Here is a 57,671-nt window from a genome sequence, read left to right on the forward strand (position 1 = left end):
ATGCGAATGCGATTGAATTTGTATCGGCGGATTCATTGAAATCCGGTTTTAAAGCGGTCGAGACGATAACGGATGTACCGGGTCAAGTTCGGATTATCGCGATTAGCGAAGGAGAAGCGGGAGCTATTACAGCAAGCGGAGATATATTCAGAATGAATTGGAGGGCAAAACCTCAACAATCATCCCCGACAACCAATCTGAATCTAACCAAGGTAGCCCTTTCTAATGCACTTAGTCAAAAGATGGATGCCTCCGTGGCAAATCTAACGATCTCTATTACAGCGGCTGAAGCCATAGATAAGACAACGCTGCAAACGGTGTTCAATATGGCACAGTCCATCTATGATCGTGCGATAGAAGGAACGCAAGTTGGACAGCATGCAGTAGGTTCCAAAGCGGTACTGCTAGCTGCGATTCAAGCAGCCGCTGCCGTCAATGCGACTCCGGCGGTTAGCCAGCAGCAGTTGGATGACGCAGCCATCGTGTTAAACCAAGCGATACAAACGTTTAACGAGCAGTTCATCACCACCTATGCGCCAGGAGATGTCAATGAAGATACACTCATTAATATCGGAGACTTGGGTAAAGTAGCGGTGAATTATGGCAAGACTTCCGCAGCAAGCGATTGGGACAAGGTCAAAGCTGCCGACTTCAATCATGACGGCAAGATTGACATTATCGATGTAGTAGGAGTCGCTAAACGGATCCTGCAATAACAATCAATCTGAAATGGAAGAGGAAGGCCAGCCCTTTCTCTTTCCATATTCGGATGATATTCAGAAGGAGTGAACCCCATGTTACGCAAAACAGGGTTATTTTTGACGGCTGTGATGTTCTTATTCACGATTATCCCATTCGGTACGGCTGTAGGTGCTGCCGGAATCCCTTCATTTAATGTGAATCTAAATGCTTCTCAAGTAACCGTCGGCGACAATGTGGTCGTTATGATCCAAGGTAATAATGTAACGGATTTATACGGTTACGAAGCTGTTTTAAACTATGATGCAGACCGTCTGGAATTTGACGAAAACGATAACAGTAAATCGTACGGCTCATTTGAAGGGTTTAAAATCGTACAAGATTCGGGCACTCAAGTCACATTTGCCTATTCCAAAATGAACAATAAAGCAGGGGAAAATGGCAATCTAGCTATGTTTACACTGATTTTCAAGGCTAAACAGAGCGGACAAGCTAACGTAACTTTGACAAAGATGACAACCGTGACATCGCAAGAGTTACCGTCTATTTGGAATGTTAACGCACAAGCTGCCGTAAAAATTAACGGGACGACTCCTGGTCCTGTTGGCGGTGGCGGAGGAGGCACGGTAACTCCACCAACAAAAGAAGACCCGGGACTCTATGTACCAAAAGAATCGGAGCTGCGGATTGAAACGACACAAGACGGCCAAACCTCTGTAACAGCAGTGATAGACAGCAAACGTCTGGCACAGAAATTAGCGGATCTACAAGCAGCGGGCAGCGGCACCGTTTTGAGCTTTGAGATTCCTGGCGAGCGTGAGTTGAATGCCTTGCAATTACCGTTGCCGACGTTGCTCGACAGCCTGAAGAATCATAAAGATACAATTTTGAGCGTGCGAAGCCACTTGGGCACTTACGATCTTCCGATGTCCATCCTGAACCAGGCGGATTTCTCGGGTATAGCTGACGTAGAAGGAGCAACGCTGATCATTCATATCGATAAGGCCAAATCGCTGCATGAAACGAAATTTGATCAATCCATTTCCGATAAGGGCATGGTGCGTGTGAGCAATATGATTGATTATAAAGTCATTCTGAAAACCAAGGACAAAGAAGTGGAAATTCATAGCTTCGGCAATAGCTTTGTCACTCGCGTTATTCATGTAGATGAATTGATTCAAGACTCCTCTGCAGCTACGGCGGTCGTTTATGATCCAGCTACAGGAGAAATGAAATTTGTGCCTTCCGTGTTTACAGTGAAAGACGGTAAAACCGAAGTGAAGGTGATTCGAAACACAAACAGTTTGTATGCGATCGTTCAAAACAAGAAAACATTTGACGATATGATCGGTCACTGGGCGCAGCAAGATGTGGAACAGTTGGCTTCGAAAATGATTATTAACGGGACTTCGGACCGTACGTATACGCCTGAGATGCAAGTCACCCGCGCTGAGTTTGCCGCCTTGCTCGTACGAGGTCTGGGATTGCCTGCAGAGGCTGGGCTGAATGTCTTCACAGATATCGCAGCTACGCAGTGGTACGCCCCAGAAGTAAATACAGCGGCGAAGTACGGCTTGGTTCAAGGCGTCGCGGAGGGTCAATTCAGACCGGATGCACAGATTACAAGAGAGCAAATGGTCGTGATGATGATGAAAGCGATTGGACTCGTGAAGGGAACATCAGCATCTAACGCAAGCACGACGAATGCGCCGTTCGCCGATCAAGACCTGTTGTCGGATTATGCCCGCAGCGCGGTGGCAGATGCCGCCGGTAAAGGATTGATTCACGGCAAAACAGAAACGACGTTTGCACCTCAAGATGTAGCCACTCGTGCTGAAGCGGCTGTCATTATCAAACGAGTGCTGCAATATGCGAATTTGATCAATTGAGTAGAAAGTTTATTACAAGATGTACGGTAAGCCTGCTTTCAGCAGGCTTACTTTTCAAAAGGAGGGGATTTCGTTGTCTAAGAAGATTTCAACATGCGTAGGACTTATATTCATACTATTTTTTGTCTCCGTTGCCCCGGCTTTTGCGACGACAAATAATCAAAATACAGCAAACCCCGTTGTGAATGACATTTTCACGAACCAGAAGAACTATGTCGATCTCAGATTTGGCATGTTTATCCACTATAACATGGGAACTTATCACGATCAGGAATGGGTGACGCCAGGCCAAGATCCGCTTTCTTTTAATCCAAAGCAAGTGAATACAGACCAATGGGCGGCAGCCGCCAAATCCGCAGGCATCAAATATACTGTTTTAACGACCAAGCACCATGACGGATTTGCCCTGTGGCCAACCAAATATGGCAATTATAACGTGATGAACAGCTCCTACAAGAAAGATATCGTAAGGCAATATGTGGATTCCATGCGCGCTCAAGGCATTTTGCCGGGGTTATACTTCTCCATCTGGGATCGTCAGCAAGGTATTCAAAAAGGTTCCGTCAGCAGAGCAGATATCGATTTTATTAAAGGACAACTAACCGAGTTGCTGACAAATTACGGAGAAATCCCGGTTTTGATTATCGACGGTTGGGCCTGGGAGATGGGGCATAATGAAGTTCCTTACCAAGAAATTCGCGAATTAATTAAGCGCTTACAGCCTAATATTCTTATTGTGGATCATAATGGACAAACGCAGCCATGGGATGAGGACATCATTTATTTCGAAGAACCTAAGGACGTTTGGGCACCTGCCAACAATTCGTTTGCCGCTAATCAGGGCAAGCCGCTCGTGTCCAATCAATGGTTCTGGCACAATTGGATGACGAATACAGAACCGGCAAGCGTGCAAAATATTGTGCAGGATCATCTCGGTTATTTGGAACCGCGTTATACAAACTTTTTGCTCAACGTTTCACCTAATCCGGATGGAGAGCTGGATGATAACGTAGTTAATCGGTTGGCGGAGATTGGACAAGCGTGGTCGCCGAATGCATCTCGTCCTCCACTGCCTGGGCAGCCAATCGTAATGGAGCATCCGATTACAGCTAATTCGGCTACTGCTACTAGTGGGACTGCAAGCAATGCGATTGATGGCTTTATGGATTATATAGGCACTTACGTGGAGACGGTTTGGCAAACCACCACCTCGCTGCCTCAATCCATTTCCCTGGATTTGGGTTACACCTACAACAACATTAATATGTTGAATTACTTACCTTCGCAAAATCTATCACAAGGGATGATTACATCCTATCAGTTATACGCAAGCGAGGACGGAACGAACTTCACTCCGGTTACAAGCGGCACATGGGATGGGGACAAGACCATGAAACGTGTGACTTTCCCATCGCAAACAGCACGCTATTTCAAAATGCAAGTAAGTGGGGCTGTAGGGGGCTTTGCTGCTGCGGGCGAGCTGGAAGTGGGCTCTTACACCAACGACATTCCAACTCGAACGGGGATCGATGCCTTTGATGTCAACACGCTGTATCGCATCGTCAATAAAGCAACCGGGAAAGCGCTGGGAGTTGAAAATTCTTCGACGAAAGGAGCAGCTGTTGCCGGGCGAACCCAATCAGGTTCTTTGGATCAGCAATGGGTTATCGACGATTTAGGTCTGGGTAAATATAAGATTGCCAATAAACAAAGCGGGCAAGTTATGGATGTTCCAGCTGCCAGTAAATCGCCTGGAAAGTCAGTCATTCAATGGACAGATTCGGAAACGGCTGCAGATCCTTCCGCCATCAACCAACAATGGGTCATCTCCAATGTGGGCAACGGGTATTTTAAAATTACCAACGTAAACAGCCAGTTGGCATTGGAGAACAGCAACCGTTCTACAGCTGACGGGAATCCGGTTGTTCAAAACACCTACACCGGAAGCGACAGCCAATTATGGAAAGTGGAAAGCATGCTTTCTTTGATCAAAAATGTGAAAGTGAACGGAGTGTCTGTCAAAGGCCTTAATGCTGAGAATCGGACGGCGACGTTGAAGATTTTGAGAGAAAAAAATCTGGCGATCCCAGCCGTTACAGTGGACAAAGCTTCTGAAGACGTGCAGGTGGTTATCGACCCAGCCGATAGCTTGCCAGGCGCAACGACCATCACAGCTACATCTGACGGCGGAGCGAAGCAGGAAGTCTACACGCTGAATTTTGAGCTGGTGGACCGTTATGCGAGCGATCTGAACTGGTTAAGTGCATCCTCAGGCTGGTCAACCGTTAAGAAGGACAAGAGCTTGGACGGAAATGCGATTCGTTTAATGGGCGGAAACGGCGCTGTAACGTACGAGAAAGGTTTTGGCGTACATGCGGATTCAAGAATTATGTTTGACATCTCGGGTAAAAATTATGAGTCCTTCACTGCTCTTGTCGGTGTCGACCAAGAAATGGCCAAATCGCCGTCTTACGCCGATGTGGAATTCAAGGTGCTCGTAGACGGTGTAGAGAAATTCGCGAGCGGTGTCATGAAGGTTGCCGACGTGGATAAACCGGTAGATGTCAATGTAACTGGCGCAAGCATCGTGGAACTTGTTGTTACAAAAAGTGATAACGATAATAGCGAGGATCATGCAAGCTGGGCCAATGCGTCGTTTAGAGTTGCGGAAGGCAAGCCCGAACAGAAAATAGCATTGCCTGAAGTTAACTATTTGAGCGATCTGAACTGGTTAAGCGCGGAATCCGGCTGGTTAACGGTTCAGAAAGACAAGAGCATCGACGGCAATGCGATCATATTGAATAATGGAGATCAGGATCTCTCCTTTGCCAAAGGGCTTGGGACTCACGCCAATTCAACGGTCAAGTATGATCTTACTGGAGCAGATTATGAAACGTTTTCCTCCTTTATCGGTGTAGATAAGGAAGTGAATGGCGGAAGTTATAACGGCTCGGTGAAATTTAAAGTGTCAGGCGTAAAGAATGATGACACGATCGAATCACTTTACTCCGGAAGTGTGTTGAGAGAGTCGGACAATGCGCAATTTGTGAAGGTGAATGTGAAAGGTTATAAACAGTTAATCTTGGAAGTTACGGATTCCGGCAATGGCAACAGCGAGGATCACGGTGATTGGGCGGATGCGAAACTGGCTAAGTTGGCGGTTGAAGCAACACCGGTGATTACAGGAGTTAAGCCAGTCAACGTGGTTACGGCTGCGCATGTTCCGCCGGTTCTGCCTGCGAGTGTCACAATTGTGTATGACAATGGGACCTCGGCCGAGAAGTCGGTTCAGTGGGATTCGATAGACTCGTCTAAGTATGCAATAGCTGGCAGTTTTATTGTAAATGGTGTTGTAGATGGCACCGTCATACCGGCTGTAGCGAACGTAACGGTTACTGAAACACAGCAGGTGAACGTTCAATCAATTGCTGTCACAAGTTCGGCGACGACGATTACCGAGAAGGGCGGAAGCCTTCAATTCCAAGCTTCGGTGCTCCCTGCCAATGCGACGAACAAGTCTTTGACATGGGCGGTTTATGAATCAGATGGGGTAACTGCAACAGATAAAGCAGTGATTACGTCTAGCGGCTTGTTGACTGCGCAAAAAGACGGTGTCATGAAAGTCATGGCGACAGCTACGGACGGCAGCGGCGTTCAAGGCTCCAGTTATGTCGTGATCAGCGGTCAGCTACCTGTGCCGACCGACGTACCCCAAGCTACGCTCACGGGTCCGGGAGTCGTTCAAGCAGGCGCTGCGTTCTCGACACAGTTCGGTTTAAACAATGTAACGGCCAGCGTATATTCGGCGGTGTATGCAGCGGATATTACCGTATCGTTTGACGCTGACACCATCGATTTTGTATCTGTAGATCCAATAATTTTTGGATTTACTAATGTTGAAACCAAAACCGACGTACCTGGCCAAATTCGGATTCTCGCTGTGAGCCAAGGGAATACGGGAGTCGTAACGACGAACGGAGATTTATTCAAATTTAATTGGATCGCGAAGCCGAATCACCCGTCAACGACAACGAATTTGGTACTAACCAAAGTAGCTGTTTCCAATGGGCTTAGTCAAAAAGTGGATGCTGCTCTCGCCAATCTAACGGTTTCAATTACGGCGACGACAGACAAGACAACGCTGCAGACGATCATCAGCTTGGCGCAGTCCATCTATGATCGCGCAGTAGAAGGAACCCAAGCCGGACAATATGCGGTTGGCTCCAAAGCGGTGCTATTATCTGCGATTCAAGCGACAGTTGCCATCCAATCGGATCCTGCAGCTACACAGCAGCAGTTGGATCAAGCAGCGATTGCGTTAAACCAAACGTTACAAGCTTTTAGTGGGCAATTCATCACCGCTTATGCGAGGGGAGATGTCAATGGAGATAATGCCGTTGATATTGGCGACTTGGGCAGAACTGCTATGCATTACGGGAAAACTTCGGCTAGCAGCGACTGGAATGAGGCGAAAAGCGCGGATATTAATCATGACGATAAGATTAACATTGTAGATATTGTAGCGATTGCTAAATTGATCCTGCAATAGGTAACTAGCAGTGCCCGGTTCAACGTTAAGTTGGCCCGGGCACTGTGTCGTTTCTGGCATTGTTTTAGACGATAAAAAGGTAGAGGATTTGACATCCACTACCTTTTTGGAAAATTATTGGGTCTTAAGGGGACAATAGTACTCTATTTCCTTGAAGCGGAATTCAGAATCCTCGCTTGGTTTTCGTGAACGAGATATCGATAGCGGGAGCGGCTACTCGCTAACCATGCGATTCGTCAAACTTCCCAGCTTCTCGATGGAAATAGTGACTACGTCGCCGTCTTTTAAATAAACGCGCTGATCAACCGGATCGCCAAGCACTACACCCTCCGGTGTTCCAGTGAGAATGATGTCTCCCGGGTATAGGGTCATATGCTGAGAAATATAGCTGACGATCTCGTCACAGTGGAAAATCATATCCGCCGTATTCGAGTTTTGGCGCACCTTGCCATTGACCGTGGTGCTGATCTTCAGGTCATTTGGATTGCCAACTTCGTCCGCCGTGACCAGATACGGGCCAAGCGGGCTGAAATCGTCACACGATTTCCCCAACAGCCATTGTGCAGTACGCATTTGCAGGTCGCGAGCAGAGAGATCATTGACACAGCAGTATCCGTAGACATGGTCCAATGCTTGTTCTTTGGAGATATATTTCGCCTGCTTGCCAATTACGATAACGAGCTCCGCTTCATAATCGACCTCTTGGGTGACACGAGGGAGGGCGATATCATGGCCATGTCCTGTCAGCGTATTATTAAATTTGTTAAAAAGAATCGGATACTTAGGAATAGGGGCATTAGTTTCTTCTGCGTGCTTACGGTAGTTAAGTCCGACACAAATAATTTTGCCAGGTTCTGTGACGCAAGGACCGTAGTTCAAAGTCTCTTCATTATGCAGCAGTGTATCGCGTTCATTGCTCTCAAGAGCGAGGTGGACGAGCTGATGAAGCGCTTCGGTAGCAGCTGCCCCGCCTTGAATAGCATCCGTAACCGTAGTTGGAACCGCGAATGCCGGTGAAAGCTGCTGGACAGCTTGAACGACATCAAGTACACCGGAATCGGTTTGAATACCTAGACGGGAAGCATTGTTTTGGTTAAATGTAAGTAGTTTCATGTGAAAACCTCCTAAGTCATGATTTATATGAAAAGTGTATAAAGAACAGGCTAAGCATTCTTGCCAAAAGTCGCCCCGCCGTCAATGTACAACGGTGAGCCCATCATGAACCTGGAATCGTCAGAAGCAAGGAACAAGGCAGCTGACGCTACATCTTCGGGACGGCCCATTTCGTTGCTGAGCTGTCTGGTTTTCAGAGAGGCGATAGCCGCTTCTGGATCATCATAAGAGGTGCGAATGTAATTTTCGACAAAAGGAGTCATGATCGTTCCCGGCAGCAAAGCATTCACGCGAATGCCGTATGAGGCATAGTCCACCTGCATGGATTTGGTTAGCGCAAGGACGGCGCCTTTCGTTGCGGCATAGGAGGCACGGCGAGCCAGCCCGATTTCGGCAATGCAAGAAGACATGTTAATGATCGAACCCGATTTGCGTTCCATCATATAAGGGAGTACATGCTTCGAAGGGAGGAAAACGCCCTTCACATTAATGCTCATGATACGGTCCCAAGCTTCGGGTTCCAGCTCGTGAAGCGCGCCGACGCCGCTAATGCCTGCGTTATTGAAAAGCACGTCAATTCGGCCGTAAGCCTGAATGATTTGTTCAACCATCGCCTTGACGGAGTCGGAATGCGTAACGTCTGCCTGAATGAAACGGGCTGCTCCGCCAGCCTCTGTAATTTCATTCACCGTCTCGATTCCTTTGGCCTCGTCGAGATCATTGACGATGACCTGGGCGCCTTCCCGCCCAAATAAGAGCGCTGTGCTTTTGCCAATACCTGAAGCTGCGCCTGTGATGAGAATGACTTTGTTATGTAACCGCATGTTCAATTCTCCTTTGCTATTCGGATAGTTGATGAGCAAGCTTACAAACTTCTTCTATACAGATCTGCTTCTTTTGCTGCCACTGAGGCAACATCATCGAGCAGCTGACAGCGGCGATAACCCTCCCATGCGAGTTGCGGATCGGAGCAGCAGCGCAGTTGAATCCGATAACAGCTTCCTCCAAATCGAGCGCGAAACCTTGTTGGCGGATTTGCTCCAGGTCTTTTTTCAGTTCTTTCAAAGAGACGATGGAATGTGTAGTTAACTGTGAAAATGGTTCTTGATCTACGCGATAGAATCTATCAAGTTCTTCATCGCCAAGATCCGCCAGCATGACCTTGCCGAGTGCAGTGGCGTGCGCAGGAAGGCGCATGCCTGGTCCAGAGGCGAGCCGAACGGGCGTAAGCGCTTCCTCTTTCGCGAGATACAGAACTTCATTGCCATCTAATCTGGCTAATTGCAGCGATTCACCCAGTTTTAGCTTGATGAGAGAGGCTTCCTTGTGGAAGGACTCGTTCAAGTCTCGATGCTGGACTGCCGCATGGCCCAGGCGAGAGAGCTCGCGTCCAAGGCGGTAAGTTTCGCCGGTATCCTTCTCGATCCAGCCCAAGTTCTCCAACGTTAAAAGCAGCGAATACATCGAGCTTTTGTTGATATTGAGCGAACGCGATAGATCGATGAGTTTCAGCTGACTGGGTTGCAGCGAGATTTCCTTGAGAATAAGGTGAGCACGTTCAATGGCTGGAACGCGGTATTTATCGTCCAATGGTAGGCCTCCCAGCTCATTTGGTTTACTATACAAAACTAAGTTTACTGACTAAAACTATCATAGCATAGGCTTGTGCAAAAAAGTAGTAGGCAAAAAGAAAAGAGACTGTCCTATAAGTCATAAAAATGACTTAGGGATAGTCTCTTCTGAGGTTTAACGCCTAGCTCTTTCGCTAACGGACACCAAAGCCGTTATTCACGTTATCTGAGTGGAATTAATTAGTCTACAGATCAATTAACGGCGCTGGAGTCCGTTAGATCTACAAGGGCAGGAGAGTGACCTTAATTAAAGCAGCAAAAAGCTACAAATACGCCGGGCTGCCTGTTATACACGTAGCCCAAGCCCATAGTCTAATCTACCTGGCGCCCGGTATGAATTGCTTCAGCCATCCGCCGAAGCTCTGCGGATTCCGCGTTTGAATAAGCACAACGCCTTCGCCGCGGAATCGGCATACGACACCTTCACCGCTTGTGAAGCTGGAGAGCCAGCCTTTGGCAGCTTTCTCAATCGTATACTGCGTATAATCCGGCCATGCGACCAGATGCCCGTTATCAATGACAACCTCTTGCCCGGGAGCAAGGTTAATGGCATGAATAGCCCCGTAGGAGGAGAGGAAGACCGTCCCTCTACCGCTGATTTCAACGATGAAGAACCCTTCGCCGGACATGAAGCCGCTCATCAGATTTTGCATTTTCGTATTCACTTGAATCCCGGATGTACCGGCAAGAAAGCCGTCCTTTTGCACGTACAGCTTGTACGATCCGTCAAGCTCGACAGCTTCAATGTCGCCAATCACGGAAGGTGCCAATAGCACTTCGCCACTACCGCGAGTTGGGGTTAACTCCTGGAAGAAGAATTTCTCGCCACTCAGCATACGGCCAAGACCTTTCATAATACCGCCATCTACTGTTCCTTTAAGCTCAATGTTAGGCGACATCGAAACCATTGCTCCTGATTCAGCCTTAATGTTTTCTCCAGCTTCAAGTTCTACGCGCAGCATCGGAAATGCGCCCTTATATAAAATCTCGTGTTTCATAAATCATCCTCCATGAATAAGTAAAATTTGAATAAGAATAAGGCTAAACCGAATTCGTCTGACGCCAGGTCTCCAAGCTGCGATTCAAGTAAACGAACATCGCACAGAGCAGCAGGATACCCATGGTGATATAGAACACCGACTTAAATCCGTACGCTGCCGCAACATGACTGCCGAGTAGAGGGCCGATCAGATTGCCGAGAAACAGCGAAGACGTATTAAAGCCGTAGGCCGTTCCCTGAATTTGAGTGGGGGCCAGCTTTAAAACCAGTACGTTCAGGGAAGGGATCATGCCTCCGATGAACAGCCCCAGCAGGAACCTGCCGATTAGCAGCATTGTAATGCTGGTGGCGAAAGCCTGCGGAATGAAGGCGAGTGCCGCCATCGACAAGGCGATGACGAGTAGTTTGCGTTGGCCGATACGGTCGCCAAGCCTCCCTAAGGATGGCGCGCCAAACAAATTGGCGATCCCCGTAATCGCCACGATCAAACCGGCGAACAGCTCCAAATGATTGCCGAAGTAAATCGTCTTGGCATAGACCGTCACGATCGGCTCGATGCTCATCATCCCAATTTGCGTAATCAGCGAAGCGGCAAAGACCGGTAGCAGAGGGCGAAATAGGCGCCATTCTGTACGCTGGCGCACTTTTTTCTGAACGGGGGCTTTGCGCTCCTCATGAACGAAAATCATCACGATGAGGCTGGCGCAGAGCATGAGACCGCCGGTAACAAAAAAGATGTGGCTATAACCGATCATACCAGCAAGCAACCCGCCGATCAAAGGACCGACAAGCGATCCGGCGATTGAGCCCGTTTGCAGCGTGCCGAGCGACTTCCCGGAATGCTCCGGGGGTGTCACCGATGCTTGCAGGGAGACCGCCATGGAGATGAAACCGGAGAAGAAGCCGTTCAGCAGCCGAAGCGCAAGCAGCTGCCAGGGCTCCGTGACAATGCCCATCAAGGCTGTCACAACAGCCATCCCGAATCCGGCTCGAAGCAGCATGATTTTGCGGCCGCGGCGATCCGCGATGGCTCCCCAGAGTGGCTGCGTTAGAAATGAGGTGATGAATTGAGCGGCAACAATCCACCCTGTCCACCGCACGACATCGCCAACCTCGTGAACCCCAAGTTGTCCAACGTATAAGGGCAGAAACGGAAGAATTAGGTTCATTCCGCACATGATGGAAAAGTTAGCCCCCCATAATATCCATAGTGACTTTTTCCAATGTAAGGGTGCAGGCATCAGAGAGGCTCCTTATCTTTTTTTCCCAGTATAGCATACTTCACTTCGATGCCATTTATTGCGTGATTGAAAATAAAAAAGGCTATCCCTAAGCGGATGGGACCGCCTGATGAGGGATAGCTGCAAGTCTATGTATTTAAACTGGACATCACGGTCCCGAATAGGATGACTACAAAAATGAGATAGAGCACGAGACCGATAGCCGCCCAAATTAAGCTGGCTTTCGCATAATTCGACTTCGATGGGTTTTCGTTTTTGCTGAAAGCCCACACGAATAACAAGACGATATTCACAATCGGTATGGCCATCAGCAGAATGGTAATCATCCAATCCTTGACGCTTAGCACGGGCGCATGTTGTTGCTCTGGCATCGAAAGATCAACTCCCTCGCAGTCATTTACCTTACTGTATTGCCAGAGAGCCCCATATATGCCTTGAGGTTGACAGAATTAGCTGCCCGCGGCTCTTCGCGTACACCTGCACTTACCGCCGGTAGGTGCGGAAAATAATATCCCGGTTGTAGTTGCCGAAGCCTTCACCGTAAAGCGTAAGCCCGCCGACATGCGTCGCATGCTCCGGCACTTCAATCCGCAGCGTCCACTCGTTGCGCGACATGCGGATGTCCTTGATCGTGACGTCCGAAAGCCGCTGCCCGTCAAGGAAAGTACCCTGTTCGGTGATCCGTATCACCTTCAACCAACCGTATTGGTTGATAGAGTCCGGCCACCAACTAGGGGTGTAATGCCCGCGGCCTTGCCCCGAATCGCCGGGGCTTGTCCAATAGCCGAGCAGTGTGTCGTTGACATAGAAATGAATGTCCGACGGCCAATTCTCGGCAATGCCCGGCGCTTCCGAGCCAAGCTCCAGCGAAATCTCAATCTCCTCTAGCGTCTGGCTGGGGAGCAAATAATTCGGGACGCGGTACTCTACGAAGCCGCTACCGAACCAGAGAATCTTCGCATGCATGCGCTCAGGTTCGAGAAAATATCGCGGATCGTCGTATTGTCCGATCGTATGATCGGCCGTAGCGAGCCCGCACGTAGGCTGCACTTCAAAGCGCGTGTAATGTCCGATGGGAATGGACACCTCATCGAACACGCGCTTCGGCTCGCCCTGCTGCGGCAGCTGGATCTCGACACGCGAAACCGCAAGCGTGCACATTTTGTGCGTGCCGCCTTGCTTGCGTACTAACGCCGTGTGAATCAGGCCGCCGGCCTCAAGCTTCTTCACGTGCATGGTTACGATAGCGCTGCTTAAGCCAAGCGTCTGGGCTAACTCTTTCACGTTCATCTCTTGTTCGGCCAGCAAATCTAAAATTTGAAGCCGCACATCGCTGGCTAGAGCTTCATAGAGCGGCAGCCATTTACGGTCTGTTGACGCGTGTATCATGATACAAATCTCCTCTATTCCTATCGACTCATCATTTCGACTGATTCATATAAATATAAATCCAAAACATTCCCAAAGAAAGTCTTGAAATCAAGCATTGATTATTGTTTAATAAAGACAACGTCATAATATTTGTGTTAACTGATTTATATTTTTATTAATTATACGACGAGGTGAAGGCAATGTCTATGAAAGCAAGCATGATTATCGACAAAGATTTTAAAATCGGAGAAGTGGATTCCCGTATTTACGGCTCGTTTATCGAGCATTTGGGACGTGCAGTATATGGGGGCATTTATGAACCGGGACATCCGCATGCGGATGAGCAGGGGTTTCGCACAGATGTTATGGAATTGGTCAAAGGGTTGGATGTGCCAATCGTACGTTATCCGGGGGGTAACTTTGTATCCGGTTACAACTGGGAGGACGGTATTGGACCGATCGAGCAGCGTAAGAAAAGACTGGATCTGGCTTGGCGCACGATTGAGCCCAACTTGGTAGGACTTAACGAATTTATGGATTGGTGCCGCAAAGTGAACACCGAGGCGATGATGGCTGTGAACTTGGGAACACGCGGGCCGGATGAGGCTAGAGATATTATCGAATATTCCAATATCCAAGGCGGTACATACTGGAGCGATTTGCGGATCTCTCATGGCTACAAGGCGCCTCATAACATCAAAACCTGGTGCTTGGGCAATGAAATGGACGGCCCTTGGCAAACTGGAGCCAAAACAGCTGCGGAATACGGGCGTACAGCCTGTGAAACAGCCAAAGTCATGAAGTGGGTGGATCCTTCGATTGAGCTGGTCGCTTGCGGTAGTTCGAGTTTAACCATGGCGACATTCCCGGAATGGGAAGCGACGGTGCTTGAGCATACTTATAATCATGTTGATTATATTTCGCTGCATCAATATTACGGGAATCGCGATAAAGATTCAGCGAATTTCCTGGCGCAATCCATGGGCATGGATCGTTTCATTAATACCGTGATCTCAACAGCTGACTATGTTCAGGCCAAAAAGCGCGGTAAAAAGAAAATCAACCTTTCCTTTGACGAGTGGAACGTCTGGTACCATTCTAATGAAGCTGACCGCCAAATCGAGCCATGGTCCATTGCGCCGCCGCAGCTCGAAGACATTTATAATCATGAGGATGCACTCCTCGTGGGTTGTATGCTGATTTCCATGCTGAAGCGTGCGGATCGTGTAAAAATGGCTTGCTTGGCACAGCTCGTCAACGTGATTGCGCCAATTATGACGGCGAACGGCGGAGCAGCGTGGAAGCAAACGATTTATTATCCTTATATGCATGCAAGCTTGTTCGGGCGCGGAACGGTTCTTGTGCCTCTCATCAAATCACCTAAATATGATGCCAAGGATTATACCGATGTGCCTTATTTGGAGGCCGTTGCTGTTCATAATGAAGAGAAGTCGGAAGTAACGATCTTCGCTGTTAATCGTCATTTGGCAGAGGCGCTTCCGCTTGAGCTGGATCTTCGCAGCTTCGGCGCTTGCCAAGTTACTCAGCATATCGTGCTGGAAAGTGACGATTTGAAAGCCGCGAATACGATAACCGCCCAGGATCGTGTGAAACCGCACAACGGCGGCAATGCAGCGGTGGATTCGAACGGCCAAATTCACGCAACGCTTGGGAAAGCGTCATGGAACGTGATCCGTTTGAAGTTGGCATAAGCTCGGTTTTATAGGCTGGCCAAAAAGCTATGCAAAATGAGACATGGTAAGAAGGTGCGAGTGCTTCTGCCATGTCTTTATGTTGTTCTATTTAAGCATTTTTTAGTAGATAAGAAAGTATACGTTTTTTACTTTTGCTTCGCTCTACCTCGACAATCGCACTCGTCCTAAAAGGACGGTGAAGTCGCTTATCTTTGCATCATCTTAACAAAATAAATCGGCCTCGGGCATCACATACTATGACCAATCAGCACCGCGGGAAGTCTTTCAGTCGTTCAGACCGGCGAATTCTTTATTTTGCAGTACAGGCTCTGGTATGATGGAGGAAATCTTCCTTTAAGGAGTTTCCAGTATGAAAATAAAGCTGCTGCTGATGAGTACAATCATTTTATCTATGGGACTGACGGCCTGTGGAAATGGAAATAAACAACCAAATAATGCGCAGACAACGCCTGCACAAGCCGATCCACATAAGGTTTATCAGAACTTTTGTATCTCTTGTCATGGTAATCAATTACAGGGCGGAGAAGGCCCCAACATTCAAAAAGTCGGAGAACGCTTGACGGAAGATGAGATCATAAAGCGCATCCAAAAGGGTGGTGGCGGGATGCCGCCGTTCCAAGTCGCGCTTAAAGAAGAGGAATTGAAGGTGTTGGCTGCATGGTTGGCAGGTCTCAAGTAAAGGGAATAAATGGGTATCCTAAGGTTCCTTTAAGGTTATCTACATATTTTCTTCACATTTGGGGTTTACAATAGGGGCAAGAGGAGAGTGATGCAAGATGCACTTGAATTTGAAGCCCCGGAGCCGTCTTCGCAAGAAGCCGAATAAGAAGATGAGACCACAACGACTGGGTGCGACGATTTCGTTAGTACTTTTTTTAATTTTATTACCCGTATTATCAGTGGCCGGCATGGAGCTACTCGAGCGCGGTTCGCTGCATAATACGATGGATTGGATAACTTCTAATCAATCACTTTTTTTACTAAACACAGGAATCACCTTTTGTTTACTTATTTTTATTTATGCCTTGGTGGGATCTTTGGCGATCTCGGGAGCCATCTCTACCTTACTTCTCGGCCTAATGGCTTTAATTTCTTACATGAAGGTGACTATGATTGGGGAGCCCTTCTTCCCGTGGGATATTTTGCTCAACAAAGAAAGTATGGATATCGCTTCTCTTGTGACGGGTAAAGCTGCGCTGATCCGAATCGGAGCCATCATTGCTTCAATTATTGTCGTACTTTCATTAAGATGGATCATTCCTCGTGCCACGATTTCTATTATCTCAAGAATTGGTTTAGGGCTGTTCTCGCTCTATGCCTTATATGCTTTTGGGATCAAAACACCATTAGCAGGCAAAATCCTGGACCATATCGGTGTGAATGAAATTGTATGGAATCAGCAAGAAAATTACGCGAATAATGGTACAGCGCTCGCTTTTACACTCAACGTCAAAAATTCCATCGTTCAAAAGCCGGAAACCTACAGTAATGAAACTATTGGAGCTGTAGCGGCAAATATAGAACAAGTCTCGCAAACACAGCCAACTATGAAAAAGGCGTCCGTTAATCTGCAAGGGAAGAAGCCGAACGTTATCTTCATTATGAGCGAGGCATTCTGGGACCCGACGTTACTGACGAATGTCAAGTTTAGTGAAGACCCGCTGCCTACGATCCATCGTTTGCAGAAGGAGTCGACTTCCGGATACCTCTTGTCTCCTCAATTCGGTGGGGGAACAAGCAACGTAGAGTTCGAAGTGCTCACTGGTAATTCGATGAGCTTCCTACCGGGGGGATCTATCCCGTATCAGCAATATGTAAGTAAACCTGTGCCAAGTTTAGCGAGTTATTTTGCCGGTCAAGGTTATAAAAGCATGGGGATTCACTCCTACGAGGGCTGGTTCTGGGATCGTAATTCCGTTTATAAGCAGCTTGGTTTTGAATCTTTCAAAAGCAGTGAGCATTTCGTGAATCCGGAGACGAAGGGTTACTTCATCTCGGATGCCGAGGTGTCTCGAAACATTATCGATGAAGTGGATAAAACGGAAGATCCGATGTTTATCTACACGGTTACGATGCAAAACCACGGACCCTACGATGATCCGCGGTACGGTGAGAATCAATTCAAGGCGGAAGGCAATTTGACGCCGCAAGCCAAATCGATTTTGGAAACTTACACACAGGGTGCGCATGATGCGGATCAAAGTCTGAAAATGCTTATCGATCATTATCAAAATTCGGATGAACCAACGATGATCGTCTTCTACGGGGACCACCTGCCGATGCTTGGTCTCGACTACCAAGTGTACAAAGAAGCCGGGTTCATCTCAACAAGCAACGCTAATGATTGGTCGCTGGAAGAAATCAAGAAAATGCACAGCATTCCGCTGGTGACTTGGTCGAATTTCGATATGCCCAAACAGGATATCCCATTGCTTAGCGATTCTTTCTTAGGTTCTCACGTGCTCGATATGCTGCACATGGAGAAACCGGCTAACTTCGCATTGAATGCGGAAATAGCCGCTCAAGTACCTGGATTGTTAAGTAATCTGGTTGTGGATCCAGACCAAACGCTTCATGCGCAGGCGCCTGATTCGGCCAAAACACTTATTGACGATTACAGGAACGTCCAATATGATCTCCTCTTCGGTAAGCAGTATTTGGCCGGATACCTTGATCATGATTATTTAACGAAGGCCTCACAGCCTAGTTACAATGCCGAGTTTGATCAACCGGACACGAAACTCCGGGCAGAAGGGGATAGCGGCAGTCCTCCGGAAGCTAAACCTGTGAGCGCGCAGTAAATATATAGAAGCAATCCCGCAGTCAGGTGATGACTATAGGGGTTGCTTTTTTTATATGAAAAAAAACATTGCCATGCATAGGGGATTTTTGGTAATATGAAACTCCGTCTCTACGCTGCGGCTGCAGTGGAACATCGTTTTTTTGCACGAAAAAACATAGGAGGTGTACGATGCTTTTCGCGGTTTTAGCCCGTAAGGCATACGCAAGGAATTTGCAATATCGCGGTTCACATTTGCTCCACAATGCTGTCAGTGCCGTGTTTGGCTTCATTTATGCAAGTATCTGGTCCGGACTCGGGAGCGATTCCTCGCTGGGCGACTACGGAGCCAAAGGGATGGTCGGCTACATTGCTTTTAACCAGGCGATCTTGTGGATTACGCAGTTTACGACGAATGGACTGGGACTCGAACAGTCGGTGCGCACAGGTCAGATTGCCGTTGATCTCATGAGACCCGTACACTTGTTCTATCAGGCCATGAGCAGGGAATGGGGCCAAATATGGTATCAGTTTCTGTATAAATTTATCCCGATTTACGTCCTCTATATGTTCATTTTCTCCTTACAGCTTCCACACAAGGCTTCCGTTTACGGCTGGACGGCGATTGCGCTGGTTGCAGCAGCTTATATCTCCATTTGCATGAACTATTTGATTGGCATCGCCGCCTTATGGACCACGGAATCCCGTTGGTTGTACTGGTTGAGCTACTCCTTCAGCATGCTGCTCTCCGGATTTTTCATACCGCTTGAATGGCTGCCGGGTTGGCTTCGCACCATAAGTAGTTTCACACCTTATCCGTACCTTCTCTATTATCCGACTCGCATTTATATGCAACTTGAACAAGGCACGATTGTGCTCGGAGCTCTTCTATGGGGCATCGGGTTTACTTGTGTCTGTCTGGCCGTCACGCATGCGGTGCGAAGAAAGCTGGAGGTGCAAGGAGGATGATGTCAGTCAAGCTCTATCTCCTGTTGATCAGGGCGAGTTTACGCAGCCGGATGCAATATAAGTTTAACTTTCTTTTCTCGGTGGTCATGGCCTCATGCATACAAGTTTCAGAATTTCTCATGGTGGCGCTGGTCATGATGCGCTTCGGCAATATCAAAGGTTGGACACTGTATGAAGTCTGTTATCTCTATGGTGTCATGATGATCTCCAAAGCGATATACCGTACACTGGCTTCGGATGTGCATCATCTGGAAAAATATCTCGTATCCGGAGATCTGGATGCGTTATTGACGCGCCCTGTGCCGGTGCTGCTAGCGCTGATGACGCAAAACTCCCGGGTACTCTTCGCTGAAATCGGGCAGGGGATCGTCCTGCTAGTCATTTCCATGCGAGTGCTGATGGCCAAAGGGCAAATCGAGTGGTCGGCCGTACCGTTAACGGCATTAATGATTTGTACGGGAGCGGTTATTTTATTCGCAATCGGGCTGGCTACGGCGGCTGCGGGCTTTTGGCTGACCCGCATCGAGTCCTTACAAAATATGACGGAAGACGCCTCTCAAACGGCGGCTCGCTATCCGCTTACGTTATATCCGAAATGGCTGCAAGGCGCCCTTCTGGTTCTTGTTCCGGTAGGTTTCGTGAACTACATACCTACCTTATATTTGTTGCGACACGAAGGCGGTATCGGCATGCTGCTGGGAACCGTGGGTGTTGCTTGTGCAGCGCTCTGGCTGGCTATGCGATTTTGGAAACTGGGCTTATCCCGTTATCAGAGTACAGGAAGTTAATCACGTTAATAACAAGGAGGGATGGCATCCACATGATCACGGTTACGAATTTGCGCAAAACCTTTCAAACCCCGGTTATCCAAGAAGGCAGATTTTCAGGTATTCGCACCTTGTTCTCGCGGGCTTATAAAGAAAAGGAAGCGGTACGAGATCTCAGCTTTGAGATTGAATCCGGCGAGTTCGTCGGGTATATTGGACCTAATGGCGCGGGAAAATCAACGACCATCAAGATGCTGACCGGCATCCTGCATCCCACATCGGGTGAAGTGCTGATCCACGGCTTAAGTCCGCAAAAACACCGAAGGCGCGTCGTTGGCAAACTTGGCGTCGTGTTCGGGCAGCGAAGCCAGCTATGGTGGGATTTGCCGGTTAAGGATTCGTATGAAATTCTAACAGCGATGTATCGCGTGGAGGAGAGCACCTCACGCCGCAGGTTAGACGAGTTGAATGAACTCCTGGAGCTTAAAGAACTGATGGATATGCCGGTTCGCAAACTTTCGCTCGGTCAGCGGATGCGTGCTGATCTGGCGGCATCCATGCTGCATGATCCGGATATTTTGTTCCTTGATGAACCTACCATTGGGCTGGATGTTGTAGCTAAAAAGAACATACGCAGCTTTTTGCAGATATTAAATCAGGAGTTTGGGAAAACGATTTTGCTGACGACGCATGACATGGATGATATTGAGCAGTTATGTAAAAGGGTGATCGTGATTAATCACGGTCAGATCGGATATGACGGCTCACTGGATACACTAAGAGACAGAATCGGTTTGCCAACGATGATGAAGATCACGTATCGAGGGGATGTCCAAGTTCCCGAGAGCTGGGAGCTGCCGTTCCGTGTAGTGGAACAGGAGGCGAACGTGCTGACGATCGCCTGCAACCGCCAGGAGCTGAAAGCGATGGACGTGCTGCGAATGGTCAGTCTTTGGGGCGATATGGACGATGTACATATGGAAGAGCCTGAGTTTGAAGAAGTCATCCATGGGGTATACAAATAGGCAGGAGGGAGAATAAATGCCAATTGATAAAGAAGAGCGGGAGCGGGAAGACCAGCGGGTTGCCTCGGTACGCTCCCAAATTAAAGAGCGAATTATCGACTTGGGGGAGACGGTGGATCAACGCCGCTCGGAAGTAACGGAGATTGGGCGCAGCTTCTGGGACGATATCTCCGTTAATGCGGACAACGCCGACGACGTAATCGAGACAGCCGCGAGTATGGCCCAGCAGGAGCATGTGCTGATGGGTCAGAAGCGCAGCTTTCAGGTGGCGCAGGATGCGCTGTACAAACTGCAGCGTGTCGTTGATGCGCCGTATTTCGCGCGCATCGATTTTCAGGAACGCGGTGAGCAGGAGCGTGAGAAAATCTACATCGGTCTCACCTCCTTCATTGATCCGAAGACAGATGAGATACTTATCTATGACTGGCGCGCACCGATAGCCAGCTTATTCTATGACTACCCGCCGGGGCCGGCCACGTACCACACGCCGGAGATGGATGTCAGCGGGGAGTTATTGCTCAAACGCCAGTACATCATTAAAGCCGGTGAGCTGCAGGATGTGTTCGACACCGGGATCTCAATCGGAGACGAGATGCTGCAGAAGATGCTCAGCCGCAGCGCCGACGAGAAAATGCACAGCATCGTGACGACGATTCAGCGGGAGCAGAATCAGATCATCCGCGATGACCGGCACAAGGTGCTTGTCGTGCAAGGCGCGGCCGGCAGCGGCAAAACCTCGGTCGCGCTGCAGCGCATCGCGTATTTGCTCTACAAATACCGGGCGACGCTCAGCGCCGATAATATGATTCTGTTCTCGCCGAACTCGCTGTTCAGCGATTACGTTTCGCACGTTCTTCCGGAGCTGGGCGAAGCGACCATGCAGCAGACAACCTTTCAAGATTATTTAACCCATAAATTAAGCGATACGGGTTTAAAGCTGGAAGATCCCTACGATCAGCTGGAATTCATTTTGACGGGGACGGAGCAAGATCCGGCTTATAAAGCAAGGCAGCAAAGTATCCTGTACAAAACGTCGGCAGCCTTCCTCAGCGTTATTGAGGCTTATGGCGAGAAACTGAAGCATGGCGGAATACGCTTCCTCGATTTGTCGGTCGGCAAGAAAGTGCTGATTACCGCAGAAGAGTTAAGCGAGCGGTTTTACAGCAAAACTTCGATTCTCGCACTCGGAGAACGGATGGAGCAATTGTCCGAGTGGATGCTGGAGAAGCTGGATGAGATCCAAGCGGATGCACAGAAACGTTTCTATCGCAAAATGGTGCGCGAGCCCAAATATGTGGGTACGGAGCCCGAGATGAAGAAGATGAGCAAAATGAAGGCGCATAAAGCGATCGCTCCGCTGAAGGAGAAGGCCCGCAACCTTGCTTATGTCGACGTACTCGGCATGTATCGAGATCTATATACGAGCAGAGAGCTCCATCAGGGGCTGATGGCTCAGGCTGGCCAGCAGCTTCCTGAGGCTTGGGCGAGCATCAGTTCTTTCACCTCGGCAGCCTTGGAACAAGGGATTTTGCACTACGAGGATGCGACACCGCTTGTGTATTTGAAGGGGCTTGTTGAAGGTCAACTGCGCGTTGGAACGATCCGCTACTGCCTGGTGGATGAGGCGCAGGACTACTCGCCGTTCCACTATGCGTATCTCAAGAAGCTGTTCCCGCGTGCCCGATTTACCTTGCTTGGCGACTGGAACCAAGGGATCTTCACGCACGCGAACGCAGCTAACGACGCAGGTGGCCCTAAGAACGAGTACAGCTCGATCAGCGAGCTGATGAAAGAGGAAGAGACGGAGACGATCCGCCTCGTCAAAAGTTACCGCTCGACGCGCGAAATCGCCCTGTTCGCCAGCCGCGTGCTCCCGTTCGGCGAGCCGATCGAGCCGTTCAGCCGCAGCGGCGAGGAGCCGCGTCTGCTGCGCGCGGCGAATGAGACCGAGCTCAGCCGCTTGGTCGCGGATACGGCGCTGATCCGTCAGCACGGCGGTGCGAGCTCCGTCGCGATCTTGTGCAAGACCGAGCGCGAGACGGAAGCCGCGCACGCAGCCCTTAAGCCGCTGCTGCCTGGCCTCACGCGGATCACGAAGGAGACGCTGCACTATGAGGCAGGCGTTATGATCATGCCGGCGTACCTCGCCAAAGGGCTCGAGTTCGACGCCGTGATCCTCTACGATGCCGGTGCGGCTGTCTACGCGGAGGCGAAGGAGCGCAAGCTGTTTTACACGGCTTGCACCCGTGCGCTGCATCACCTGGATGTCTGCTATCTTGGGGAATTGACACCTTTTCTCCCGCAAAAGTAGACATTCGTCCATACCCATTCGCCCTGCCTGACATAGGATCATACCGCTCTTCGAGAAATCGAGGGGCGGTTTTTTATTTGCATAATTCCACATGGATTGGAAAACTTAACAAATAAAAAGTTTCCACCTCATACCAAAGTGGGAGATTACCTCATGGCTGCACGTTATCGGAAAATTACCTCGCTTCAGTTGTACTACGTCATTATTATTTCAATTGCCATAACGAATCATGTGCTCTTAATCCCTGTACTGCTACATTACGGCAAACGTGATTCCTGGGTGGGAGCGGGTTTATCCATTTTGCCTACATTAGTATGGGTATGTCTCGTGTACATCATCATCAAACGCTCTAAGCAGCAGAATCTACTGCTATGGGTCGGGCAGCGATATGGAAAGTTCGTTGTATTCTTTCTAAAAGTGATCGTCATTGGCATCGCCATGACGCATGCGACCATTACCATGGAGGATATGGTAACTTGGACGCACATCTCTTATTTGCCGAGGACCCCGCCGATCATGATCTCGCTAGCGTTTATGATTTTTTGCTTTTTTGCTGCTCGTGAAGGCATCCGCGCCATCGCGATAACCTCGGGCATTCTACTCCCCGTGGTTGTCTTGCTGGGCTATTTTGTGATGGGTGCCAATTTTCAATACAAAGACTATAGCTTACTTACGCCCCTGTTTACCCATGGGTATGGGCCTGCTCTGAAATCGATGTATTTAACCAGCGGTTCTTCGTTTGAGCTGTTAAGTATTGTTTTTCTCCAGCATCATGCCGATACCCGTATCCGACTGCCCGCCTTGCTTATCGTAGCGGTTTGCTTAGTGGGATTAACCGTAGGACCCTTAATCGGGGCCATTGCGATTTTTGGACCGTTTGAAGCAGATCAACTCAGGTATCCGGCTTTTGAACAATGGCGTATGGTGACGCTTGGGAAATATATTTCCCATTTGGATTTTTTATCGATTTTTCAGTGGATATCAGGCGCTTGTATCCGTATGTCCATGCTGATGTTTCTCACTATTGACGTGTTGATGATTCAAAAGAAACGTACCCGCACATGGCTGCTGATAGGGATAAGCTTTTTTTTCGTTACGATGTGTCTATTGCCGGTCACGGACAATCAAATGGTGAATTTTATTCAGGACTGGTATTACCCCATGATGTTTGTTACTGGCGCAGGATTAATCCTGGTGCTGTTTGTGCTGATCTTCCTGCCGATGAGGCGAAAGGAGAACGTGATGAAGTGAACGAGCGAGATTTGCGAGATTGGTTTGCCTCGTCGGCCGATGTCATCATTAAAGAGTACCTGTTCTCAGAAGGGGATGCCAGTAAAAAGATCCTGCTCATGTATTGCGACGGTATGATTAATAAGGATCATATTGAGCAGCGTGTACTTCCTAACCTTCAATATGTCATCTCGCATCACCGGGAAGGGGGCATGTCCAATTTCGCGCTCCCTACACTGCTTCAAATGCTGGAGATGACCGGACCTGATGTGATGGAAACGATGACAGTCAATCTATATTCAGGGTTTCTGATTATGTACTTTGAAGAGCAGCAGCGCCTTTTTGGGCTTGATTTGTCCAATCCGCCTAACCGATCGCCGGAAGAGTCTAATACGGAGACTTCAATTAAAGGACCAAGGGATGGGTTCACGGAGAGCATCGTTACCAACATCGCTCTGATTCGCAAAAGGCTGTTAACCCGCAGTCTTTGCTGCGAGAAAATGGAAATTGGCAAGCGCAGCCATACTTCCGTAGCTCTTATGTATATCGATGATGTCATCGATTCGGATGTGCTTCAGGATGCCAGGCGCCGATTGCAAGAAATTGATCTCGATGCCTTGATTTCCAGTTCGCAATTGGAAGAGCTGCTAACAGAGCAAAAGTACAATTTTTTCCCGTTGCTGGATTATGCGGGTAGACCTGACTTTGTAGCGGATAGCTTGCTGCGCGGACGATTCGTCATCATTGTTGACGGTTCGCCGATGGCCCTCATCGCTCCGGCAAATTTGATGTTTATTTTAAAATCGCCAGAAGATGTACACTCTCCTTTTTACTATGTGGCGTTCGAACGAGTACTGCGATTGGGGGGATTGATTGTAGCCACGTTTCTTCCTGGCTTCTGGATTTCGCTGTCTGCCTTTAATATCGATCAAATCCCTTTTTCTTTAGTCGCTACCATATCCTCTTCCAGACTGGGATTACCGCTATCGGGTCCTATGGATTTTATTATTATGCTGCTGCTGTTTGAATTGTTTCGAGAAGCTGGCGCAAGGCTTCCTAAAGTCGTTGGACAAACCGTTACCGTTGTTGGAGGGCTGATTGTTGGCGACGCAGCGATTCGTTCCGGTATCACTAGCCCGACGACCCTTGTTATCACCTCGATATCGACGATAGCCATGTATACCCTCGTGAACCAGACACTTGCTGGAATTGTGACGATCCTGCGGGTGATTATTTTATTGGAATCCACGATCTTTGGGATCTATGGGTTCATGGTGTCATTGATTGGGCTTGTTTTATACATGTCGACCTTGGAGTCATTTGGCGTTCCCTACTTGTCGCCACTATCACCGCCACGCTTTAAGGAAATGGTCACTGCGGTTTTCGCCAAGCCTTTCAGCGCAATGAAGAGCAGGCCTAAGATGCTAAGCCCTAAGGACGACACACGTCAGAGCGAGGATCCTCAATGATGATGAAGCGAGTAGGACGGATCATGATAGGCGTGTTGATTCTCACCAGCCTTACAGGCTGCTGGGATATGAAAACGATCCAAGACACGAACTACTTTACGGCGATAGGCTTCGATTTTCAAAAAGGGCGTTACATCGTCTATGCGCAGATGTTGGATTTCAGCTCCGTAGCGAAACAGGAGGGGGGCAAAGCTGGGCAGCCGCCTCAGATTTGGGTAGGTCGCGAAGATGGAGCTACGGTGAATGAAGCCTTCAATCGATTGTACAAAACGACGCAACAGCGTGTTTTTTGGGGGCATGTCAGCGCCTATTTGTTCTCCAAAGAGGCTCTGAAGCAAGGGATTAGTAAATTTATGGATGGGTCCGTTCGATACAGTGAAACAAGATTTACCCAATGGATCTATAGTACAGATGAATCAATTGAGGCTATTTTCTCCGTTGTTCCTTTTTTCAATGTCTCTCCGATGGCTTCCATTTTGATGAATCCGATTGAAAATTATCGGCAACTTTCCTTTATACGTCCATACCGATTGTACAGGGCGGCCGCTTTGCTTCGCGAACCTGGCTATACATTAATGATACCGAATTTGAGCATTCGAGAGGATGCTTGGAAGAAAAATCAGAAGCCTGATCCTAAGCTGGAAGTTAGCGGTGTTTATGCGCTAGGAAAAAACAATGTAGTCGAATGGTTTACAGATAATCAGTTTAAAGGTGACCGCTGGATGGAGAAAAGCACCGCCCGTTCGCCATTAGTCGTCTACATCAAAGGAAAGCCCGTTCAGACCGTTTCCATTCATAAACCGAATCCGCGGATCACACTGCGCAAGGGAGATAACCTGATCTTTGATGTTCATATGAGATGCAAGTCGATCACGATTGAATCTCAGGTGACCGTTGATGATGAATCCGTACGCAAACAAATTGAAAAGCAGATCGCAGAAGAAATCGAGGAAACGTTCGAACATGGAAAAGACCGAGGCGTCGATATCTATCAGTTGGAGCACGTCTTATATAAGCAGAATTTCCAGTTATGGGCCAAGCTGACTTCCAACGGCGAGCAGCCACTTGAAGGGTACCAGTTAGGGGACGTTCGAGTGGACGTTCAACTCACGCATACAGGGATGTTGAGAGAGAGGGTGGAAGATCAGCAGTACTGATAGTAGTAAATAGTGCTTTGCACGCGGGAGTCGTAAGAGGTAAGCGTAGGCTTGCCTCTTTTTTATTTGTTCTTTAGCTGGAAAAACTACCGCTAATTTATTCATATCTCTGTTTTATAGCCAAATAACTGCCCGCAGTTTCGCTCGATAATTGCCCCTCTATAAGAGTGAGGGTCTGATTTAACTGGAGTTTTTCCAGTTAGCAAACCTTCGCAGCCTGTAATCGCAGGAATTAACTGCATTATTTCCATTTAGTACTATTCTTACATACGTCGCAGCCCTACCCGATCAGTTTAGAAATATTTAAGAATTGTTTTAGGCGAGGTTAATAGGTCTTTTAGAGGCAATTAAGATCGAGGGGATAAGATGAATACATGGAAGCGAGGAACGCATCCAAATTAGATAAAGCGTTAGAAGACGCGGAGGCAGGTAGGTATGAATAAGAAATTAGCCATGATGGGATTAGGCGTGGCGGTAGGCAGCATGATGCTGGTGACGTCGGTTTACGCCGGTGTGGGCGATGCGCCCGGGTATGAGACGTTTAAATCAGCCGTGAAACAGACGGCAACCGTACACAATGTAACACGCCAAGTGAACGTGACGCTGCAGGATAACGGAGCTCCATTGCTTAACGTAAAATCCACGATTAAAAGCAGCGGTGCGAATCACGCAGGAAGCGCAGAAGTGACCGTGAATAACGGCACGAACGAACAAACCATACATTTCTACAACCAAGACGGCAAACAAATTATAAAAACAAATGATTCCGATGTGTACAAAGTGCTGGAAGGAGAGGGCATGGGCAAATTCAAAGATCATGAAGGCACAGAGCATACACCGGACCCTCAAGTCGTTAGCGAAGTGGAAAATGTGGTTGACGCCCTAGTCGGCAATCTCAAAAACTATGTCACGATGGATGAAGCGGCAGGCAACGTGAAGGAGATTCATTTCAAATTGTCAGGCAGTCAAATTTCTCCGGTTGTCAACACGATCGGCTCCCTGGCTATCAAGCATGCTACGATGGAAAATAGTCAACGTCCAATGCCATCCAAGGCTGATACCCTTGGTGTTGATGTGACGACACTCAAAAACAGCCTCCCTCAATTAACTTCCGACATCAAAATGGATGAAGTCGAAGTGAACGCCAGCGTGGACAGCGATAATCATATTACCAATCAAACCGCACAAATTCATATTTCCGGTAAAGATGCGCAAGGAACAGCGCACAACGTCGTATTGAGTGTGGATATGACACTATCCAGTCTGAACTCGACAACGCCGGACACGGTAGATTTGACAGGGAAGCAGTTGGAAACCGTCAAGATCGATCCTGAGAAGTCCCACCATAGAAACTAGGGAAAAAAGGAAGGAGGCAGGGGCAACTCCCACCTCCTTATTATCTTGAAAGGCGGCTAATGTATGAAGCCTGTCGTAGAAATCAATCGTCTCACGAAAATTTACAATAACTTGCGCGGCATCCACGAGGTGAATATGACCGTGCAGCAAGGTGACATTTACGGGTTCTTCGGGCCCAACGGCGCCGGGAAGACGACCGTCATGAAGATCATGACCGGACTCGCCAGAGCGCAGCAAGGAGAAGTGAAGCTCTTTGGTTATCCTGTATCGACGCACTATGAGCAGGCTATGGCCAAGGTAGGCGTCCTGATTGAAACCGCCGAAGCGTATTCCTATATGAGCGGCAGACGGAATTTGGAGCTGGCCGCAAGATTTTACCCGGGCATCAGTCAGCAGCGCATAGACGAAGTCTTGGAGATCGTCGGACTTACCCTTTTTCAGAAGGAAAAGGTAGCGGGTTACTCGCTAGGCATGAAGCAGCGGCTAGGGCTCGCGGCAGCGATGCTGTCGAAGCCGGAATTGCTCATACTCGATGAGCCGACGAACGGTCTGGATATCGAGGGGATGGTTCATATCCGCGAGATCATTATGCACCTGGCGCGAGAAGAGCGCATCACCTTCCTGATCTCCAGCCATCTCATTCATGAAATGGAGCTGATGTGCAACCGAATGGGCATCATTCATCAAGGACGGCTTGTCCGCGAAGGGCTCGTGTCGGAAATTGCTCAAGGAAGCGCGACGCTGGAAGAAGCGTATCTGCGCGAAATTAAAGAAGTAAGGAGGCTTGCTGCGCATGCATAGCCTAACCGCCAACGTGTGGAACGAAACGGTCAAAATGACGTCCAAGAAGAAAACCATCTTTTTCCTTGCGGTTACGCTGCTGCTTCCGCTCCTGGCAGGGCTGCTGCTGTCCAAGTTTCAAAACGGTATCGGAATCGGAGCGATTGCCTCGCAGGATTTTCCGATCATCATGCTGGGGCTGCTCACGAGTATTTTTCTGCCGTTATTCGTTTTCATGGGCGCTGCCGACGTATTCTCGGGTGAGATGGGCGACCGCACGATGAAGAACACATTAACGCGGCCCATTTCTCGGTTCAAGGTGTTTGCTTCCAAGCAGATTGCGCTTGGTGTTTTTATTGCGCTGTACTTAATTGCCGGATTGCTGGCATCCGTTATTTCAGCGCTATTTTTCCAGCACTTTGGCGGCTTTGGCGCGGTGATGAATTGGTTCCTCGCGTATGGCGCGGCCTTTGTGCCACTGCTTGTGCTCAGCATCGCCGCTGTGTTTCTGGCACAGTTTTTCTCCAACGCCTCTTCTGCATTGACGGTGAGCATCCTTCTTTATTTGGCTTTTAAAGTGGCCGCCTTTTTTATCCCGCAAATCGCCACGTATTCGCCTACGGCTTACACAGACTGGCATATGCTTTTGATCGGAAGCGGCATGGCGCTTGGCAAGGTGAGCAGCATCTTTATGTTTTTGATAGCGTGTAGTATATTGTTTTTTACAGCAGGTTTTTATTTGTTCGATAAAAAGGAGATCTGACCACGATGTCGATTCGCTTACGGCTGGTACTCTCATACATTGCCATGCTGCTTGTACCTCTCGTCCTGTCGGGGCTAGCCGTGATTCTAATCTCCATCGCAACGTTCGGCACACTGAAGTCCGGCTTTCAGGTCGATTTCTCTCAAGGCAACCCGATTAAACGCGTCGTTGAACAAGAGCTCGAGAATGTCGCTTACATGAAAGCGAAAACGGAAACCGAACCCGACGCGTTCCTCGATCCCGTGTTTATTCAGGATTTGGAGGACCGTTTTCATAAAATCAATATGGGCATTATCATCCGCAAAGATAAAGAAATCACGTATAGCTCTCCCTATTTGAAAGAGGGCGAAGCCCAGAACAGCTCCAAACTTCCCGCTTATGGTACCTCATCAGGCCAATTTCAGCGGAATCAGGGTTCTCTGTGGATAACTCGGCAGCAGGATTTTCTGTTTTCCGATCAAAGTAAAGGATCCGTTTTTGTATTTTTGGATGGAGGGCCTTTTCAGAAATATTTGCACCAGTTTTCCAAATCGGTTGTTTTGACGTTTATCCTTATCCTTGTGGGTACGAACGGTGTGCTGACCTATTTCGTTTCCCGCAGCATAATTAAACCTCTTAAGGCGCTCAAACGAGCGGCGGAGGAGATCAAGGAAGGCAATCTGGATTTTGAAGTGGTGCAGCAGTCCGATGATGAAATCGGGGAGCTCAGCAGAGCTTTTGAAGAAATGAGGCGCAAGCTCAAGAAATCCGTTGACCTTCAGCTGCAATATGAAGAAAATCGCAAAGAGCTAATTTCTAACATTTCGCATGATCTGAAGACGCCGGTTACAGCCATTAAAGGATATGCTCATGGTATTATGGATGGCGTCACGAACTCTCCGGATAAGCTGGAGAAGTATATTCGAACGATTTACACGAAAGCGGCCGATATGGATCGACTGATTGATGAGTTGTTTTTATTTTCCAAGCTGGATCTGGGGAAAGTCCCGTTTCAGTTCGAAACCGTGGATCTAGGCCAGTATGTGCAGGATTGCGCGCAAGAATTACAATTCGATATGGAGAAAAAAGGTGTACATTTCAAGCTGACGGAACTGCCAGATGAGCCTCTGCTTGTAACGGCAGACCGTGATAAGCTGCGGCGCGTGCTGCTGAACATCATCGAAAATGCAATCAAATACAGTGATGAAGGCAATTGCCGAATCACCTTAACCCTCAGAGAAATCGACGGCAACGCCGTCATTCAAATAAAAGATGCCGGTCAAGGCATATCCGAAGAGGCGCTGCCTCATATATTTGACCGGTTTTATCGGGCGGATCCTTCGCGCAACACCGCGACCGGGGGAAGCGGGTTGGGTCTTGCGATCGCCAAACAAATCATGGAAGAGCACGGCGGACGTATTGGCGCAACAAGCATGATCGGACAGGGAACAACCGTTTATATGGCATTACCGCTTAACAAGCAGGAGGAGAGTCAGGAATGAGCCGGATTTTAATCATAGAGGATGAACAAAGCATCGCCGAGCTGGAGCGGGATTACCTGGAGATTAGCGGCTACGAAGTCGACATCGAGAACAGTGGGGACAAAGGCCTGCATGTCGCGCTCTCGACGGAGTATGATCTCATTATTCTTGATTTAATGCTGCCGAAGATCGACGGTTTCGAAATATGCCGGCGCATTCGCAGCGAAAAGGACATTCCGATTTTGATGGTCTCCGCGAAAAAGGAAGACATCGACAAAATCCGCGGCTTGGGCCTTGGCGCGGACGATTATATGATCAAACCGTTTAGCCCCAGTGAATTGGTGGCAAGAGTCAAAGCGCATCTTGCCCGGTACGAAAGGTTGATGGGGCGGCGTGAAGCGAAGAACGATGAGGTCCGCATTCGCGGTTTGATGATTGATAAAACCGCACGCCGCGTATTTGTGAATGAGCGAGAGGTCGTGTTTACGACCAAAGAATTCGACCTTTTGACGCATTTGGCGATGAATCCCAATCGGGTGTACAGCAAAGAGCAGCTGTTCGATCTCCTCTGGGGGATGGATGCCATGGGCGAAATCGCGACTGTTACGGTGCATATCCGCAAGCTGCGTGAGAAGATTGAGCAGGATCCTTCGAATCCGCAGTATATTGAGACGATCTGGGGTGCGGGGTACCGGTTCCGGATTTAGCTTCATATAGAATAAAAAGACTGCCATTGCTCCCGGAATGTGGGGCATGTGCAGTCTTTTTATTTGGAATTTACAGAGAAGTTGTTCCGCCATGAGCCGGAAGGTTTGTCTCTGCCGACGCCTTTCGATTCAGCTTGCGTTTATCCCTCCACAGAGCTAGCCGTAGATAGAAGGAGGGGACGATAATGAGCGTAAGGATCGTGGAGACAATAAGCCCTGAGATAATGACGACGGCCATCGGTCGCCACAGGCTGCCTCCCATGATGGCCATGGGCAGGAGGCCGCTGATTGCAGTAGCGGATGTCATCAGGATGGGGCGAAGCCGCGCACGGCCTGATTCGGCAATGGCATCGTGCAAGGCCATCCCGTGATGTCTGGCGTCTTCAATAAACTCAACCAGCACGATGCCGTTGCGCACGACAATCCCGGCCAGACTGACGAAGCCCATGAGCGCCATGAATCCGATTGGAGCACCAGTTATGAATAAACCAATTAAAGCTCCCCCCATGGCCAAATAAACAGTCATCATGACCAGGAACGGTATGGACAATGAATAGAATTGAATCGCAATAATGATGAAGATAAGGCATACAACCACAATAGAAAGCTTACCGATGGAGGAGAAGGCGTCGTTCCGATCAGCGTTCTCGCCTGCAAATTCAATCGTGTAAGCGTTCGGTTTTTGCAGTTTGCTTACTTGTTGCTGCAGCTCGGCGACAATATCTGCCGGCAATCTTCCGTCCGTGTAAGCTCTCACCGTAATCGTTCGTACCAGATTGCGATGCTGCACGGAGGTGATCATGCGATCGTTTTGCACATTGATGAACTGCTTGATTGGGTACAGTTGCCCGGATTGCGAAGGAACGAGCAGTTCTCCAATCGTTTCGTCGGACGACGTCTGGTTGGCCTTGCTGAATAAAGTAACGGGAATATCCTCGTTGCCTAGTTGCAGTTTGGAAACCTCAATTCCGTCGGTTGCGAGTCGAGCGGTTCCCGACAAATCCTTTTCCGTGACGCCGTAATAACGCGCTTTCTCCTGATCAAGCTGCAGATCCATCGTATAGGTTTCATCACCGACGCTGTCAGAGACGTTAGTCGTGCCAGGGATGTTTTTCAGCATCGTTTGCAGCTGTTTGGAGAGCGATGTTAGTTCGCTTAAGTCCGGGCCACTGATTCGAACGGCAATCGGCGCTCCGACAGGAGGGCCTTGTTCCAGTTCTCTGGGCAACAACTCGATGTTCGGATATATACGCTTGAGTTGGTCTCGCCAATCGGATACAAGCTTGCCTGTTTGGGCTTGGGACTCGTCGACCTTGACGTATAATTGGCCTATTCTTGTTCCGACATTAGCGGTTTCTGCATAGTAAAACTTAGGTGTTGTCCTACCGGCATAGGTAGAAACAGACTGGACCCCATCCTGCTTAGCCGCCCAAACCGATAAACTTTTCATCATATCGGCGGTTTGCTTATAGTCGGCGCTCACGGGCATTTTCACATCAAGCAAAAATTCGCTTCGTTCCGCGCTCGGAAAGTACTGAACGCCAAGCAGGGGCAAAAGCCCATAGCTGGCCGTACCAATGACAAGACCTATCATTCCGGTTAAAAGCGGTTTTCGCAGCAGCCGACGGATGAGCTTTTCATAAAACTCGCTTAGGAGCCATATAGGTTTACCCAAAAGTCCAGGCAGCTTTTTCTGGGAGGAAACTCCTTTGCGGAGACTACGTTCGCTGCTCCATTTGCGGAAAATCGGAATGATCGTTAACGACATTGCCATCGACGCGGCTAAAGTCAAGCTAACAACGACGGGAATCGGCTTGATAAAGTCCCCGATGTTGCCTTTTAAGAAGAACAGCGGGAAAAAAGCGGCTGCTGTAGCAATCGTTGCCGTAAGAATCGAAATCGCAACTTCCTGGCTGCCTTTCAGCGAGGCGTCCAGAGGAGAATCGCCCAGAGACAATCTGCGTTCAATATTATCGTTAACGACAATGGCATCATCGACAAGAATGCCAAGTACAATGACCAGCGCGACAATGGATATCTGATTAAGATCGATGGACGTCATGCTGATCGGGAGGAAGCCGAGTGCGATGGATACGGGAATCGCGAGTGCGACGATAATGGACGTTCCGAAAGCGAGCCCCAGGATACAGACAACGAGTACCGCAGCCATCCCGATCAACATTTCCCGTGACAAATCGGCAAACAGATGATCGACGTTCTCCTTTTGCGTAAATAACGATACCATCGTCACATGCGGAGGGAGCTGAGCCTGCAATTCGGAAACCCTTGCGTCGATCCCATCTTGCAAAGTAGGAATATTTTGTCCTTTAGCTGGATAAATGACGACATCGACGGCGGGTTTGCCTTGATAGAAGACCTCCTCTTCCGTTTTCTTAGGGCCTATTTTAACTTCAGCGACATCTTTAATGCTCAGCGAATTGCCTTGCCCTGCAGGCCGGTAAACAACCGTATCGGCAATATCGTTGGCGGACTTCCATTCGCCGGTTAATTGAACATAAGTGTTGTTATTATTGGCAACCACATTCCCAATGGGTGTGCGGTCGTGCGAGGTGGTGAGCGCCTGCATAACCAGGGTCCAAGGAAGCTGCAGGCTTTCGAGCTTCTCCTTGTCCAGAATCACCTTCACTTCCTGATCGGGGAGCCCAACAATTTCAACGTCACTGACACCGGAAACTGTGCGCAACTGGTCCTTCCATGTTGTAGAAATGGACCGTAAGGACTCCAGCTCAGATGGGTTTTCCACAATTAAGTGAATGATTTGCGCAGAAGTCTTGGCTAGATCATCATCGATCTCTGGCTGTTCCGCCTCTACGGGCAGCTTGCCTTGCGCGGTCTGCACCTTTTGTCTGAGCGTATCCCATGCACGGCTGTTATCGACCCCGGGCTGCATCTCTACAGTAATGAAGGACACATTGGTAGAGGAAGTCGAATCGATCGACTTGATGGACTCCATCTTTCTAATTTCCTCTTCCAACGGCTTGGTGACAAGCTGCTCGACCTTTTCGGGCGATGCTCCGGGATAGATCGTTTTTACTGTAGCCATGGATACTGTGATTTCCGGATTCTCACGCTGGCTTAACGATAAAAAGCTGAAGGCGCCCAGCAGCACGAGCACGACAAAGAATAGCAGGGTAATCTTTTGGTATTTGATCAGTTTGGCAATCAAGCGGATTCACTCCTTCTGTCCGTCCAGCTGTTCCAGTTAGAAAATCAAAAACTACTGGCCGGGCGCTACTTTCTCCATATGTTTAAGTTGGTACTGACCGGAGACGATCAATACCTCGCCTGCCTTCAGTCCTTGGGTAATTTCCGTCATGTCATCCTTGCTGCGGCCGAGCTTGACTGTCCTTTTTTCGGCATGGTCTCCAATCAAAATGAATACATAAGGCTCGCCATCCTCGCGCAAAATGCTGCCCGCCGGTACAACGATGACCTGCTGTTCGCCGCCAGCAGCCAGTAGAAGCTGGACGCGCATTCCGGATTTCAGGCGGCCGTTTTCGTTTGCGGCTTCAAGTTCCAGCGAATAGGTTTTCGTCTGGGTATTGGCCGTGTTCGCCAAATAAGTTACTTTCCCTTCATATGTATCTGGGGAGTCTGACGCTTGAAATGACAAGCTCGGTTTGCCTTGCACGAGCGCTAAGTCCGCTTCCGTTACTTCAGCACGGATTTTGATCGGTGATTGCCGCTGCACAACGCCGATTTTTTGTCCTCGGGCCAACGTCATTCCTTCCTCAATGGGCATTTCGGTCAAAAGACCAGACGCAGGCGCCTTGACTTCAAAATAAGAAAGGTTGACATCAGCATCCTGCAAATCAATATCGTTAGCTTGCAATTGGTATTGGATGGCGGCTAGCGGTTGGGTATTTTGGAGCGTTTGAAGCTTTTGCTGCAAAGTTTGAAGATTGAGTTTCAATGGTTTGACCTGAGATTCCATTTGCTCCTTCTGATCCTTCGTTGCCTGCCCGGTGTCATAGTCATTCAGAATCCGATTATATTGCTTGTTTGCATCGTCCAAGGACTGCTGGGTTATCGCAATATTGTTGGTTAACTCCAGAATGCCGTCATCCCAATCCTTTTTGGCTTTGGACAACTGTTCTTCAAGACTGGCTCTGGCATAAAGCAGTTTTTGTTTTTGGCGAAGCAAATCTTTATTATCCAGCTCGATGATCACATCGTCTTTTTGAACTTGTTCCCCGCGCTTCTTCCGTACGGACTTCACATCGCCATCCACTTTGAGCATGACATTCAATTCTAATGAAGGAACCACATCGGCCGTGAGCGTCTTAGCACCTGCCCATGCTTGTGTGGTAACCGGAGCCGTTTTCACAGGCTTGATTGCTGTCTCGGCCGCATGCTGAGCTGTTGTTGTGGAAGATAGTGGGGCTTCATTGGAACAGCCTGCGAGCGCCATAGCGGCCAGGATGAATAGAAAACCCGTTTTATGTAGTACTTTTCCGGTTGTTTTTACAAGATCGTCTTTCGGTTGATTTGAACGAGTAGCCATGTTTCCCTCACGCTCCATGATTGAGCCTCCCTGGTTATTAATTGTGTATAAGATCAGATATTGCTCTAAGTATGACTTTTGGTCAACTTTTTGGCTTGATTGGTTCGAATAAGTAAAAATATTTAATCGGAAGACCATGAAAGAGCACTAATAACTTACCGATTAACATTATATAAGTTCATTTATAGCAATAAAGTGACTTGTGGTCAATATTATTTTTGGATAGGGGGTGTCAGGAGATGAGAGGAAGGTGTGGATAGGGAAAAAGTAAAACTTTGGATTATAATTGTAACATCTATACCTATTTATCTACGAGGTTTAAATGTTAATATATTGTAAATGACATCTAGAATAGGAGAGACAACAACGATGCTAGTGACTGTGGACATACATGATTTAATAAAACTAGGAATTGCAGCTATCTTCGGTTTAATTATTGGCTTAGAACGAGAAATCAGAAATAAACCTCTTGGACTGAAAACCTCTCTAGTCATTTGTTTAAGTAGTTGCTTGCTGACAATCGTATCTATTGAATCTTCGAATAAATATGCGGTTCCCGGACTTCATGTCATGGATCCTATGCGGCTTGCGGCGCAGGTGGTTAGCGGGATCGGATTTCTTGGCGCAGGCGTCATACTTAGGAAGCATAATGATGTCATTATTGGACTAACGACGGCGGCGATGATTTGGGGAGCGGCTGGGCTAGGAATTGCCATTGGCGCAGGTTTTTTTGTTGAAGCGTTTGTGGGCCTGCTGCTAATAATGGTGAGTGTCGTGGTATTGCCGTACTATATTAAGAAAATGGGTCCAAGACCACTATTGATGAAGGATCTGCGAGTCAAGCTCATCGTATCCCATGAGGGTAATTTAACGAATATCATCAAGGACATTATCGCTAGAGGGTATAGAATGAAAAGTGTACACATCAAAGAGTTGAGTCATGAACTGCAGGAACTCAATTTCATTGTTTTTATTGACCGTAAGTATGCATCAGAAGTATATGAAGAGTTGAAGAGTATGCCGTATATTGAAATGGCTGAAGTAGAGACTTTGTAGAAAAAGGGATTGGAGCAGCAGCGAGCAGCTGTGTTCTGGTCCTTTTTGTTTGGTGCTTATATGAGCTGTTGGGGGAGCTTCGTTGCATTTTTTGCAGCGAAAGAGGTGCTTATTTCAGCCTGAAGAGCAGCTCGTTGTACAAAGTACAACGTTATTAGCCAAATGGCTGTGAATGGAACGATTTCAGCTAAACTAATTGCACATTGTACAACGAAAAGCTGAAGAGGTGCTTAATTCGATCAATTTGATTGTAAAAAGTGCAATATAGGTGGGTGTTAATAAGAAGCGAGCCCAGCGAAGTGCCAAAGCCCGCCAACATGATGTATTAGGCCGAAACAGCGACAGCAGCAGCGAATTTTGCGCCTAGTTCACGACATAATTTCTTTTGCTCGCTAGTCGGATTAAATTCGATTTTCAAACCGTCAAACACTTTCTCAGTTCCGATCTCGGCAAGTCTCTCCTCAATTGTGTCTACAGCTGCACCGAAGTGTGTATAGGAGGAGTCAGCGGAGCCGAATGCACCGGATTTGCGTCCACTTAGATCCAGATCTTCTAATTCATCGTAGAAGTCTTCGAATTCGTCCGGTAAATCGCCATCACCCCATGTATAAGCTCCAAGCAGAATACCATCGTAGTTCACGAGATCTACACCGCTCACATCCATGACGGATTTCACTACAGGCTCAATGCCTGCCTCACGTATGCCTGCTGCGATTTCTTCAGCGATTTCCTCCGTATTTCCTGACATGCTGGCGTAAACGATAATGATTTTTGGCATGGGAATCCCTCCACGAAATGTTTTTATAGGCATGTAGTCATCTTGTAATTGTCCTGCTGTTACCAACCAACTTCATATTATTTGATAATGATTATCATTGTCAACATATAATTGAGAATATATTGAGAATGAACATTTTTTGCTGAGATGGCCGGCAAGGAAGGACTATACGACTTCGAGGAAGAAATCATGTTACAATATCGAAAACATGAACTTATCGCAGCTTATGAAAAGGGGAACTGGCATGGAGGATATCCACTTGCATTTGAAAAACCTCGGCTTCACCGACTTGGAAGCCAAGTGCCTGCATGTGCTTGCCGAAAGCGGCACACAAACGGGTTATGAAATCGCCAAGCAGCTTGGCGTATCGCGTTCGAATGTGTACTCCGCGCTCCAGAAGCTTGCGGAGAAAGGCGCCGTGCTCACCAGTCACGGTGAGCCGACGCATTACCAAAGCGTGCCGATCGAGGAGATCGGCGATCGTGTCGAGGCGGAGCTGCAAGCGTCAATCCGCTATGTGAAAGAGCACATGCCGAAGCAGGGTGCGCACCGGTCGGAGTATTTCAGCTTGGAAGGCGACACGAAGGTGCTGGATCGCATCCGAACAGAACTGAGGAAAGCGAAGGAGGAGGTGCTTTGCGATCTTTGGGCACAGGAGGCGCAGCTGCTGAAGGAAGAGCTGCGGAAAGTACCCGCACAAGGTGTGCGCCTGCTTGTTTCGACGATTGGAGATGCGGCTCTGCCAAGTAGCGTACAGCAGTTCTCGCATAAACGTGATGTTACGTGGAACGAACGCAACGGGAGGAAATTTACGCTGCTGATCGACCGCAAACTGGCCATTGTCGGCACAAGAGGCGGCGACGAGCCGACACTTGCGATGTTGACTGAGCATCCAGCGATGGTTGAGCTGCTGCTCAATAATTTTTGGCGCGATGTAGTGATTCACGAGCTGCAGCAGGATATGGGCGCGAAGCTCGAAGATAAATATGGGAAAAATTTTAAGAAAATTATCCAGAAATATACCGCTCCCGAAGGCAGAGAGAAGGATGCACCATCCGTTGAGGGAGAATCGGCAACTACAACGGATGAAGGAAAAGCTGGGGAAGGAAAGAGGAAAAAGAAGAAATGATGCAGCATGATGGAAAACACTTGACGAGAGAACAACAGGAGAGCATTTTACTCGCGGCGGAAGCGCTTGTGAAGGAAAAGCTGGAGCGCGATAGCAGCGGCCACGACTGGTGGCACATCTATCGCGTCGTGCAGACGACGAAGCGCATCGCCGCCCAAGAGGGCGCCGATGCTTTCGTCTGCGAGCTTGCGGCGCTGCTTCACGACGTCGTCGACGAGAAGCTGAACGCCGATCCAGCCGCTGCGCAGCGCGAGCTGGAAGCATGGCTGGCCGCCAGCGGTACGCCGGCGGCCGCAGTGGATCACGTGCTGGAGATCATCAGCACGATGTCGTTCAAGGGCGGCGCGCGGCCTCCGATGCGCACGCTTGAGGGCCAGGTCGTGCAGGATGCCGACCGGCTGGATGCCATAGGCGCGGTAGGCATCTCGCGCGTATTTGCTTATTCGGGCTGGAAGGGCCGCCCGATTCATGATCCCTCCGTCACGGCACGTGAGCACCTGACGGAAGCGGAATATCGCGCGGGCAATGACACCGCGATTAATCACTTTTACGAGAAGCTCCTTAAGCTGAAGGAGCTGATGAATACCGCCTACGCGCGCAAGCTTGCGGAGGAGCGGCACCGCTTCATGGAGCAGTACCTGGAGCAGTTTTATGCCGAGTGGGAAGGCGAGCGGTAATTTCATTAATCACATTAAGAAAAACCGTCCAGGCAAACAGCCTGACGGTTTTTCGTCTTTTCCCAGCTAGGCGCCACCCTCATCACTCAAATGACGGCTTCGTCAGCGGACAATTCGGCAAACTAAGAATCTCCACGTTGTAAGCAGCCAGCTTATGCAAGAAATAGCAAGTTTCCGGCAGGTGATGCTCAAGGAAACGCAAGGTCAGGCGGCTAAGCAGTTCCGTATGCTGATATTCGCGGATGACCTCTTCGACGAGTCGATAGAAGCCGATCACTGTTTCTGCAACTTGTCTGGCGAACTTCTGCTGCACCGGGAAACCCGGTGCTGTGAAGCGGAGGAACCCGCGGATGGCGGTGTTTTTGACGATATGGGCGCTGAATTGCTGTGCGTATTGCTGGGTGCTTTTCAGCAGCTCCATTTCCGTTGGGTCCAAATGATTGCTCAGCAGCACGGTATGTCCAAGCTGATCCTCCAGCCACATCTCCATCAGCGCAACAAGAGGCAGGGGCTCGTAAGGCACGCCGTTCATCCAAGCGTGCAAAATCCTCAGATACTCGCCGTTTTCCAATAAAGTTCCGTTGAAATACACAGGTGTCAGTGAGATGACGACTTTATTTTCTATGCGTAAATGCTGCATAAAGCCCTCAAACTGGTAGTACCCATGCGCAACGGGGTATATGTCTTTAGAGAGCTGAATCATGGTTTCCGAGGAGACCGGGAGGGAAGGATCTGTTTTCAAAATACGGTTGCGCAGTTCGGTGAATGCCGCTATGTACCGTTTGGCAATGGTGATCCATTGCACCTCTTCATTAGCAAGCGCCTCGTCCACAAAAATGGCATGATCTTGCAGGATTTCAACCCAAAACAAATGTTCCTGCCAAGGCGTAATGGTTTCATTTAGGCTCATGGAAAGGTTCCTCCTAGGTCTCTTAACTTCGGGCCAAGCCTTGCCGATATTTCACATACCGAAGTGTATTCAACGGATTAAGGTTCGAGAACAGCTTTCGTCGGAATTTGTGGTAAAATAGAACGAATAGTGATTGAAAATCGAGAAAGAAAGAGATGTTATGACGATGAAAAAAGAAGCAAAGTATATAGCAACGGTCTCCTTAGGTGTGATGGGAGCAGGCTTTTTGGCTACAATTCCTGTAGCTTCCACGGTTTGGGGAGGTTTCCTGCAAGGCGGTTTCGAAGCTGGGGTTGTGGGCGGTTTGGCGGACTGGTTCGCGGTTAGCGCCTTGTTCCGTCACCCGATGGGCATTCCGATTCCGCATACGGCGCTGCTGCCGAAGAATCGCGAGAAAATTACGAACGCCCTTGTCTCCACGGTTCAAAATGAGCTGCTTTCCAAAGAAACCATCCGCGCCCGTTTGCAGCAAATTCGTTTTCTTGAAAGAGGGCTGGAGCTGGCGGAAAGCCATCTGGATAGCGAGGCGCTTCACAAAGGCCTGAGTGCGCTTGCCAAACAAGCGTTATCTGCTATTGATCTTGAAAAATTAACACCGCTGTTGGCGGATGAGATTAGCAAAGCACTGCAGGACGTGGATACGAGCCGCTTGGTTCGCGCGCTTGTCGATACGGTCAAGGATGGCGGTTATGACGGCAAGACGTTTGATTTTGTCCTCGATAAAGTGGAAGCTTGGGCATTCAAAGCAGAGACCCGCGATCAGCTTGGGGCTATGGCGCTTAAGGCGTTCGAGGGGCTGCAATCCAATGGCTTCATGGCGTTTGCCGTGAATGCGTTCATCGGGATGGTCAATGAGGAGAAGATTGGGGGCATTATCCAGAATTTCTTGCTTTCCTATATTGAACAAATGCGCATGAAACAGCACCCGCGCAGGGAGGCTGTGCTTTCCTTCATTCGGAATGAACTAAATAAGCTGGAGAGAAATCCGAAACTCTTGGCCGAGCTGGAATCACTCAAAACGAAGCTGCCTGATATGTTCGAAATGGATGCGAAGCTGTCTGCACTTCTTGTACGTCTGAAAGCTAGAGCTGAAGAGTTTGTGGACCAGCCTGATTTTGTCCCTGTCCATGTCGTTCCGATCCTTCGGAATGTGCTTGCATCCGTGAAGGAGAATGAAGCTTTGCTGCAGCGCGGCGAGATCTGGGTGCAGGAGCAGATTGCTTCTTATTTGGAGAAAAATCATAGTAAAATCGGTCAGCTTGTCAAAGAGAACCTGGATAAATTCGATAACGAGAAGCTGACTCAGCTGATGGAAGATAAGATTGGCAAGGACTTACAGTGGATTCGTGTTAACGGTGCGATCTGCGGATTTATCATCGGACTTGGTCTGGCAGGATTAAAGATGCTGTTTTAAAGGAAACGACTACGGGATATACCCGAGTGGGGGGAAGCATTTTGATCGAGATTAAAGGTGTCAGCAAGACGTTCGTACAGCGAATCGGCGGCAATTATAAGGCGCTGGACAATATCACATTAACGATAAAAAAAGGGGAGTTCGTCTCCATTCTGGGGCCATCCGGCTGCGGGAAATCGACGGTGCTGAACCTCGTTGCAGGCTTCGATACGCAAAGTGAAGGCACGATTGAAGTGAATGGTAAAAAGGTTACCGGCGCTGGGGCCGACCGCGTGGTTGTGTTCCAAGAACACGGTCTGTTTCCGTGGCTTACGGTTCTGGACAACGTGGCTTTTGGCCTCAAGCAGAAGGGGATTCCCAAAAAAGAGCGCCACGAGCTCGCCATGGAGCAAATCAAAGCGGTGCATCTCAGCCGCTTCGCAGATCGTTACCCGCATGAGCTATCGGGCGGGATGAAGCAGCGGGCGGCAATTGCCAGAGCGCTGGCGATGGATCCTGAGATTTTGCTGATGGATGAGCCGTTTGCGGCTTTAGATGAGCAGACTCGCCTTATTTTGCATAAGGAATTGGAAGAAATCTGGATGCGGACGCGTAAAACGATTCTTTTCATCACCCATAATATCCGGGAAGCGGTTATCCTCTCAGATCGTGTAGTCGTCATGTCCACACGCCCTGGCACGATTAAAAAGGAGTTCATCGTGCAGGCGGCAAGACCACGGGATGCCGCAGATACGCTGCTGCACCATGTAGAGAATGCAGCCATGGACGCGCTGGCGGATGAGCTTGAGAAGGTGGTAAGGGAGGAGACGGGCGATGAGTACCGCATTAAGAAGAACGATTTTTCTGGTACTGCTTCTGATAGCTTGGGAGGCGGGATTTAGGCTGTTTAATTGGGGCTGGAAATTTCCTTCGCCGACCCAGACGCTGCAAGCTTTTTATGACGGATTGGTGCATGGCGAGCTGCTTGCAGCGACTCTAGCCAGTATGATCCGGCTATTGATTTCCTTCGCCCTATCGCTTGCGATTGGGACGACATTAGGTTTCTTATTCGCGCGGTACCGTCTGCTGGATGATACGCTTGGTTTCCTGGTCGTTTCGCTGCAGACGATTCCAAGTATTGCTTGGCTGCCTTTTGCTATTATATGGTTCGGTCTTAACGAATCTTCGGTTATTTTCATTACGACGCTTGGCGCAACCTGGACAATGGCGCTCGCAAGCCGCACAGGAATCAAGAACATTCCGCCGATTTACCTGCGCGCTGCGCAGACGATGGGAACAGGCAACGGGTATAAAATGTTCGTGCAGGTCATGATTCCAGCTGCTTTCCCGCATTTGATCAACGGGGTGCGTACGGCTTGGGCTTTTGCTTGGCGCGCCCTTGTTGCCGGGGAACTTATTGCCAAAGGGGCGGGGCTCGGACAGTTGCTTCAGGACGGGCGTAATTTGGGCGACACTTCACTGATGCTGTGTATCGTCATCATTATCGCTGTATTGGGTACGGTCTCTGACCATTTCTGCTTTAAGAAACTGGAAGATAAAGTGCTGGAGCGCTACGGCCTCGCCGGCTCGAAGTCTTAGCAGGGAGCGGATCGCATGAGAAAAAATGCATGGATGCTGCTGCTGCTTTTGCTCGTTATTACGATGCTGAGCGCCTGCGAGGAAAAGCTTACAGCTTCCGGTAAGCCGCAGGTGGTCAGGGTTGGTGTTTTTAAAAATGTCACTCATGCCGCAGCCTATATCGCACTCGAAAATGGTTATTTCGCCCGAGAGTGGGGCGATGACGTGAAGATCGAGGTCACGGCCTTCGATAACGGATCTGACTTATCCATTGCGATGGCGACAGGTGATATCGATGTAGGATTCGTAGGTCCGGGACCTGCGACAACGTTTTTTCTAAAAAGTGGGAACTATCGGGTCGTTTCCGGCTCCAATAATGGCGGCGCGGTGCTTGTTGCCCGTAATGGCGCAGGAATTAATGGCGTTAAAGATTTGGTGGATAAAACGATTGCGATCCCGTCCAAAGGGAATACGAATGAGATTTCACTGCGGATGCTGCTGCAGCAGGAAGGCATCTCTTTAGGTCGAGAGGCGGGGAGCGCACATCTTATCGTGCGCTCCCCGTCGGATGCGCTGATTTCCTTCCGGCAGAAGGAAATTGACGCGACGCTCGTTCCCGAGCCATGGGGGACGCAGATCGAGAAGGCCGGGCTCGGCAAGGTCGTCGTCGATTGGCAGGCAATCCCGCCGAATAACGGCGATTATCCGACGGTCATTATGGTGGCGAGCGATTCAATGATTCAGCGCCATCGGGATATTGTAAAAGGCGCGATCAAAGCCAACATGGACGGCATCGCGTTCATTCAAAACAACCCGGAGCAAGCCTATGAGCTCATTAACAACCAGCTGAAGCAGTATAGCGGTAAAGGGATGGACAAAGGCTTGATCAAAGCCTCGCTTAGCCGACTGAAGCTCACCACGGACGTTGATGTCAAAGTGATGGAAGAGATGGCGAGGGTCTCGATTGCTGCTCGATATATTAAGGGCATTAAGGAAAATGAGCTCGATCTCAGTAAGTTTGTTGATTTATCCATGCTCGAAGAAGTGAAGAATGGAAAGTAAGAACAAGAAGCCTGTGTCGATCCGAACGTTGGATGGATACGGGCTTTTTTTAACCTCAAAAAAAGTCGTTGCCAAATATAACCAACTCATCTATACTGAGATTAATTCCATATGGAAGCGATTCCAGAAACCGCTTTCCTACACCTAATCCTCATCATGAGGATTCTATTTGACACTAATCTGGAATCGATACCAGAAAGAATGAAAATGTCTTAGGAAGGTGGTCATGACATGGAAACGAATCTGCCGCAAGCTATTGTCAGCACTGCGGTGAAGAAGAGAAATGCTGATCTGGGAAAACGAATACGACAGCACAAGCATTTATACTTTATGCTCCTTCCCTGTCTTGTATTTTTCGTTATTTTCTCGTATATCCCTATGGGCGGATTGATGCTGGCTTTTAAGAATTATCAGTTTAACAAAGGGATACTGGGCAGTCCATGGGTGGGACTCACGTATTTCAAGGCATTTTTTAACGACTATCAAAGCGGGAAACTTATTAAAAACACATTGATTATTAGCAGCATTAAAGTTTTCATAGGATTGCCTTTTCCAATTCTGCTTGCCTTAATGTTTAATGAGATCAGACATCGGAGATTCCGAGGAATCGCCCAGAGCATTTCGTATCTGCCGCATTTCCTTTCATGGGTTATCGTGATCGGCCTCATGCAGCGGATTCTTGCTCCGGATACAGGACTGCTCAACGAGGTGATCCGATTTTTTGGCGGAGATGGAAGTACGTTTTTCATGATGGAAAGCAAATACTTTTATCCTCTCATGTTTGGCAGTCATATTTGGCAAAGTATTGGTTGGGACTCTATCATTTATTTGGCCGCTATAGCAGGCATTAATCCTGAACTGCACGAGGCCGCCAAAATAGATGGCGCTAATAAGTGGCACGAAATCTGGCACGTTACTTTGCCAGGTATTCGCTTAACGATTTCGATTCTGTTTATTTTATCGCTAGGCAATATTTTGCAGGCAGGGTTTGATCAAATCTATCTCATGCGAACTCCCGGCAATATGGAATTGGCGGATATTCTAGATACCTACATCATTCGGGTAGGGCTTCAAAATGGACAGTACGGCTATGCGACAGCTGTTGGTTTAATGCAAGGCATAATTGGATTAATCCTTGTTGTGGCTGCGAACCGGGCTTCAAAAAAGTTCTTTGACGAGTCAATATGGTAGCGATACCAGAATCTTTCACTTTTCGACAGTTGATGTGTTGAAGATCACCGCCAGGTGTTATTCATAATATTTAATGGAAAAGGGGAGTATTGGATGAGCAAAAGATGGGTTAAATGGGTGACCATGCCCTTGGCAGCAAGCTTGCTGCTAGCAGGATGTGAAAGCTCCACTCAGCCTGCGGCAGGAGGGGACTCGGCTTCTACGACACCTTCATCTGCCAGCAGCGGTAAGCCCGCAACTTGGATTGCAGACCGAACCATTAAAGGACTACTGTTTATTGACAGCGATGACATAACGAAAGATATCAACCCGGAGATTGCTAAAAAAGTAAAGGAAATGACAGGGATTACGCTGCAAATGGAAGGTGTAAATTCGCAGCATGCGATTGATGGACTCATTGCAGGGCTGGCTTCCAATGATTTGCCGGACTTCATCGTTTATTATCTGAACAACAGCGGCCGCCCGGAAATGCCCGTCATTTTGAAAGCAGCCAAAGAAGACATGTTAACAGATCTAACTCCTCTTATAAAAGGGACCAAGGTGTTCAGCAAGTATTTGGATGATAAGTATTTACCGCTGGATACGAAAAACGGTGTGATGTTCCGGCCAGAATTTAACGGCTCGAGCTATTTTGTCCATATGAACGTCCCAAGAGAAGGCGGCTACGAAGAGCGCAAGTATGTTTCCGGCCCTTACATTCGTAAAGACATCGCCGAGAAGCTGAATGTTGATCCACGGACGATTAACACAACCGATCAAGTGTATGAGCTTGCTCAAAAGATCAAAGAAGGCAACTTCAAAGATAAAAATGGTAAGGATATCACGCCGATTGGCCCTCGCTACTGGGGGAATAGCAATCACGAGAACGGCACGTTATTCAGCAGTTTAACCTGGGGGGCCATTGATCAAGGCTTCGACAAGAATAAGGACGGCAAAATTGTGCATGAAAGCAAAACGGAGTATCCGCTAAAGCGCATTGAATTTGTTCAGAAGCTTCTGAAGGAAAAATTGATGGTGCCGGATTACTACGCCATGCAGGAGAACAAAGCAACGGAGGGAGCTATTAACGGATCATTTGGTATTATCGGCGATATGCATAACTATCTGGAGTTCAATAAGGATATGAGTTACATCCCGCTAGGGCCTATTAATTCTGTGGATGGGACATATCGGATGAACGTTGATTTTAAGAGCGGGTATATGGCCTGGTCGATTCCAAAAACAACGAAAAATCCGCAAGACGTCGTCAAATTTGCAGATTTCCTGGCCAGTCGCGAAGGGAAGCTGATCTGGCAGTACGGTCTGGAAGGAAGGGACTACACGTTGGATGCCAAAGGCAATCCATTAGTCAAAAAAGAAGTGCTGGAGCTTCGCAACAAGGATCCGAAGGCGGCCAAAGAATTGGGCTTTGACGGCGTAGGCAATGGCTGGGGAGGTTATCTCGGCAGTACGGATATCAACAGGCTGGGTGATTTCGGCGAAATGCAGTATGCCGATGCGGTCTCTCCGGAAGCGAATGCGACACCGCTGAAAATTGCCGATTACTGGGGCTACGATGAGAAAAAGAAAAACGCCAATATCAACGATGGTTATCGCCCTCTCTCCTTCATTAACGAGCTTCCAACGGGCAATGAGTTGAAGACGGCTTTAACGAACTACAATGAAAGCATCATTCGCGCATTTTACGCCAAAAGCATGGATGAAGCGCAGAAAATTCTAGATGCTTCGAAAAAGCAGCTGCAAGCAGCGGGCTTGGATCAATTCGAAGCGCTGCTTCAGAAAAAAGACAGCGATCCTAAAACGAAAGTCATTCTCAAATAGTCCAAAGCTGAGTTAGGAGGCTGGCGCTCCTGCAGGAATAGCGGGAGCGCACTTCTAGTATGGGGAGAGATTAACGTGGGAAATGAATTCTATAAGCTCTCAGCAGGCGAGAAAATATTTAAGTTCGTTAATTATGCCCTGATTATTCTCCTGTGCTTATCCATCGTGCTTCCTTTTCTGAATATATTGGCGCTTTCCTTTAACGCTGGTAAGGATGCCGAAAGAGGGGGTATCTATTTCTGGCCCCGCGTATGGACGCTGGAAAATTACCGTGAAGTGTTTACATCGGCTAATATCGGCAGAGCCTTTGCCATTTCTATATTTCGTACGGCTTTGGGTACGATTGCCGGCGTATTTCTATCAGCCATGGCTGCGTATACGCTAAAAAGCAAGACGATGCCGGGCGTCCGATTTTTTACGCTGATGGTTTTCTTTACCATGCTGTTCTCCGGCGGCATTATTCCTTATTATATGCTGCTCAAAAGCTTGCATTTGACGAACACCATCTGGGTCTATGTTCTTCCGGGCCTGTATAGCGCGTGGAATTTGATCATCATGCGTACGTTTTTCCAACAAATCAGCATCAGCCTGGAGGAGTCGGCGAAGCTGGATGGCTGCAGCGATTTCGGCATTTTTATGCGAATCATCATGCCGTTAAGCAAGCCTGTGCTGGCCACAATCTCCTTGTTTACGGCAGTGGGTCATTGGAATGACTGGTTCACAGGTGCTTTTTATGTCAGAACCGCATCACTGAGACCGTTATCCACCTTGCTGCAAGAGATGCTGACCAAACAGGATGCTATTCGGGAGTCCCTGATGCAGGCAGCAGGTTCGTCCCAGTTTCAAATGCTGGAGCGGATGCAGCTAACGGGTGATTCTCTGAAGATGGCCACGATTATTGTAGTTGTGGCGCCCATTATTGCGGCATATCCATTTATACAGAAATATTTTGCAAAGGGAGCTATGATCGGATCGGTCAAAGAATAAACGGCTTGCAGCCGAATAATTGATGATCTTCGCCATGCCCAATGTGTGATAAAATGTATAAATATGGTTCTGTCGACTACAGAGAAAACTGTTCATGTTGCGAGTAAGGAAGGATGATAATCATGGCGCCCAAAATCAAAGATGTAGCCCAAAAAGCGGGAGTATCCGTCACCACGGTCTCCAGAGTATTAAACGGAGAGAAGTACGTGAAGGACGATCTGAAGGCCAAAGTGAAACGAGCGATTGACGAGCTTGGTTATGCGCCCAGCCATATCGCGAGAAGCTTGGTGCGGAAGAAAACGAACCTGATTGGAGTGATTGTTCCCGATCTAACCTCAAGCTTCTATTCGACGATCTTGAGCAGCATCGAGGAAACGGCGAGTTTGAATGATTACAACCTGCTGGTCTGCAACATTATCGAGGATACGGATAAAGAACTGAAATATTTGAATGTATTTCATGAGATGCGTGTAGACGGCATCATTATTATGCATGAAAAGTTAAGCGAAGAAATTCGCAATTTTATTCATAAATTGGATATTCCGATCATTTTTTCAAGTGTAAGACCTGTCGATCATAAGTTCATTTCTGTCATTATCGATGATTACGAGGCAGCCTATGATGCGACCAAGTATTTAACTGAGCTCGGTCATGAGCGGATTGCTTTTATAGGCGGGGATATGCGAGACGTTACCTCCGGGCAGAATCGTTACGTAGGGTACCGGAATGCCCTGAAGGATCAATCGGTCAGAATCATCAACGATTATATCCGATTTGGCGACTATAAGACGCAAAGCGGATATGACATGATGAAGGAACTGCTGGCCTGTGAACCTCGTCCCACCGCTTTATTTGCAGTGAGTGACGATATGGCGGTAGGCGCTATGAACTGTATACATGACCATCAGCTTAAAGTCCCTGACGATATATCGATTATCGGATTTGATGGAAGCCAACTGACAGAACTCGTACGACCGCGGTTGTCCTCTATGGAGCAGCCCATTCAGGAGATGGGGAAAATTACGGTAAATACGATGATTGACATCATCTCGAATCCCGGCTCCAGTCCGCGGGAAGATTTGGTACTGAAACACAAGCTCGTCGTTCGCGATAGCTGTAAGGTATATCAAAAAGAGAGATAGGCAGAGAACAGAGCGGAAGAGGGAGAGCGGCGTGAAGAAGTTTGATGCGGTAGTCATCGGCGATGTCAATATTGATCTCGTGGTAGTGGGCTGTAATCAAATCCCTCAACCTGGACAAGAAATTTTCGTAGATAACATGATGATGCATGTGGGCGGAGGCGCAGCTTTATTTACAATTGCGTTAGCTAAGCTAGGGCTGCATGTTGCATTTGACGGTATTCTTGGAAATGATGGCTACGGTCATTATATCCGGGAACGTTTTGTTGGATATGGTATCGATACCAGTATGGTCCGAACAAGCGAAACAAGTCGGACAGGAATCACAATTGCCATTAATCCTGAGCTGGACCGTTCTTTTATTACCTATGTGGGATCCAATGCTGAACTGCATGTAGAGGAACTGGATTTAGGGCAAATCGCGTTAGGCAGGCATGTGCATGTTACCGGCTACAGAGGGCGGCGCAACCACACCGAATTCGTGGCCATGGCTAAGCGATTGAAGGAAGCGGGAGCTACCCTTTCTTGCGATGTAGGTTGGGATGATACCGGAGAATGGTATTCGGGTGTTTTTGAGTTGATGCAGCATGTGGATGTTTTCCTGATGAACGAAACGGAGGCCCGTCATTATACAGGATTTGAGTACATCGAGGATAGTTTAAGCTATATGTCGGGCTTCAGTCCTCATGTTGTCATTAAGCTTGGCTCACAAGGAGCCGCAGCGATGAAAGACGGCTTGCAAACGATGAGCCCCGGATTCCCGGTGGAAGCCGTCGATACGACAGGAGCAGGGGATTCGTTTAACGCCGGTTATATCTATGGTTTTTTGACGGGGTTAGATGTGGAGACATGTCTGCTGTACGGCAATGTATGCGGAGCTTTGTCAGTTGGAGCTTACGGCGGGAGTACGGGCACGCCAGACCGTGAAGGGCTGGAAGCCTTTATCAGGCAAAACAGGTGAGGAGGATTTTGAATGCAGAAGATGCACATACAAGGTGTAGACAAAGCCATTTCCCGCTTGATCATGGGCACTGGGGATTTGAGGAAATTGGAGGAACCGCAGCGGATGATGCTGGATGCTTATATACGCGCAGGCGGCAATACCTTCGATACAGCTCATCAATATCGGAATAAAGAGGTTATTCTCGGCCAGTGGCTGGAGGAAAAGCAGCTGCGGGAGAAGGTTGTCATTCTCACCAAGGGTGCTCATCATGACGATGGCAGCCCCGGTCCGCGGGTGAATCCACAGGCCATTCGAAAGGATCTGCTGGAGAGTCTGGACAGATTAGGGACGGAATATGTCGACTTGTACGCCCTCCATCGCGATGATCCTGATACAGCGGTAGGTCCGATCATGGAAGAATTGAATGAGCACATTCAAGCATCACGCATCCGGGCTATCGGAGCTTCCAACTGGTCCTTTGGGCGTATTCAGCAAGCGAATGAATATGCTGCTTCCCATGGATTGATCGGGTTTACGTTCAGCAGCCCGAATCTAAGCCTTGCTAAGCCGAAAGAGCCCAGATGGGAAGGCTGTGTATCGGCCGATGCTGACACCTGTGCATGGCATGGGGGCAATCAACTGCCGCTCCTTGCGTGGTCCTCGCAGGCAGGAGGTTTTTTCTCCGGCCATTTTACGCCGGACAATCACGAAAATTCTGAAATAGTTAGGGTTTATTATAGCGATGATAATTGGGAGCGGTACCGTCGTGCAGCCAAACTTGCCGCGGAAAAAAGCGTCAGCCCCATTCAAATTGCATTAGCCTATGTGCTGAATCAGTCTTTTCCGTCTTGTGCAATCATCGGTCCGAAAAATCCTGAAGAACTGCAAACTTCAATAGAAGCTATGCATATTCCGTTTACGCCGGAGGAGCTTGCGTGGTTAAATCTAGAACGGGAGGAAGCTGCGAAATGATTAGACAGAAGCTGGCAGCCCAGTTGTATACGTTAAGAAACGAACTTAAACAGGATTTTCCGGGCGTGTTAAGAGAGTTGAAAAAGATGGGGTGGGCAGCCGTCCAAATCGACGGATTACACGGGTATCCCGCCGCGGACATTGCGGCTGTGATGAAGGAAACCGGCCTGCGTACGGCAGGCATGCATGTAGGCTTAGAGCGGATGAAACACGATCTTGAGGCTGTATTGGAGGAAGCCAGGCTATTCGATACCCGGGATATCATCTGTCATTCCCTGCCGAATGGCCTGCAAAATCCGGAAGGCTACCTCAGCGTGCGCAACGATTTGCATCAAGTTGCTTCTGTGGTGAGCGGCTCAGGCTATCGGGTCGGTTACCACAATCATGACTTTGAATTTCATACGACGATGGATGGAAAGTTTGCGCTTGAATATCTGCTCGAAGACCCGGCTGTTTATCCGGAAATCGATACGTATTGGGTCCAAAAAGCAGGTCAAGACCCGCTTTCTTTCATCAGTAACTACGCGTTCCGTATGCCGATTCTTCATTTGAAGGATATGACCTCTGACGGAAAACAATATTTTGCCGAGATCGGCACAGGAATCATCGATTTTGCACCTATTCTAGCATGGGGATTGCAAAATGGCGTTGAATGGTTCGCTGTTGAGCAGGATTATTGCCCAGGCAGTCCAATGGATAGTCTGGCTATCAGCTTAGCCAACTTGTTGGAGCTGGAGAAGAAATTGGTTTAGGCCCTGTAGTTCCCTAGGAAAACACAAATAAGGACTGTCCCCCAAAGAAACTTTACTTCTTTGGAGGACAGTCCTTATTAATTTCCGCCGGAAGCAGCTTGCTGCTCGTTTTTCTGCTGCTTATGCGCCTGCGCGTCGATGACCTTGCCGCCGCCGCTTTTGTCGCTCACGGAAGCGATTTGCATCGCGCTGCTGCCTTGGAAAATCCCGCCCTCCTGAACAATGAAGGAGCGGACATCGATGTTGCCCACCAGCACGCCGGAGCTGGTGACGAGGAGCTTGCCTTTGGTCTGTATGTTGCCTTTCACTTTGCCGGCAATGATGACGTCGCGCGCTTGGATGTTGGATTGGACGACAGCATTTTCGCCAATGGTGATATCGCCTGCGCATTCAATGTCGCCATGCAGCTGGCCTTCAATACGAAGGCTGGCTTCGGACATAATTTTTCCTTCGCAGATGGTACTTGCCCCGATTAACGTGTCCGTTGTTTTCGTATCTATGCGCTTCGGTTTCGAGCTTCCAAGCATTAGCGTTCATCCTTTCTATTGCTTATTAGATAAGGGGTGGGGTCAATGGGGACACGGTTTTTCTGTACCTCGTAATGCAGATGGGAACCCGTGCTTCGTCCTGTGGAACCAAGCAGGCCGATCAGTTGACCTTTTGTTACTGATTCTCCGCGTTTCACGAGCATTTTATTCAGATGCATATAACCGGTTTGAATGCCGCGCGAATGATCGACAATAATACGGTTGCCGTACTCATTGTCGAAGCTGGCTTCGATCACTTTGCCTGAAGCAGTTGCATAAACGGGATCGCCTAACTCGCCGTCGAGGTCAAGGCCCGTATGCATGGATGGCTTACCTGTGAAGGGATCTTTGCGGATGCCGAAACCGGAAGTAAGACTATGCGTGGTGATGGGCCAGAGGGTTGGCGTGATGCTCCTTAAATAGTCGGCTTCCTTCAATCGCGCTTCCGACTCGCTGAGATTAACAAGCAGTGCGTTGATATCCCCGACCAAGGTAGAAAGCCCTTGTTTGGTATTGCTCACAAGCTGAGTCACTTCCTGTGAAGTGACCGGGACCTCGTTGCCGCCAACATCCGAGTTGGCAGTAGAGTCACTTAATGCGGACAACTTTTTGCTTGTCCTGTTTGGTTCTTCTGATTCGCTCATTAACTGTATGACATGATCTAGTTTCTTAATTTCTTCGAGCTTGCTCTTAAACTCATCTGCTTGCTGGGATAAGTCAATCAAATTAGCTTGAAGCTGCTCAAGTTCATTATCTTTAAGTGTAATTTGATTAACTAGTTGGCGTTCTTGTCCATCGAACGTTCGCTGCAAGTTTTCTTTCGTTTGATGGGAGTAGGTATTCATAAAGTAAATCGTGACAAAAAAACCAATCAGCACGAGCAGGATCACGCTAGGCACAATATACAAGCTACTGTGCGGAAGCTTAAATCTTACGGTACGGCGGTTGGCGCCCGGAATGATCATGAAGGTTAATTCTTTTTTACCCCATATGAATCTCAACCGATCCTCTTCCTTTCCGTAATAAAAGTCCCCCCTCCTTGATTGGATTGTATTCGAAAAGAAGAGGAGTCATGCCTAATTTATTCATTTGCAAAAATTAGCCAATGAATTCCCTGATGCAGGACATACTAAATTTGGATATAAAATTGGGTGTAGGCAGGATGTCCCCGTACTCAACTTTTTTAGAAAAAATTACGTCTATAGGGAAGAATGGCGCAGTACAAGAAGTGAAAGGAGTGATTTGGATGTTGAAAAAATATATACCGATATTAGCGTTAGCTGCTATGACGCTTGCCGGATGCGAGTCGTCCGGAACGACGAACGGGGCTGTGAGCGTGTCCGATTCACCTCAGCCGACAGCGACTACAAGTTCACAACCAACTGTACAACCAACGGATCAAACGGCAACTCCCTCTGGCACACCCGTCTCCGGAACCAGTGATAAACCATCGAAAGTTGCTATGACGGGGGTGACGGCTGTTCGCTTGGCGGATGCCAAATCCGGCTGGATTGGCGGTCACGGGTGGATTGCTCATACGGATGACAGCGGTGCAAAGTGGCAGGTTCAATATGAGGGCAAAGGCGATGTCAAACAATTGTTTGCTCTGAATGGAAAAGAAGCTTGGGCGAGTGTCGGGACGGAAGGCAGCTTGCTAAGCACCAAGGACGGAGGCCAACATTGGGCATCTGTCGGTCAAATGCCGAACGCCGCCTTCTTTCATTTTGTATCGAAAGGGGAAGCGTTCAGCGGGAATGCTCACACCGTGGATGGCGGCGTAAAGTGGACGAATATGCCTGTACCTGACGGTATTACAGGAGATGCTTATTTCCATGATGCCAATAACGGGTGGGCCGTCAAGCAAGGAAAAGACACAGTGGAAGTGATGAGAACCCAGGATGGAGGAAAAACGTGGAACAGCGTAATGTCCCGCAAAAGTGCCGCGGGCCTCACTGGCACTGTGATTCGTTCCGCCGGAGCGAACGATGCCTGGATTGAGCTGATCGGTGAGTCAGGGATGACCCAAACCTCGTATTCCTTGTTCCACACGAAGGACGGCGGGAAGACCTGGCAGACGGTGCTCGCGAACAGCACCGCTGGAGGCGGGCCGGCCCCCGGCATCCCTGCAGGTGATACCGCAGGGCCGAAGAACACGGGCTCGAAGCCCGGGCCGCTCTACGTCGTAAGTCCCGACGTAGCCTTCATGGGCGGCCAATGCCCGAGCTGCGACAAGCCGAACTCCGTCGGATGGACGAAGGACGGCGGCAAAACCTGGGTGAACGGCAAAGAGACGTTCACCGGCTACGGCGAGCTTCTGCTGGGCATGGCAGATGCCAATCAAGGCTGGCTGATCACGAATGACAATGAGCAGCCGAGCGTGATGTACACCACCGGCACAGGTGGTGTGAACTGGACGAAGGCGCATACCTTCGATGCACCGAAATAACAAAAAGCCTTACCGGAAGCTGATGGCTAACGGTAAGGCTTTTTCTCATCCATGAAATTCCAACGGTTACGACCCCCTAACCACGGAAGTGGTGGTAGAATGGTATGTATAGACTTGCTATATCTGCACATACACAGGAGGTCAGACATGCTAGCCCCTAAATATACGATTTCTACGCTAGTCATCGCACTTGCCGTACTTATTGGTTTTACTGTGAAAAATCCGGAAAACATGGCGCTGAACGCGGCATTGACGAATACGAACGATCATCAAACCATACCAACAGAACCGGCACCACCAGCACTTCCAGCTGAATCGGCAACCCCGGAACCAACCCCCTCAGCAGTACCTATAACAAAAAGTACGGTAGAGACAGCACCTTCCACGTCATCCCCGGCTCGGACAGCGAAGCCAATAGCGAAACCTTCAGCGACGCCCAAAGCAGCAGCCCCAAGCTTATCGCCACCTGTGACCCTGCCTGGGACTGGTGAAGAAGAGACTCCCACGGCAGCGGCTCCAGCTACAACGACAGAGGTACAAGAGAACTTGGCACCACCACAGGCAAGCCAGGCACCAGCTGTGGTCATTTCTGCGACGCCTTCTATAAATAAGCCTGCGTTAGAGCAGGTTCGAGAGGGAGATGACCCCGTTCCGGGTGTGAAGAAGGTGAATCTCGCCTCCGCTGAGATTGTGAAAATCAAAGAACAATACGAACAAAAGGCGACTTCCGATAGTAAGGATGAAATGTGGAAACGTAAAGCTGAACCTCTCATTATCAAAGGAATGAGCTTCCTTGGTACCCCTTACGTATTCGGAGCGAAGGGAGGTCAAACCGATGCATTCGACTGTTCTTCCTTTCTCCAATACCTGTTTGCGACCCAAGAGGTAAACTTGCCTCGCGATACAGGTCAGCAAAGTGAACGAGGGACCGAGGTGTCCATGAACGAATTGCGCGAGGGTGATCTCGTGTTTTTCACGACTCCCAAGCGCAAAAACAAAGAAGGTACCGAACAGATCGGCCATGTGGCGGTCTATATGGGTAACGGACTTATCCTGCATACCTTCCGTACAGGCATCGGCGTAACGATCTCGGAGCTTGATGCTGTTTGGAAAGATCGCTTTGTTAAGGCCAAGCGTGTGTTGTCTTAATGAATTTTCGCGGGGATGGCCTTGTTATAGCCAAGAAGCTCCGATACGGTGATTAACTTGTATCCCCTGTTTTTTAATTCAGGCAAAATAATCTTCAAGGCGGCGATGGTTTGCGTCGGGCCTTCAATATAGTCATGGAACAAAACGATGTTCCCATTTTTTGCATTTTTCAGCACTGTGTTCACAATGCGATTGACCCCCGGTGTATCCCAATCCTTCGTATCCAGCTGCCAGCTCCACATGATCATTTTGTAGCCCTCATCTTTGACAACGGACACAAGTCGTTCGTTGTAGAAGCCCCCAGGCGGACGGAACAATTGTGACCGCTGCCCTGTTTTTCCAACAATCAGATCCTCCGTCGTATTCAGCTCTTTCTTGATATTGGTATTCCGCCCGATGTAGGCATGGCTGTATGTATGATTAGCAATCTCATGACCTTCTCGAGCTGTTTGTTCCAGCACATCGGGATAGAGCTGAATTTTGTTGCCGACGACGAAAAAGGTTGCCTTCGCGTCATACTGCTTAAGCAGTTCTAGAACTTGCGCCGTATACTTGGGATGCGGACCGTCATCGAAAGTAAGAGCGATCACTTTCTCATCCGTATTCACTTCCCAGACAATTTCTCCACGGTTTTCATAGTAGCTACGGTCTTTCT

Annotated in this window: 48 protein-coding genes (2 of these 48 running past the window's edge); 34 read left to right on the top strand and 14 right to left on the bottom strand. The window is 48.7% G+C overall.

The genetic code is table 11. The features are described 5' to 3' along the window. The 3 genes from RQP52_RS17440 to RQP52_RS17450 form a co-directional block, all read left to right on the top strand. A protein-coding gene (locus RQP52_RS17440; RefSeq protein ID WP_315953059.1) for a discoidin domain-containing protein crosses the window boundary here: on the top strand, positions 1–716 show its end. 5,587 nt of this gene lie to the left of the window's left edge; only the last 716 of its 6,303 coding nucleotides appear in the window; its start codon lies off the left edge, out of view; the stop codon is at positions 714–716. Positions 717–794: 78 nt separating this feature from the next. Further along, on the top strand, positions 795–2,588 hold the full coding sequence (locus RQP52_RS17445; protein ID WP_315953060.1) for an S-layer homology domain-containing protein: 1,794 nt from the start codon (positions 795–797) through the stop codon (positions 2,586–2,588). 73 nt (positions 2,589–2,661) lie between these two features. Then, positions 2,662–7,137, top strand: coding sequence for an NPCBM/NEW2 domain-containing protein (locus RQP52_RS17450; RefSeq protein ID WP_315953061.1), 4,476 nt, complete (start codon positions 2,662–2,664; stop codon positions 7,135–7,137). A 213-nt stretch (positions 7,138–7,350) separates the two neighbouring features. Here RQP52_RS17450 and RQP52_RS17455 read toward each other — a convergent pair whose 3' ends face one another. The 7 genes from RQP52_RS17455 to RQP52_RS17485 form a co-directional block, all read right to left on the bottom strand. Next, a complete protein-coding gene (locus RQP52_RS17455; protein ID WP_315953062.1) occupies positions 7,351–8,250 on the bottom strand; it encodes a fumarylacetoacetate hydrolase family protein in 900 nt (299 codons plus the stop codon). Between the two features lie 50 nt (positions 8,251–8,300). Continuing rightward, on the bottom strand, positions 8,301–9,074 hold the full coding sequence (locus RQP52_RS17460) for an SDR family NAD(P)-dependent oxidoreductase (protein ID WP_315953063.1): 774 nt from the start codon (positions 9,072–9,074) through the stop codon (positions 8,301–8,303). A gap of 16 nt (positions 9,075–9,090) precedes the next feature. After that, positions 9,091–9,840 (bottom strand): IclR family transcriptional regulator, encoded by a 750-nt coding sequence (locus RQP52_RS17465; protein ID WP_315953064.1) that lies wholly within the window; start codon positions 9,838–9,840, stop codon positions 9,091–9,093. Between the two features lie 358 nt (positions 9,841–10,198). Further along, positions 10,199–10,879, bottom strand: coding sequence for a TIGR00266 family protein (locus RQP52_RS17470; RefSeq protein ID WP_315953065.1), 681 nt, complete (start codon positions 10,877–10,879; stop codon positions 10,199–10,201). Positions 10,880–10,922: 43 nt separating this feature from the next. Next, on the bottom strand, positions 10,923–12,122 hold the full coding sequence (locus RQP52_RS17475) for an MFS transporter (protein WP_315953066.1): 1,200 nt from the start codon (positions 12,120–12,122) through the stop codon (positions 10,923–10,925). 128 nt (positions 12,123–12,250) lie between these two features. After that, positions 12,251–12,493 carry a hypothetical protein gene (locus tag RQP52_RS17480; protein WP_315953067.1) on the bottom strand — a complete coding sequence of 81 codons (243 nt, stop codon included), beginning with the start codon at positions 12,491–12,493 and terminating at the stop codon, positions 12,251–12,253. Positions 12,494–12,605: 112 nt separating this feature from the next. After that, entirely contained in the window at positions 12,606–13,511 is a 906-nt protein-coding gene (locus RQP52_RS17485; RefSeq protein WP_315953068.1) for an ArsR/SmtB family transcription factor, read from the bottom strand. A gap of 182 nt (positions 13,512–13,693) precedes the next feature. Between RQP52_RS17485 and arfA the strand changes: the two genes are divergently transcribed. From arfA to RQP52_RS17560, 15 genes are all read left to right on the top strand, one after another. Next, positions 13,694–15,205 carry an arabinosylfuranosidase ArfA gene (gene arfA, locus RQP52_RS17490; protein WP_315953069.1) on the top strand — a complete coding sequence of 504 codons (1,512 nt, stop codon included), beginning with the start codon at positions 13,694–13,696 and terminating at the stop codon, positions 15,203–15,205. A gap of 352 nt (positions 15,206–15,557) precedes the next feature. Further along, positions 15,558–15,887 carry a cytochrome c gene (locus RQP52_RS17495; RefSeq protein ID WP_315953070.1) on the top strand — a complete coding sequence of 110 codons (330 nt, stop codon included), beginning with the start codon at positions 15,558–15,560 and terminating at the stop codon, positions 15,885–15,887. Between the two features lie 97 nt (positions 15,888–15,984). After that, complete coding sequence (locus RQP52_RS17500) at positions 15,985–18,009, top strand: LTA synthase family protein (protein WP_315953071.1); 2,025 nt, start codon at positions 15,985–15,987, stop codon at positions 18,007–18,009. A 170-nt stretch (positions 18,010–18,179) separates the two neighbouring features. Continuing rightward, on the top strand, positions 18,180–18,956 hold the full coding sequence (locus RQP52_RS17505) for an ABC transporter permease (RefSeq protein WP_315953072.1): 777 nt from the start codon (positions 18,180–18,182) through the stop codon (positions 18,954–18,956). Continuing rightward, entirely contained in the window at positions 18,953–19,744 is a 792-nt protein-coding gene (locus RQP52_RS17510; protein WP_315953073.1) for an ABC transporter permease, read from the top strand. Before RQP52_RS17505 ends, RQP52_RS17510 begins: the two co-directional genes overlap by 4 nt. Positions 19,745–19,776: 32 nt before the next feature. Then, entirely contained in the window at positions 19,777–20,748 is a 972-nt protein-coding gene (locus RQP52_RS17515; protein ID WP_315953074.1) for an ABC transporter ATP-binding protein, read from the top strand. Between the two features lie 16 nt (positions 20,749–20,764). Further along, a complete protein-coding gene (gene helD, locus RQP52_RS17520) occupies positions 20,765–23,059 on the top strand; it encodes an RNA polymerase recycling motor HelD (RefSeq protein ID WP_315953075.1) in 2,295 nt (764 codons plus the stop codon). Between the two features lie 153 nt (positions 23,060–23,212). After that, a complete protein-coding gene (locus RQP52_RS17525) occupies positions 23,213–24,310 on the top strand; it encodes a GerAB/ArcD/ProY family transporter (RefSeq protein WP_315953076.1) in 1,098 nt (365 codons plus the stop codon). After that, positions 24,307–25,758, top strand: coding sequence for a spore germination protein (locus RQP52_RS17530; RefSeq protein ID WP_315953077.1), 1,452 nt, complete (start codon positions 24,307–24,309; stop codon positions 25,756–25,758). Before RQP52_RS17525 ends, RQP52_RS17530 begins: the two co-directional genes overlap by 4 nt. Further along, positions 25,755–26,915 carry a Ger(x)C family spore germination protein gene (locus RQP52_RS17535; protein ID WP_315953078.1) on the top strand — a complete coding sequence of 387 codons (1,161 nt, stop codon included), beginning with the start codon at positions 25,755–25,757 and terminating at the stop codon, positions 26,913–26,915. The genes RQP52_RS17530 and RQP52_RS17535 overlap by 4 nt, the downstream gene beginning before the upstream one ends. A gap of 435 nt (positions 26,916–27,350) precedes the next feature. Next, on the top strand, positions 27,351–28,271 hold the full coding sequence (locus tag RQP52_RS17540) for a hypothetical protein (RefSeq protein WP_315953079.1): 921 nt from the start codon (positions 27,351–27,353) through the stop codon (positions 28,269–28,271). A 63-nt stretch (positions 28,272–28,334) separates the two neighbouring features. Continuing rightward, the gene (locus RQP52_RS17545; protein ID WP_315953080.1) at positions 28,335–29,072 is read left to right on the top strand and encodes an ABC transporter ATP-binding protein; all 738 of its coding nucleotides are present in this window, start codon (positions 28,335–28,337) and stop codon (positions 29,070–29,072) included. Further along, positions 29,065–29,814 (top strand): ABC transporter permease, encoded by a 750-nt coding sequence (locus RQP52_RS17550; protein ID WP_315953081.1) that lies wholly within the window; start codon positions 29,065–29,067, stop codon positions 29,812–29,814. The genes RQP52_RS17545 and RQP52_RS17550 overlap by 8 nt, the downstream gene beginning before the upstream one ends. Positions 29,815–29,819: 5 nt before the next feature. Continuing rightward, positions 29,820–31,295 carry a sensor histidine kinase gene (locus RQP52_RS17555; RefSeq protein WP_315953082.1) on the top strand — a complete coding sequence of 492 codons (1,476 nt, stop codon included), beginning with the start codon at positions 29,820–29,822 and terminating at the stop codon, positions 31,293–31,295. Continuing rightward, a complete protein-coding gene (locus tag RQP52_RS17560) occupies positions 31,292–31,981 on the top strand; it encodes a response regulator transcription factor (RefSeq protein WP_315953083.1) in 690 nt (229 codons plus the stop codon). Before RQP52_RS17555 ends, RQP52_RS17560 begins: the two co-directional genes overlap by 4 nt. A 70-nt stretch (positions 31,982–32,051) precedes the next feature. Here RQP52_RS17560 and RQP52_RS17565 read toward each other — a convergent pair whose 3' ends face one another. Both RQP52_RS17565 and RQP52_RS17570 read right to left on the bottom strand, forming a co-directional pair. Continuing rightward, positions 32,052–35,168 (bottom strand): efflux RND transporter permease subunit, encoded by a 3,117-nt coding sequence (locus tag RQP52_RS17565; protein ID WP_315953084.1) that lies wholly within the window; start codon positions 35,166–35,168, stop codon positions 32,052–32,054. 51 nt (positions 35,169–35,219) lie between these two features. Then, entirely contained in the window at positions 35,220–36,524 is a 1,305-nt protein-coding gene (locus RQP52_RS17570; RefSeq protein ID WP_315953085.1) for an efflux RND transporter periplasmic adaptor subunit, read from the bottom strand. 363 nt (positions 36,525–36,887) lie between these two features. On the opposite strand from RQP52_RS17570, the gene RQP52_RS17575 reads away from it, so the two are divergent. After that, on the top strand, positions 36,888–37,562 hold the full coding sequence (locus RQP52_RS17575; protein WP_407075621.1) for an MgtC/SapB family protein: 675 nt from the start codon (positions 36,888–36,890) through the stop codon (positions 37,560–37,562). A 325-nt stretch (positions 37,563–37,887) separates the two neighbouring features. Here RQP52_RS17575 and RQP52_RS17580 read toward each other — a convergent pair whose 3' ends face one another. Then, positions 37,888–38,340, bottom strand: coding sequence for a flavodoxin (locus tag RQP52_RS17580; RefSeq protein ID WP_127453647.1), 453 nt, complete (start codon positions 38,338–38,340; stop codon positions 37,888–37,890). 208 nt (positions 38,341–38,548) lie between these two features. Here RQP52_RS17580 and RQP52_RS17585 point away from each other — a divergent pair, with 208 nt between their 5' ends. Together RQP52_RS17585 and RQP52_RS17590 are read left to right on the top strand one after the other, a co-directional pair. Further along, positions 38,549–39,469 (top strand): TrmB family transcriptional regulator, encoded by a 921-nt coding sequence (locus RQP52_RS17585; protein WP_315953087.1) that lies wholly within the window; start codon positions 38,549–38,551, stop codon positions 39,467–39,469. Then, positions 39,466–40,146: an HD domain-containing protein gene (locus RQP52_RS17590; RefSeq protein ID WP_315953088.1), complete on the top strand. Its 681-nt coding sequence runs from the start codon at positions 39,466–39,468 to the stop codon at positions 40,144–40,146. Before RQP52_RS17585 ends, RQP52_RS17590 begins: the two co-directional genes overlap by 4 nt. An 82-nt stretch (positions 40,147–40,228) precedes the next feature. On the opposite strand, the gene RQP52_RS17595 is transcribed toward RQP52_RS17590, so the two are convergent. Then, the gene (locus RQP52_RS17595; protein ID WP_315953089.1) at positions 40,229–41,056 is read right to left on the bottom strand and encodes a DUF2935 domain-containing protein; all 828 of its coding nucleotides are present in this window, start codon (positions 41,054–41,056) and stop codon (positions 40,229–40,231) included. Positions 41,057–41,222: 166 nt separating this feature from the next. Here RQP52_RS17595 and RQP52_RS17600 point away from each other — a divergent pair, with 166 nt between their 5' ends. The 11 genes from RQP52_RS17600 to RQP52_RS17650 all read left to right on the top strand — a co-directional run bounded on the left by RQP52_RS17600 (position 41,223) and on the right by RQP52_RS17650 (position 52,894). Beyond that, the gene (locus RQP52_RS17600; RefSeq protein WP_315953090.1) at positions 41,223–42,470 is read left to right on the top strand and encodes a DUF445 domain-containing protein; all 1,248 of its coding nucleotides are present in this window, start codon (positions 41,223–41,225) and stop codon (positions 42,468–42,470) included. A 41-nt stretch (positions 42,471–42,511) separates the two neighbouring features. Next, positions 42,512–43,351: an ABC transporter ATP-binding protein gene (locus RQP52_RS17605; protein ID WP_315953091.1), complete on the top strand. Its 840-nt coding sequence runs from the start codon at positions 42,512–42,514 to the stop codon at positions 43,349–43,351. Then, the gene (locus RQP52_RS17610; RefSeq protein ID WP_315953092.1) at positions 43,284–44,048 is read left to right on the top strand and encodes an ABC transporter permease; all 765 of its coding nucleotides are present in this window, start codon (positions 43,284–43,286) and stop codon (positions 44,046–44,048) included. Before RQP52_RS17605 ends, RQP52_RS17610 begins: the two co-directional genes overlap by 68 nt. A gap of 15 nt (positions 44,049–44,063) precedes the next feature. Continuing rightward, positions 44,064–45,089 carry an ABC transporter substrate-binding protein gene (locus RQP52_RS17615; RefSeq protein WP_315953093.1) on the top strand — a complete coding sequence of 342 codons (1,026 nt, stop codon included), beginning with the start codon at positions 44,064–44,066 and terminating at the stop codon, positions 45,087–45,089. A gap of 231 nt (positions 45,090–45,320) precedes the next feature. Next, positions 45,321–46,280: an ABC transporter permease gene (locus RQP52_RS17620; RefSeq protein ID WP_315953094.1), complete on the top strand. Its 960-nt coding sequence runs from the start codon at positions 45,321–45,323 to the stop codon at positions 46,278–46,280. Positions 46,281–46,373: 93 nt separating this feature from the next. Next, positions 46,374–48,101 (top strand): extracellular solute-binding protein, encoded by a 1,728-nt coding sequence (locus tag RQP52_RS17625; RefSeq protein ID WP_315953095.1) that lies wholly within the window; start codon positions 46,374–46,376, stop codon positions 48,099–48,101. A gap of 75 nt (positions 48,102–48,176) precedes the next feature. Then, positions 48,177–49,088, top strand: a complete 912-nt coding sequence (locus RQP52_RS17630; RefSeq protein WP_315953096.1) for a carbohydrate ABC transporter permease — start codon at positions 48,177–48,179, stop codon at positions 49,086–49,088. 122 nt (positions 49,089–49,210) lie between these two features. Next, entirely contained in the window at positions 49,211–50,230 is a 1,020-nt protein-coding gene (locus tag RQP52_RS17635) for a LacI family DNA-binding transcriptional regulator (protein WP_315953097.1), read from the top strand. A 31-nt stretch (positions 50,231–50,261) separates the two neighbouring features. Continuing rightward, complete coding sequence (locus RQP52_RS17640) at positions 50,262–51,188, top strand: carbohydrate kinase family protein (RefSeq protein ID WP_315953098.1); 927 nt, start codon at positions 50,262–50,264, stop codon at positions 51,186–51,188. Positions 51,189–51,200: 12 nt separating this feature from the next. Continuing rightward, on the top strand, positions 51,201–52,142 hold the full coding sequence (locus tag RQP52_RS17645) for an aldo/keto reductase (protein ID WP_315953099.1): 942 nt from the start codon (positions 51,201–51,203) through the stop codon (positions 52,140–52,142). Then, on the top strand, positions 52,139–52,894 hold the full coding sequence (locus RQP52_RS17650) for a sugar phosphate isomerase/epimerase family protein (protein ID WP_315953100.1): 756 nt from the start codon (positions 52,139–52,141) through the stop codon (positions 52,892–52,894). Before RQP52_RS17645 ends, RQP52_RS17650 begins: the two co-directional genes overlap by 4 nt. Before the next feature lie 77 nt (positions 52,895–52,971). On the opposite strand, the gene RQP52_RS17655 is transcribed toward RQP52_RS17650, so the two are convergent. Continuing rightward, positions 52,972–53,421 carry a bactofilin family protein gene (locus RQP52_RS17655; protein WP_315953101.1) on the bottom strand — a complete coding sequence of 150 codons (450 nt, stop codon included), beginning with the start codon at positions 53,419–53,421 and terminating at the stop codon, positions 52,972–52,974. Next, a complete protein-coding gene (locus tag RQP52_RS17660) occupies positions 53,421–54,422 on the bottom strand; it encodes a M23 family metallopeptidase (protein ID WP_315953102.1) in 1,002 nt (333 codons plus the stop codon). Before RQP52_RS17660 ends, RQP52_RS17655 begins: the two co-directional genes overlap by 1 nt. A gap of 245 nt (positions 54,423–54,667) precedes the next feature. Between RQP52_RS17660 and RQP52_RS17665 the strand changes: the two genes are divergently transcribed. Further along, positions 54,668–55,867, top strand: a complete 1,200-nt coding sequence (locus RQP52_RS17665; protein WP_315953103.1) for a YCF48-related protein — start codon at positions 54,668–54,670, stop codon at positions 55,865–55,867. A 147-nt stretch (positions 55,868–56,014) separates the two neighbouring features. Beyond that, on the top strand, positions 56,015–57,016 hold the full coding sequence (locus RQP52_RS17670) for a C40 family peptidase (protein WP_315953104.1): 1,002 nt from the start codon (positions 56,015–56,017) through the stop codon (positions 57,014–57,016). On the opposite strand, the gene RQP52_RS17675 is transcribed toward RQP52_RS17670, so the two are convergent. After that, a protein-coding gene (locus tag RQP52_RS17675) for a polysaccharide deacetylase family protein (RefSeq protein WP_315953105.1) crosses the window boundary here: on the bottom strand, positions 57,013–57,671 show its 3' portion. Its footprint extends 70 nt past the window's final position; only the last 659 of its 729 coding nucleotides appear in the window; its start codon lies off the right edge, out of view; its stop codon occupies positions 57,013–57,015. The two genes, RQP52_RS17670 and RQP52_RS17675, sit on opposite strands and share 4 nt — an antisense overlap.

The sequence above is a fragment of the Paenibacillus violae genome, assembly GCF_032461945.1.
In the GTDB taxonomy this organism is placed as follows: domain Bacteria; phylum Bacillota; class Bacilli; order Paenibacillales; family NBRC-103111; genus Paenibacillus_E; species Paenibacillus_E violae.

Coding starts and splice junctions, on each gene's coding strand:
- RQP52_RS17510 (WP_315953073.1), top strand. CDS start 18,953: ATGATGTCAGTCAAGCTCTATCTCCTGTTGATCAGGGCGAGTTTACGC.
- RQP52_RS17570 (WP_315953085.1), bottom strand. CDS start 36,524: ATGGAGCGTGAGGGAAACATGGCTACTCGTTCAAATCAACCGAAAGAC.
- RQP52_RS17560 (WP_315953083.1), top strand. CDS start 31,292: ATGAGCCGGATTTTAATCATAGAGGATGAACAAAGCATCGCCGAGCTG.
- RQP52_RS17535 (WP_315953078.1), top strand. CDS start 25,755: ATGATGATGAAGCGAGTAGGACGGATCATGATAGGCGTGTTGATTCTC.
- RQP52_RS17500 (WP_315953071.1), top strand. CDS start 15,985: ATGCACTTGAATTTGAAGCCCCGGAGCCGTCTTCGCAAGAAGCCGAAT.
- RQP52_RS17455 (WP_315953062.1), bottom strand. CDS start 8,250: ATGAAACTACTTACATTTAACCAAAACAATGCTTCCCGTCTAGGTATT.
- RQP52_RS17600 (WP_315953090.1), top strand. CDS start 41,223: ATGAAAAAAGAAGCAAAGTATATAGCAACGGTCTCCTTAGGTGTGATG.
- RQP52_RS17620 (WP_315953094.1), top strand. CDS start 45,321: ATGGAAACGAATCTGCCGCAAGCTATTGTCAGCACTGCGGTGAAGAAG.
- RQP52_RS17610 (WP_315953092.1), top strand. CDS start 43,284: ATGAGTACCGCATTAAGAAGAACGATTTTTCTGGTACTGCTTCTGATA.
- RQP52_RS17525 (WP_315953076.1), top strand. CDS start 23,213: ATGGCTGCACGTTATCGGAAAATTACCTCGCTTCAGTTGTACTACGTC.
- RQP52_RS17460 (WP_315953063.1), bottom strand. CDS start 9,074: ATGCGGTTACATAACAAAGTCATTCTCATCACAGGCGCAGCTTCAGGT.
- RQP52_RS17495 (WP_315953070.1), top strand. CDS start 15,558: ATGAAAATAAAGCTGCTGCTGATGAGTACAATCATTTTATCTATGGGA.
- RQP52_RS17595 (WP_315953089.1), bottom strand. CDS start 41,056: ATGAGCCTAAATGAAACCATTACGCCTTGGCAGGAACATTTGTTTTGG.
- RQP52_RS17665 (WP_315953103.1), top strand. CDS start 54,668: ATGTTGAAAAAATATATACCGATATTAGCGTTAGCTGCTATGACGCTT.
- RQP52_RS17545 (WP_315953080.1), top strand. CDS start 28,335: ATGAAGCCTGTCGTAGAAATCAATCGTCTCACGAAAATTTACAATAAC.
- RQP52_RS17485 (WP_315953068.1), bottom strand. CDS start 13,511: ATGATACACGCGTCAACAGACCGTAAATGGCTGCCGCTCTATGAAGCT.
- RQP52_RS17540 (WP_315953079.1), top strand. CDS start 27,351: ATGAATAAGAAATTAGCCATGATGGGATTAGGCGTGGCGGTAGGCAGC.
- RQP52_RS17445 (WP_315953060.1), top strand. CDS start 795: ATGTTACGCAAAACAGGGTTATTTTTGACGGCTGTGATGTTCTTATTC.
- RQP52_RS17585 (WP_315953087.1), top strand. CDS start 38,549: ATGAACTTATCGCAGCTTATGAAAAGGGGAACTGGCATGGAGGATATC.
- RQP52_RS17615 (WP_315953093.1), top strand. CDS start 44,064: ATGAGAAAAAATGCATGGATGCTGCTGCTGCTTTTGCTCGTTATTACG.
- RQP52_RS17515 (WP_315953074.1), top strand. CDS start 19,777: ATGATCACGGTTACGAATTTGCGCAAAACCTTTCAAACCCCGGTTATC.
- RQP52_RS17550 (WP_315953081.1), top strand. CDS start 29,065: ATGCATAGCCTAACCGCCAACGTGTGGAACGAAACGGTCAAAATGACG.
- RQP52_RS17475 (WP_315953066.1), bottom strand. CDS start 12,122: ATGCCTGCACCCTTACATTGGAAAAAGTCACTATGGATATTATGGGGG.
- arfA (WP_315953069.1), top strand. CDS start 13,694: ATGTCTATGAAAGCAAGCATGATTATCGACAAAGATTTTAAAATCGGA.
- RQP52_RS17580 (WP_127453647.1), bottom strand. CDS start 38,340: ATGCCAAAAATCATTATCGTTTACGCCAGCATGTCAGGAAATACGGAG.
- RQP52_RS17590 (WP_315953088.1), top strand. CDS start 39,466: ATGATGCAGCATGATGGAAAACACTTGACGAGAGAACAACAGGAGAGC.
- RQP52_RS17670 (WP_315953104.1), top strand. CDS start 56,015: ATGCTAGCCCCTAAATATACGATTTCTACGCTAGTCATCGCACTTGCC.
- RQP52_RS17650 (WP_315953100.1), top strand. CDS start 52,139: ATGATTAGACAGAAGCTGGCAGCCCAGTTGTATACGTTAAGAAACGAA.
- RQP52_RS17505 (WP_315953072.1), top strand. CDS start 18,180: ATGCTTTTCGCGGTTTTAGCCCGTAAGGCATACGCAAGGAATTTGCAA.
- RQP52_RS17645 (WP_315953099.1), top strand. CDS start 51,201: ATGCAGAAGATGCACATACAAGGTGTAGACAAAGCCATTTCCCGCTTG.
- RQP52_RS17635 (WP_315953097.1), top strand. CDS start 49,211: ATGGCGCCCAAAATCAAAGATGTAGCCCAAAAAGCGGGAGTATCCGTC.
- helD (WP_315953075.1), top strand. CDS start 20,765: ATGCCAATTGATAAAGAAGAGCGGGAGCGGGAAGACCAGCGGGTTGCC.
- RQP52_RS17555 (WP_315953082.1), top strand. CDS start 29,820: ATGTCGATTCGCTTACGGCTGGTACTCTCATACATTGCCATGCTGCTT.
- RQP52_RS17480 (WP_315953067.1), bottom strand. CDS start 12,493: ATGCCAGAGCAACAACATGCGCCCGTGCTAAGCGTCAAGGATTGGATG.
- RQP52_RS17655 (WP_315953101.1), bottom strand. CDS start 53,421: ATGCTTGGAAGCTCGAAACCGAAGCGCATAGATACGAAAACAACGGAC.
- RQP52_RS17470 (WP_315953065.1), bottom strand. CDS start 10,879: ATGAAACACGAGATTTTATATAAGGGCGCATTTCCGATGCTGCGCGTA.
- RQP52_RS17625 (WP_315953095.1), top strand. CDS start 46,374: ATGAGCAAAAGATGGGTTAAATGGGTGACCATGCCCTTGGCAGCAAGC.